General features: G+C 64.2%; 60 protein-coding genes (1 of these 60 only partly in view). 29 read left to right on the plus strand and 31 right to left on the minus strand.

Going from position 1 to position 54,738, the window contains the following annotated elements; genetic code table 11:
• Window positions 1-1,108 (minus strand): ADP-forming succinate--CoA ligase subunit beta (sucC, locus tag MVC20_RS11470; RefSeq protein ID WP_297541467.1); only part of this gene is annotated, 1,108 nt, incomplete at its 3' end.
• 225 nt (window positions 1,109-1,333) lie between these two features.
• Window positions 1,334-2,296, minus strand: a complete 963-nt coding sequence (mdh, locus tag MVC20_RS11475) for a malate dehydrogenase (RefSeq protein ID WP_297541469.1) — start codon at window positions 2,294-2,296, stop codon at window positions 1,334-1,336.
• A 158-nt stretch (window positions 2,297-2,454) separates the two neighbouring features.
• Between mdh and MVC20_RS11480 the strand changes: the two genes are divergently transcribed.
• On the plus strand, window positions 2,455-3,210 hold the full coding sequence (locus MVC20_RS11480) for a sulfite exporter TauE/SafE family protein (protein ID WP_297541471.1): 756 nt from the start codon (window positions 2,455-2,457) through the stop codon (window positions 3,208-3,210).
• On the opposite strand, the gene MVC20_RS11485 is transcribed toward MVC20_RS11480, so the two are convergent.
• Window positions 3,207-3,512: a hypothetical protein gene (locus MVC20_RS11485; protein WP_297541473.1), complete on the minus strand. Its 306-nt coding sequence runs from the start codon at window positions 3,510-3,512 to the stop codon at window positions 3,207-3,209. The genes MVC20_RS11480 and MVC20_RS11485 overlap by 4 nt on opposite strands.
• A gap of 210 nt (window positions 3,513-3,722) precedes the next feature.
• On the opposite strand from MVC20_RS11485, the gene MVC20_RS11490 reads away from it, so the two are divergent.
• The 4 genes from MVC20_RS11490 to MVC20_RS11505 are packed head-to-tail and all read left to right on the plus strand — an operon-like array spanning window position 3,723 to window position 6,375.
• Window positions 3,723-4,583: a CoA ester lyase gene (locus MVC20_RS11490; RefSeq protein WP_297541475.1), complete on the plus strand. Its 861-nt coding sequence runs from the start codon at window positions 3,723-3,725 to the stop codon at window positions 4,581-4,583.
• 5 nt (window positions 4,584-4,588) lie between these two features.
• On the plus strand, window positions 4,589-5,134 hold the full coding sequence (locus MVC20_RS11495; RefSeq protein WP_297541477.1) for an NnrU family protein: 546 nt from the start codon (window positions 4,589-4,591) through the stop codon (window positions 5,132-5,134).
• A 3-nt stretch (window positions 5,135-5,137) separates the two neighbouring features.
• Complete coding sequence (locus tag MVC20_RS11500) at window positions 5,138-5,341, plus strand: DUF1737 domain-containing protein (RefSeq protein WP_037270079.1); 204 nt, start codon at window positions 5,138-5,140, stop codon at window positions 5,339-5,341.
• A gap of 2 nt (window positions 5,342-5,343) precedes the next feature.
• Window positions 5,344-6,375 carry a MaoC family dehydratase gene (locus tag MVC20_RS11505; protein ID WP_297541480.1) on the plus strand — a complete coding sequence of 344 codons (1,032 nt, stop codon included), beginning with the start codon at window positions 5,344-5,346 and terminating at the stop codon, window positions 6,373-6,375.
• Between the two features lie 6 nt (window positions 6,376-6,381).
• On the opposite strand, the gene MVC20_RS11510 is transcribed toward MVC20_RS11505, so the two are convergent.
• Both MVC20_RS11510 and hrpB read right to left on the minus strand, forming a co-directional pair.
• Window positions 6,382-6,843, minus strand: a complete 462-nt coding sequence (locus MVC20_RS11510; RefSeq protein WP_297541482.1) for an NUDIX hydrolase — start codon at window positions 6,841-6,843, stop codon at window positions 6,382-6,384.
• A 70-nt stretch (window positions 6,844-6,913) separates the two neighbouring features.
• On the minus strand, window positions 6,914-9,370 hold the full coding sequence (hrpB, locus tag MVC20_RS11515) for an ATP-dependent helicase HrpB (RefSeq protein ID WP_297541484.1): 2,457 nt from the start codon (window positions 9,368-9,370) through the stop codon (window positions 6,914-6,916).
• A gap of 117 nt (window positions 9,371-9,487) precedes the next feature.
• Between hrpB and meaB the strand changes: the two genes are divergently transcribed.
• On the plus strand, window positions 9,488-10,462 hold the full coding sequence (meaB, locus tag MVC20_RS11520; protein ID WP_297541486.1) for a methylmalonyl Co-A mutase-associated GTPase MeaB: 975 nt from the start codon (window positions 9,488-9,490) through the stop codon (window positions 10,460-10,462).
• Window positions 10,463-10,466: 4 nt separating this feature from the next.
• Here meaB and MVC20_RS11525 read toward each other — a convergent pair whose 3' ends face one another.
• Entirely contained in the window at window positions 10,467-10,706 is a 240-nt protein-coding gene (locus tag MVC20_RS11525; RefSeq protein ID WP_296635074.1) for a hypothetical protein, read from the minus strand.
• 123 nt (window positions 10,707-10,829) lie between these two features.
• On the opposite strand from MVC20_RS11525, the gene MVC20_RS11530 reads away from it, so the two are divergent.
• The 3 genes from MVC20_RS11530 (at window position 10,830) to MVC20_RS11540 (ending at window position 12,225) form a co-directional block, all read left to right on the plus strand.
• Window positions 10,830-11,540: a M48 family metallopeptidase gene (locus MVC20_RS11530; protein WP_297541488.1), complete on the plus strand. Its 711-nt coding sequence runs from the start codon at window positions 10,830-10,832 to the stop codon at window positions 11,538-11,540.
• A 1-nt stretch (window position 11,541) separates the two neighbouring features.
• Entirely contained in the window at window positions 11,542-11,898 is a 357-nt protein-coding gene (locus MVC20_RS11535) for a YigZ family protein (protein ID WP_297541491.1), read from the plus strand.
• A 63-nt stretch (window positions 11,899-11,961) separates the two neighbouring features.
• The gene (locus MVC20_RS11540; protein WP_297541493.1) at window positions 11,962-12,225 is read left to right on the plus strand and encodes a DUF6455 family protein; all 264 of its coding nucleotides are present in this window, start codon (window positions 11,962-11,964) and stop codon (window positions 12,223-12,225) included.
• 55 nt (window positions 12,226-12,280) lie between these two features.
• Here MVC20_RS11540 and MVC20_RS11545 read toward each other — a convergent pair whose 3' ends face one another.
• A complete protein-coding gene (locus MVC20_RS11545) occupies window positions 12,281-12,931 on the minus strand; it encodes a hemolysin III family protein (protein WP_037270090.1) in 651 nt (216 codons plus the stop codon).
• Between the two features lie 187 nt (window positions 12,932-13,118).
• Here MVC20_RS11545 and MVC20_RS11550 point away from each other — a divergent pair, with 187 nt between their 5' ends.
• Window positions 13,119-13,499 (plus strand): hypothetical protein, encoded by a 381-nt coding sequence (locus MVC20_RS11550; protein ID WP_297541496.1) that lies wholly within the window; start codon window positions 13,119-13,121, stop codon window positions 13,497-13,499.
• A gap of 42 nt (window positions 13,500-13,541) precedes the next feature.
• Here MVC20_RS11550 and MVC20_RS11555 read toward each other — a convergent pair whose 3' ends face one another.
• From MVC20_RS11555 to dctP, 8 genes are all read right to left on the minus strand, one after another.
• Entirely contained in the window at window positions 13,542-14,498 is a 957-nt protein-coding gene (locus tag MVC20_RS11555) for a D-glycerate dehydrogenase (protein WP_297541498.1), read from the minus strand.
• Entirely contained in the window at window positions 14,495-14,833 is a 339-nt protein-coding gene (locus tag MVC20_RS11560) for a tRNA-binding protein (protein ID WP_297541501.1), read from the minus strand. The genes MVC20_RS11555 and MVC20_RS11560 overlap by 4 nt, the downstream gene beginning before the upstream one ends.
• The gene (gene proC, locus MVC20_RS11565; protein WP_297541739.1) at window positions 14,826-15,641 is read right to left on the minus strand and encodes a pyrroline-5-carboxylate reductase; all 816 of its coding nucleotides are present in this window, start codon (window positions 15,639-15,641) and stop codon (window positions 14,826-14,828) included. The genes MVC20_RS11560 and proC overlap by 8 nt, the downstream gene beginning before the upstream one ends.
• Window positions 15,642-15,680: 39 nt before the next feature.
• Entirely contained in the window at window positions 15,681-16,181 is a 501-nt protein-coding gene (locus tag MVC20_RS11570) for a YbjN domain-containing protein (RefSeq protein ID WP_297541503.1), read from the minus strand.
• 203 nt (window positions 16,182-16,384) lie between these two features.
• On the minus strand, window positions 16,385-17,170 hold the full coding sequence (locus MVC20_RS11575; RefSeq protein ID WP_297541505.1) for an alpha/beta fold hydrolase: 786 nt from the start codon (window positions 17,168-17,170) through the stop codon (window positions 16,385-16,387).
• The gene (locus MVC20_RS11580) at window positions 17,146-18,447 is read right to left on the minus strand and encodes a TRAP transporter large permease (RefSeq protein WP_037270102.1); all 1,302 of its coding nucleotides are present in this window, start codon (window positions 18,445-18,447) and stop codon (window positions 17,146-17,148) included. The genes MVC20_RS11575 and MVC20_RS11580 overlap by 25 nt, the downstream gene beginning before the upstream one ends.
• Before the next feature lie 3 nt (window positions 18,448-18,450).
• Complete coding sequence (locus tag MVC20_RS11585; RefSeq protein ID WP_297541508.1) at window positions 18,451-18,954, minus strand: TRAP transporter small permease subunit; 504 nt, start codon at window positions 18,952-18,954, stop codon at window positions 18,451-18,453.
• A 64-nt stretch (window positions 18,955-19,018) separates the two neighbouring features.
• Entirely contained in the window at window positions 19,019-20,008 is a 990-nt protein-coding gene (gene dctP, locus MVC20_RS11590) for a TRAP transporter substrate-binding protein DctP (protein ID WP_297541510.1), read from the minus strand.
• 176 nt (window positions 20,009-20,184) lie between these two features.
• Between dctP and MVC20_RS11595 the strand changes: the two genes are divergently transcribed.
• A complete protein-coding gene (locus tag MVC20_RS11595) occupies window positions 20,185-21,069 on the plus strand; it encodes a LysR family transcriptional regulator (protein WP_297541512.1) in 885 nt (294 codons plus the stop codon).
• A 7-nt stretch (window positions 21,070-21,076) separates the two neighbouring features.
• Here the strand turns inward: MVC20_RS11595 and MVC20_RS11600 are convergent, their stop codons facing one another.
• The 4 genes from MVC20_RS11600 to rimO all read right to left on the minus strand — a co-directional run bounded on the left by MVC20_RS11600 (window position 21,077) and on the right by rimO (window position 25,259).
• Window positions 21,077-22,336 (minus strand): glycerate kinase, encoded by a 1,260-nt coding sequence (locus MVC20_RS11600; protein WP_297541514.1) that lies wholly within the window; start codon window positions 22,334-22,336, stop codon window positions 21,077-21,079.
• 64 nt (window positions 22,337-22,400) lie between these two features.
• The gene (locus MVC20_RS11605) at window positions 22,401-22,778 is read right to left on the minus strand and encodes a DUF393 domain-containing protein (protein WP_297541516.1); all 378 of its coding nucleotides are present in this window, start codon (window positions 22,776-22,778) and stop codon (window positions 22,401-22,403) included.
• Between the two features lie 266 nt (window positions 22,779-23,044).
• Window positions 23,045-23,485 (minus strand): DUF6789 family protein, encoded by a 441-nt coding sequence (locus tag MVC20_RS11610; RefSeq protein WP_297541517.1) that lies wholly within the window; start codon window positions 23,483-23,485, stop codon window positions 23,045-23,047.
• A 397-nt stretch (window positions 23,486-23,882) separates the two neighbouring features.
• Complete coding sequence (gene rimO, locus MVC20_RS11615; RefSeq protein WP_297541518.1) at window positions 23,883-25,259, minus strand: 30S ribosomal protein S12 methylthiotransferase RimO; 1,377 nt, start codon at window positions 25,257-25,259, stop codon at window positions 23,883-23,885.
• A gap of 111 nt (window positions 25,260-25,370) precedes the next feature.
• Between rimO and MVC20_RS11620 the strand changes: the two genes are divergently transcribed.
• Window positions 25,371-27,308, plus strand: coding sequence for an AsmA family protein (locus MVC20_RS11620; RefSeq protein WP_297541519.1), 1,938 nt, complete (start codon window positions 25,371-25,373; stop codon window positions 27,306-27,308).
• 50 nt (window positions 27,309-27,358) lie between these two features.
• A complete protein-coding gene (locus MVC20_RS11625; RefSeq protein ID WP_297541521.1) occupies window positions 27,359-28,555 on the plus strand; it encodes a class I SAM-dependent methyltransferase in 1,197 nt (398 codons plus the stop codon).
• 57 nt (window positions 28,556-28,612) lie between these two features.
• Here MVC20_RS11625 and rplT read toward each other — a convergent pair whose 3' ends face one another.
• The 4 genes from rplT to pyk form a co-directional block, all read right to left on the minus strand.
• The gene (gene rplT, locus MVC20_RS11630) at window positions 28,613-28,978 is read right to left on the minus strand and encodes a 50S ribosomal protein L20 (protein ID WP_296631939.1); all 366 of its coding nucleotides are present in this window, start codon (window positions 28,976-28,978) and stop codon (window positions 28,613-28,615) included.
• A gap of 14 nt (window positions 28,979-28,992) precedes the next feature.
• Window positions 28,993-29,193 carry a 50S ribosomal protein L35 gene (rpmI, locus tag MVC20_RS11635; protein WP_037270116.1) on the minus strand — a complete coding sequence of 67 codons (201 nt, stop codon included), beginning with the start codon at window positions 29,191-29,193 and terminating at the stop codon, window positions 28,993-28,995.
• Window positions 29,194-29,328: 135 nt separating this feature from the next.
• Window positions 29,329-29,553, minus strand: a complete 225-nt coding sequence (locus tag MVC20_RS11640) for a hypothetical protein (RefSeq protein WP_297541523.1) — start codon at window positions 29,551-29,553, stop codon at window positions 29,329-29,331.
• 41 nt (window positions 29,554-29,594) lie between these two features.
• A complete protein-coding gene (gene pyk, locus MVC20_RS11645; RefSeq protein ID WP_297541525.1) occupies window positions 29,595-31,040 on the minus strand; it encodes a pyruvate kinase in 1,446 nt (481 codons plus the stop codon).
• 127 nt (window positions 31,041-31,167) lie between these two features.
• On the opposite strand from pyk, the gene MVC20_RS11650 reads away from it, so the two are divergent.
• The 4 genes from MVC20_RS11650 (at window position 31,168) to MVC20_RS11665 (ending at window position 34,489) form a co-directional block, all read left to right on the plus strand.
• Entirely contained in the window at window positions 31,168-31,908 is a 741-nt protein-coding gene (locus MVC20_RS11650) for an N-formylglutamate amidohydrolase (protein WP_297541741.1), read from the plus strand.
• 23 nt (window positions 31,909-31,931) lie between these two features.
• Complete coding sequence (locus MVC20_RS11655) at window positions 31,932-32,246, plus strand: DUF1244 domain-containing protein (RefSeq protein WP_297541527.1); 315 nt, start codon at window positions 31,932-31,934, stop codon at window positions 32,244-32,246.
• Between the two features lie 74 nt (window positions 32,247-32,320).
• The gene (locus MVC20_RS11660; RefSeq protein ID WP_297541529.1) at window positions 32,321-33,016 is read left to right on the plus strand and encodes a glutathione S-transferase family protein; all 696 of its coding nucleotides are present in this window, start codon (window positions 32,321-32,323) and stop codon (window positions 33,014-33,016) included.
• Window positions 33,017-33,115: 99 nt separating this feature from the next.
• Window positions 33,116-34,489 (plus strand): L-serine ammonia-lyase, encoded by a 1,374-nt coding sequence (locus MVC20_RS11665; RefSeq protein WP_297541531.1) that lies wholly within the window; start codon window positions 33,116-33,118, stop codon window positions 34,487-34,489.
• A gap of 212 nt (window positions 34,490-34,701) precedes the next feature.
• Here MVC20_RS11665 and arsC read toward each other — a convergent pair whose 3' ends face one another.
• The 3 genes from arsC to MVC20_RS11680 are packed head-to-tail and all read right to left on the minus strand — an operon-like array spanning window position 34,702 to window position 36,433.
• Complete coding sequence (gene arsC / locus MVC20_RS11670; protein WP_206018423.1) at window positions 34,702-35,049, minus strand: arsenate reductase (glutaredoxin); 348 nt, start codon at window positions 35,047-35,049, stop codon at window positions 34,702-34,704.
• On the minus strand, window positions 35,040-36,098 hold the full coding sequence (locus MVC20_RS11675) for a quinone-dependent dihydroorotate dehydrogenase (protein WP_297541533.1): 1,059 nt from the start codon (window positions 36,096-36,098) through the stop codon (window positions 35,040-35,042). The genes arsC and MVC20_RS11675 overlap by 10 nt, the downstream gene beginning before the upstream one ends.
• Window positions 36,095-36,433, minus strand: a complete 339-nt coding sequence (locus tag MVC20_RS11680) for a DUF952 domain-containing protein (RefSeq protein ID WP_297541535.1) — start codon at window positions 36,431-36,433, stop codon at window positions 36,095-36,097. The genes MVC20_RS11675 and MVC20_RS11680 overlap by 4 nt, the downstream gene beginning before the upstream one ends.
• A 98-nt stretch (window positions 36,434-36,531) precedes the next feature.
• Between MVC20_RS11680 and MVC20_RS11685 the strand changes: the two genes are divergently transcribed.
• Together MVC20_RS11685 and rpsA are read left to right on the plus strand one after the other, a co-directional pair.
• The gene (locus MVC20_RS11685; RefSeq protein WP_297541537.1) at window positions 36,532-37,140 is read left to right on the plus strand and encodes a d(CMP) kinase; all 609 of its coding nucleotides are present in this window, start codon (window positions 36,532-36,534) and stop codon (window positions 37,138-37,140) included.
• 132 nt (window positions 37,141-37,272) lie between these two features.
• Entirely contained in the window at window positions 37,273-39,045 is a 1,773-nt protein-coding gene (gene rpsA / locus MVC20_RS11690; RefSeq protein ID WP_297541539.1) for a 30S ribosomal protein S1, read from the plus strand.
• Between the two features lie 315 nt (window positions 39,046-39,360).
• On the opposite strand, the gene glmM is transcribed toward rpsA, so the two are convergent.
• Entirely contained in the window at window positions 39,361-40,701 is a 1,341-nt protein-coding gene (gene glmM, locus MVC20_RS11695) for a phosphoglucosamine mutase (RefSeq protein ID WP_297541541.1), read from the minus strand.
• Between the two features lie 133 nt (window positions 40,702-40,834).
• On the opposite strand from glmM, the gene MVC20_RS11700 reads away from it, so the two are divergent.
• Both MVC20_RS11700 and MVC20_RS11705 read left to right on the plus strand, forming a co-directional pair.
• On the plus strand, window positions 40,835-42,175 hold the full coding sequence (locus MVC20_RS11700; protein ID WP_297541543.1) for a UDP-glucose/GDP-mannose dehydrogenase family protein: 1,341 nt from the start codon (window positions 40,835-40,837) through the stop codon (window positions 42,173-42,175).
• A gap of 5 nt (window positions 42,176-42,180) precedes the next feature.
• Complete coding sequence (locus MVC20_RS11705) at window positions 42,181-42,939, plus strand: SDR family oxidoreductase (protein ID WP_297541545.1); 759 nt, start codon at window positions 42,181-42,183, stop codon at window positions 42,937-42,939.
• 101 nt (window positions 42,940-43,040) lie between these two features.
• Here MVC20_RS11705 and MVC20_RS11710 read toward each other — a convergent pair whose 3' ends face one another.
• The 4 genes from MVC20_RS11710 to MVC20_RS11725 form a co-directional block, all read right to left on the minus strand.
• Window positions 43,041-43,391, minus strand: coding sequence for a RidA family protein (locus MVC20_RS11710; protein WP_297541547.1), 351 nt, complete (start codon window positions 43,389-43,391; stop codon window positions 43,041-43,043).
• A 68-nt stretch (window positions 43,392-43,459) separates the two neighbouring features.
• A complete protein-coding gene (locus tag MVC20_RS11715) occupies window positions 43,460-43,939 on the minus strand; it encodes a hypothetical protein (RefSeq protein WP_297541549.1) in 480 nt (159 codons plus the stop codon).
• A gap of 181 nt (window positions 43,940-44,120) precedes the next feature.
• Complete coding sequence (locus MVC20_RS11720) at window positions 44,121-44,468, minus strand: antibiotic biosynthesis monooxygenase (protein ID WP_297541551.1); 348 nt, start codon at window positions 44,466-44,468, stop codon at window positions 44,121-44,123.
• Between the two features lie 277 nt (window positions 44,469-44,745).
• Entirely contained in the window at window positions 44,746-45,051 is a 306-nt protein-coding gene (locus MVC20_RS11725) for an NIPSNAP family protein (protein ID WP_297541553.1), read from the minus strand.
• Window positions 45,052-45,132: 81 nt separating this feature from the next.
• Between MVC20_RS11725 and MVC20_RS11730 the strand changes: the two genes are divergently transcribed.
• The 8 genes from MVC20_RS11730 to MVC20_RS11765 all read left to right on the plus strand — a co-directional run.
• Entirely contained in the window at window positions 45,133-45,816 is a 684-nt protein-coding gene (locus MVC20_RS11730; RefSeq protein ID WP_297541555.1) for a helix-turn-helix transcriptional regulator, read from the plus strand.
• Window positions 45,817-45,923: 107 nt separating this feature from the next.
• Entirely contained in the window at window positions 45,924-47,399 is a 1,476-nt protein-coding gene (locus tag MVC20_RS11735) for a PLP-dependent aminotransferase family protein (RefSeq protein WP_297541557.1), read from the plus strand.
• A gap of 240 nt (window positions 47,400-47,639) precedes the next feature.
• A complete protein-coding gene (gene xsc / locus MVC20_RS11740; protein ID WP_297541559.1) occupies window positions 47,640-49,415 on the plus strand; it encodes a sulfoacetaldehyde acetyltransferase in 1,776 nt (591 codons plus the stop codon).
• Window positions 49,416-49,418: 3 nt separating this feature from the next.
• Window positions 49,419-50,579, plus strand: a complete 1,161-nt coding sequence (locus MVC20_RS11745) for an acetate/propionate family kinase (RefSeq protein WP_297541561.1) — start codon at window positions 49,419-49,421, stop codon at window positions 50,577-50,579.
• 137 nt (window positions 50,580-50,716) lie between these two features.
• A complete protein-coding gene (locus MVC20_RS11750) occupies window positions 50,717-53,536 on the plus strand; it encodes a molybdopterin oxidoreductase family protein (RefSeq protein ID WP_297541563.1) in 2,820 nt (939 codons plus the stop codon).
• Entirely contained in the window at window positions 53,533-53,682 is a 150-nt protein-coding gene (locus MVC20_RS11755; protein WP_297541565.1) for a hypothetical protein, read from the plus strand. Before MVC20_RS11750 ends, MVC20_RS11755 begins: the two co-directional genes overlap by 4 nt.
• Window positions 53,679-54,461: a 4Fe-4S dicluster domain-containing protein gene (locus tag MVC20_RS11760; protein ID WP_297541567.1), complete on the plus strand. Its 783-nt coding sequence runs from the start codon at window positions 53,679-53,681 to the stop codon at window positions 54,459-54,461. The genes MVC20_RS11755 and MVC20_RS11760 overlap by 4 nt, the downstream gene beginning before the upstream one ends.
• Window positions 54,461-54,738 carry the 5' portion of a DmsC/YnfH family molybdoenzyme membrane anchor subunit gene (locus MVC20_RS11765; protein WP_297541569.1) on the plus strand. 595 nt of this gene lie beyond the right edge of the window, so the window shows 278 of its 873 coding nt (coding positions 1-278); it begins with the start codon at window positions 54,461-54,463; its stop codon lies beyond the right edge, outside the window. Before MVC20_RS11760 ends, MVC20_RS11765 begins: the two co-directional genes overlap by 1 nt.

Here is a 54,738-nt window from a genome sequence, read left to right on the forward strand (position 1 = left end):
TCTCCTTGCCCTTCTCGACATTGGTGCCTTCGAGACGGACCACGAGCGGCACCTTGAGGCCGACCTCCTTGACCGCCGCCACCACGCCCTCGGCGATCACATCGCAGCGCATGATGCCGCCGAAGATGTTGACGAGGATGCCCTTCACTTGCGGATCGGAGGTGATGATCTTGAAGGCCTCGGTGACCTTTTCCTTTGTCGCCCCACCGCCCACGTCGAGGAAGTTGGCAGGCTCCGCCCCGTAGAGCTTGATGATGTCCATCGTCGCCATCGCCAGGCCCGCGCCATTGACCATGCAGCCGATCTCGCCATCCAGCGCGATATAGTTGAGGTCGTATTTCGAGGCCTCGAGTTCCTTGGGGTCTTCTTCGGTCGTGTCCCGCAATTCGGCGATGTCCGCGTGCCGGTAAATGGCGTTGGAATCAAACCCCATCTTGGCGTCGAGGCATTTCAGATCGCCCTTGTCCGACACGATCAACGGGTTGATCTCGAGCATCTCCATGTCCTTGTCGAGGAAGAGCTTGTAGAGAATACCCATCAGGTTGACGCATTGCTTGACCTGACCGCCGGTGAGGCCAAGGTTGAACGCGATGCGGCGACCATGGAACGGCTGATAGCCGGTCGCAGGATCGACGCTGAACGACAGGATCTTTTCAGGCGTCTTTTCGGCGACCTCTTCGATGTCCATCCCGCCCTCGGTCGAGCAGACAAAGGACACGCGGCTGGTCTGACGATCCACCAGAAGCGCCAGGTACATCTCGGTCTGGATGCCCGACCCATCCTCGATATAGATGCGGTTGACCTGCTTGCCCGCCGGTCCGGTCTGTTTGGTCACAAGAGTGCGGCCCAGCATGCGCTTGGCCTCTTCGGCGGCCTCTTCCACGGAACGGGCCAGACGCACGCCACCGGCTTCACCGGCGCCTGCCTCCTTGAACTTGCCCTTGCCACGGCCACCGGCGTGGATCTGCGCCTTGACCACCCAGACGGGGCCGTCGAGCGCGCCCGCGGCGGTCTTGGCCTCTTCGCCGCGCAGAACGACGCGGCCATCCGACACCGGGGCGCCGTAAGAGCGAAGCAGGGCTTTCGCCTGATACTCATGGATATTCATCAAACTGTCCCGTTTTGCTGCGATTGGGACAGGGTGTGGCATATATCATGCGTGTTTATAAATCGTTTTTTGCGGAATGGCAGGTTTTGGCGTGAAAATCGTCATTTTGTGATCACACGGATAAATCGTGTGATCACAAAACGGAAATTGGTCCGCGGCCCTGGCCAAAAAGAATCAGGGCCGAACGCGTGTCGGCCCTGATCCAGAAGTGTTGAGAGTGGGAAATCAGGCCAGCGAGGGGTCGATTTCCTTGCAGGCCTTGACCAGGCCCTTGACCGCATCGACCGACTTGTCGAACATCTCCTGCTCGTCCTTGGTGAGCTTGATGTTGACGATCCGTTCGATCCCGCCCGCGCCGATCACGGTCGGCACGCCGACATACATGTCCTTGAGGCCGAATTCGCCATCGCAATTGGCGGCGCAGGGCAGCACGCGCTTCTGGTCCTTGAGATAGGCCTCGGCCATTTCGATCGCCGAGGTGGCGGGCGCGTAAAAGGCGGACCCGGTCTTGAGCAGGCCGACGATCTCTGCGCCGCCGTCGCGGGTGCGCTGAACGATCGCGTCGAGTTTCTCCTGCGTGGTCCAGCCCATTTCGATCAGGTCCGGCAGCGGGATGCCTGCGACGGTCGAATACCGCACGGAGGGCACCATCGTGTCGCCATGCCCGCCCAGAACAAACGCGGTGACATCCTTCATCGACACGTTGAATTCAACGCTGAGGAAGTGGCGGAAGCGGGCGCTGTCCAGCACACCGGCCATGCCGCAGACCTTGTTCGCCGGCAGGCCCGAGAACTTCTGGAGCGCCCAGACCATCGCATCGAGCGGGTTGGTGATGCAGATCACGAAGGCGTCGGGCGCGTTGGCGGCGATGCCCTCGCCCACGGATTTCATGACCTTGAGGTTGATCCCCAAGAGGTCATCGCGGCTCATGCCCGGCTTGCGCGGAACACCGGCGGTGACGATGCAGACATCGGCGCCTGCGATATCGGCATAGGACTGCGTGCCCTTGAGCGTCGCGTCAAACCCTTCGGAGGGGCCGGATTCCGCGATGTCGAGCGCTTTGCCCTCGGGGGTGCCTTCGGCGATGTCGAACAGGACGATATCGCCCAGTTCCTTGAGCGCGGCGAGATGGGCGAGCGTGCCGCCGATCTGTCCGGCGCCGATCAGCGCAATCTTGGGTCTGGCCATTGGATCATTCTCCGTCGGTTGAAAAGTTGCGCTTGGGCCTAGTCCGAATTCAACGATCTTGCAAGAGTGCTGCACTGCGGCGGATTCTCGGCGTGACAGCGGGATACGGTCGTATACCGTGAAAGTGCAGGCAGATGCAGAGGTTAGGGGCCGGAACGATGAGCATCGATGTGATCGCAATCGGGGTGTTCGCGGCGCTCTTGGCCGGGGTGTCCAAGGGTGGCTTTGGCTCTGGCGCGTCTTTTGCCGGGGCAGCGATTCTGGCGCTCTTTGTCTCTCCGGCGATGGCCCTCGGCATCATGCTGCCCATTCTCATGCTGATCGACGTGGCCACCCTGCGCCCCTATTGGCGGCAATGGGGGCGGGTCGAGGTGGCGATGCTGATCCTTGGTGGGGTGCCGGGGATCGGTCTTGGGATGCTCTTTTACCGCAGCGCCGATGCCGATCTCTTGCGCCTATTGATCGGGGGAATCGCGCTGATCTTTGTGCTCTGGCAAACGGTGCTCAAGGCGCGGGTGATGCGTCGGGGCCAGGCCCCCTTGCCGGGTTGGAGCGGGGTCCTGGCGGGTCTGGTGGCCGGCTTCACCAGCTTTGTCAGCCATGCCGGCGGGCCACCTGCGGCGGTCTACCTGTTGTCGCGTGGGCTGGACAAGACGCGCTATCAGGCGACCACGGTGCTGATGTTCTTTGTCTTCAACATCGTCAAGGCGGTGCCTTATGGGATGCTTGGCCTCTTCACGGCAGAGACGCTGACGATCGACCTCATCCTTGCGCCCTTCGCGCTCTTCGGCGCTTGGGTCGGCGTGCGGGCGCACCGGATCATGCCGGAACGCGCGTTCTTTGCCGTGACCTATGTCTTGCTGACGATCACCGGGATCAAGCTTATCTGGGACGGGCTGTTCCAGGCGTTCTAGGCCCCCTTGCCGGGCTTCGGCCCGGTTTCGGCGGTGGGCTCATAGGCCTGACCGCTGGCGACAAGGCAGGTGACACCATCGCTGCCCGTCACCGTGATGGTCCAACTGCCCGACGTGCCGCTGGCAAAGACCTCGACCACCATGTTGTTGGCCCCGAGCCCCACGGATTGCCGCGTTTCGCCGTAGGCATCGGCCAAGCGCTGCACCACCATGTCGCGCGGCGCGCAGGCCCCGGTTTGCGCCTGCGCCGGGGCATGGGCCAGCACCACCGCGCTCAGACCGGCCATCACTCTCTTGATCATCAGTCACCCTTTCTCTTGGGTTGGCCCCCCGGCCGTCGCGCGCCCATCATGGCGAAAGGCTGATGAACAAAGGGTTAATGCGCCCGGACGCAGGAGCGAAACCACCGCATCGCTGCATCGCGGCGAGAAATCGCTTGAACATTTCCACCGAAAAATGCCATTCCTGCGCAAGATTATTACCACAGACAGAATCCATCAAAGGGCAGACCCATGGACAGCAGCATGCATCCCTACCGTTCGGTGCTATACATCCCCGGCTCAAAGGAGCGCGGGCTGGAAAAGGCGCGCGAGCTGCCCACCGACGCGATCATCTTCGATCTCGAAGACGCGGTGGCGCCCGATGCCAAGGCCGCCGCGCGCGCGACGCTGGTCGAGGCGCTGCGCCAGGGTGGCTATGGCTATCGCTACAAAATCGTGCGGATCAACGCGCTTACGACCGAATGGGGTCTGGAGGATGCGCGCGCGCTGCGCGACGCGGGCGCCGACGCCATTCTTCTGCCCAAGGTCAACACGCCCTCGGATGTTGACAACCTTTCGGATGTGATCGGCTCTGATCTGCCCATCTGGACCATGATGGAAACGCCCGTCAGCGTATTCAACGCCCGCGAAATCGCGGCGCATCGCCAGGTGACGGGCCTTGTAGCGGGCACCAACGACCTGATCAAGGATCTCGGTTGCCGCGTGCGCGCCGACCGCATGCCGCTCTGGGCGTCGCTGCAGATGATCGTGATGGCCGCCCGCGCGGCGCGCATCGTCGCGGTGGACGGGGTCTACAACCGCTTTCGCGATGGGGACGGGCTCAAGTTCGAATGTGAGCAGGGCCGCGACCTCGGGTTTGACGGCAAAACGCTGATCCATCCGGCGCAGCTGGAAATCGCCAATACCGCCTTTGCCCCCACCAATTCCGAAATTGAACTGGCGGGACGCCAGATCGCGGCCTATGAAGAAAGCCGCGCCTCGGGTCAGGGGATTGCAGTGGTGGACGGGCAGATCGTCGAGAACCTGCACGTCGTGTCCGCACAGCGCATTCTGGCCAAAGCCCAGGCGATACGGGAAATGGCAGCGGAGTAGCACCCATGTTTTACCTCATCCTCGGGCTGATCCTCTGGATCGCGGCGCATCTCTTCAAACGGGTGGCTCCGGATCTGCGCGCAAGTCTGGGGAGGGCGGGCAAGGGGATTGCCGCCTTGGGGATTCTGGCCGGTCTGGTGCTGATGGTAATCGGCTATCGGCAGGCGGACGTCATCAATGTCTGGTATCCGCCCAGCTGGATGGTGCATGTCAACAATCTGATGATGCTGGGGGCGGTATTTCTCTATGGCATGAGCGCCACCAAGGGGCGGCTGCGCGGGGCCATGCGCCATCCGCAATTGACAGCGGTCAAGGTATGGGCGGTGGCGCATCTCCTGGTCAATGGCGATCTGGCCTCGCTCATCCTCTTCGGCGGGCTGCTCGTCTGGGCGGTGCTGGAAGTGGTGATGATCACCCGTTCCGAGGCCTGGGTGCGCCCGGCACCGGGAGAGGCGAAAAAGGATATCCTTCTGGTGGTCATTACCATCGTGATGTTCCTCGCCATAACCTTTGTTCACAACTGGCTGGGCGTCTGGCCGTTTCCGGGGTAAACCATGAAACTCTACCGTTTTCTCAGCGCCGACGACACGTCGGAATTTTGTCACAAGGTCACGGCCGCGCTCAACAAGGGCTGGTCGCTCTATGGCGATCCCACCTATGCCTATGACGCGGCCAATGGCGTGATGCGCTGCGGTCAGGCCGTGACCAAGGACAAGGACGGCACCTACACCCCCGATATGAAGCTGGGAGAACAATAAGCATGGCCAAGACCAATCCGGGCCGTTTTTTCGAGGATTACGAACTTGGGCAGGTGATCCCCCACGCGGTGCCGCGCACCGTGTCAGGGGGCGAGCGCGCGCTCTATCACGCCCTCTATCCGGCACGCCATGCGATCTATTCCTCGGACGAATTTGCCCATGTCTGCGGCCTGCCCGCCAGCCCGATCGACGATCTGGCGGCCTTTCATATCGTGTTTGGCAAATCCGTGCCCGACATCTCGCTCAATGCCGTGGCCAATCTGGGCTATGCCGAGGCACGGTGGCTGCGTCCCGTCTATGCGGGCGACACGCTGCGGGCACAGTCCGAGGTGATCGGGCTCAAGCAGAATTCCTCGGGCAAGACGGGCGTGGTCTATGTGCGCACCACCGGCTTCAACCAGCACGACCTGCCGGTGATGGAATTCGTCCGTTGGGTCATGGTGCGCAAGCGCGACGAGGCGGCCCCGCCCCCCGCCGATCACGTGCCGCAGACCGCGCCCTGCGTGACGGCGAGCGATCTGATCATCCCGGCGGGGCTGGATTTCACGCATTACGATTTCACCCTTGCCGGAGAACCGCATCGCTGGGGCGATTACGAAATTGGCGAGCAGATCGACCATGTCGACGGCGTGACCATCGAAGAGGCCGAGCACATGATGGCCACGCGCCTCTGGCAGAATACCTCCAAGACGCATTTCGACGCGACCCCGCGCGCGGATGGCAAGCGGCTGATCTATGGCGGGCATGTCATCTCGATGGCGCGGGCGCTGTCGTTCAACGGCCTTGCCAATGCCCAGATGATGGTGGCGATCAACGCGGGCAGCCATGCCAACCCGTGTTTTGCAGGCGATACCGTGCGCGCCTGGTCCGAGGTGCTGGACCGCGCCGATACATCGGCGCCGGGTGTGGGCGCGCTGCGCCTTCGCCTGGTTGCAACCAAGGGCGGCGCGCCCTTCAGCTTGCGTGGCGAAGACGGCAAGCACCTGCCGCATGTCTTGCTGGATCTGGATTACTGGGTCTTGATGCCGAAATGAGAGGGATCAGAACCGGCGCAGGATTTCCTGCAAGTCCGGCTCATTGACCAGTTTCGCCGCCTTGCGCGGCGAAACCCAGAGCCGCCGACGCTCGCGCGCCTCGGGATAACGGTTCTGGACATCATCGTCGCGCAACCGGACCTTGAAGAGATCCGCCTCGACCGGCAGGGTGCGCCCATCCCGCAGACCCTTGTCATAGGCAAAGCGCCCGATGAAACGTGCCTTGTCGGCATCGGCGCGCACGCCGGCCTCTTCCCATGCCTCTTGCAGCGCGGATTCCGCGTCGGTCAGCCCCTCGATGGGCCAGCCCTTGGGCACGATCCAACGGCCCGTGTCTCGGCTGGTGATGAGCAAAACCTCTTTACGCCCCTTGTGCTTGCGCCAGCACAGCGCCGCCACCTGCCGACGAGGCAGGACAGACTCTGCATGCACCGCGCCGGGCGCGGTCTGGGGAAAAACCTGGTTCACTCTGGTTTTGCTCTGCTCGGGCAACGTTGTGTAACGATAACATATAGGACACTTCGTCACAGAATTCAAATCACGGGATGTTGCGAGGTTTGGCACGCAGCGTGGGGTCGGCCTCGGTCGGGTCTTCGGGCCAGGGATGCCGTGGATAGCGCCCGCGCATGTCCTTGCGCACATCCGCATAGGAACTGGCCCAGAACCCCGGCAAATCGAGCGTGGTCTGCACCGGGCGGTTTCCCGGTGACAAGAGCGTCACGCGCAGGGGCGTGCGCCCGACCGTCGGATGGGTGGTCTGGCCGAACATTTCCTGCAACCGCAAGGTAATCTCGGGATATTCGCCGCTATAGTCGATGGGGATTTTCCGACCCAATGGCGTGGTGAACTGCGCGGGTGCCGCCCGGTCCAGCATCTGCATCTGGTCCCAATCCAGCCGCGCGCGCAGCGCATCGAGCATGTCGAACTTCTTCCACTCCGGCGCGCTGCGCACGCCGCGCAAATAGGGCAAGAGCCAGTCGTCCAATGTCTCGATCAGCGCCGCCTCGGACATATCCGGCAGCTCCGCCCCCCCGTCGCGCAGCAACTGCACCCGCGCGACAAAGCGCCGGGCCGGATCGCCCCAATTGAGACCCAGATCGCGCACCCCGTCCAGCATGGCGCGCGCGATACGCTCCTCGGGCGCGTCCCGCCAATGCCGGTCATCCAGCACCAGCGCGCCAAAGCGCTCTTGCTTGCGCGCCACCACCCGCCGTTCGCGCCGATCCCAGAGGCAGACATCCTGCCACACGATCCGCTCGGCAAAGAGCCCGCGAATTTCCGCCTCGGAAATGGCGATGGCTTGCCGGATACGCGCCTCGCGCGGGTCGCCATCCAGATCGGTGGCCACGATCAGCCGGGTCTGGCCCATCGGATCGCCCTCTGGCATCACCGCGCCCTTTCCCCCCGAGAGCACATAGCGCGGAGCATCCCCTTTGCGGCGCAGCCCGATCCGGTCCGGATAGGCAAGGGCGGCACATTCGGCATCGCTGCGCGTGGCTTGCCCCTGGCCCCTGGCCTGCGTCGCCAGACGCCGCGCCTCGGTCTTGATCCGCTCCAACGGGCCACGATTGACCGTATGGACATGGCGTGCCTCAAAGGCGCGCAGATCGCGCGCCGCACTCAGCCGCAGCGCCAGATCGACAGGTGCGCCGCGCCCCAGCGGATCGCGCTCGGCCAAGAGCGCCGCCAGCGTCGCCGCCTCCGGCCCCGCAGAGGCCAGCATATGCGCCAGACGCGGGTGCAGCGGCAGCGCCGCCAGTGCCTTGCCATGCGGCGTGATCCGCCCCGTGGCATCCAGCGCGCCCAACATTTCCAAGAGCGCGCGTGCCTCGGCATAGGCGCCGGGATTGGGCGGGGTCAGCAGCGGCAAATCCTGAGGGGCCGCGCCCCAGAGCGCCAGCTCCAGCGCCAGCCCCGCCAGATCCGCCGCCTCGATTTCCGCCGGGGGATAGGCCTGCAACGCGCCCTCTTCGCCGCGTGTCCAGAGCCGATAGCATCGCCCCTCGGCCACACGCCCCGCGCGCCCCGCCCGCTGCGTGGCCTCGGCGCGCGTCACAGCCTCTGTCACCAGCCGCGACATGCCGGAACCGGGGTCGAACCGCGCGCGCCGCGCCAACCCGCCATCGACCACCACGCGAATATCCTCGATGGTCAGAGAGGTCTCGGCGATGGATGTTGCCAGCACGATCTTGCGCCCCTCCGTGACGGGCGCGATCGCGGCACGCTGCGCGGCGAACTCCATCGCGCCAAAGAGCGGGCGCAACTGGCAGTCACCGGGCAGACGCGGGCGCAAGAGCGCCTCGGCACGGCGAATTTCCCCCTCACCGGGCAGGAACACCAGAACGCCGCCCGTTGTCTCGGCCACGGCCTCGCACACCAGATCGGCCAATGCCTCTTCAAACCGCCGCGTCTTGGGCCGGGGGCGGTCGCGCCAGCGGATGTCGACCGGATAGCTGCGCCCCTCCGAGGTGATCATCGGCACATCGCCCATCAACCGCGCCACGGGCGCGGCATCAAGCGTGGCCGACATGACCAGCAGGATCAGATCCTCGCGCAGCGCCCCCGCCACCTCTAGGCAGAGCGCCAATCCCAGATCGGCATTGAGCGAGCGTTCGTGAAATTCGTCGAAGATCACCGCACCGACGCCGCGCAACTCGGGATCGGTTTGGATCATGCGGGTCAATATCCCCTCCGTCACCACCTCGATCCGGGTCTTGGGACCAACGCGCGCCTCGCCGCGCACCCTGTAACCCACGGTTTCCCCCGGCTTTTCCCCAAGGTTCTGCGCCATCCGTTCAGCGGCGGCACGGGCCGCAAGGCGGCGCGGTTCCAGCATCAGGATACGGCCCTCCGTCAGACCGGCGCGCAACATCTCGAGTGGCACGACCGTGGTCTTGCCCGCACCGGGCGGAGCCTGAAGCACGGCACGCCCGCGCGCGCGCAGCGCGTCGATGAGGGCTGGAATGGCCTCTTGGATGGGAAGATCGGGCGTCATGCCCCGCGTTATCGGGCATCGGCGCGCCCTTGGCCAGAGGCTTGCCGGGCCTCTCGCCTCTGGACAAGGCCCACAGGGCCAAGGCATGAAGGCGGGCGACAGCAAAAAGGGCAGCGCATGGATATTGCGGATACCGCACAGAGGATCATCGCAGGCGACCGCCGGGCCTTGGCCCGCGCGATCACCCTGATCGAAAGCGCGCGCGCGGACCACCGCGCCGATGCCGCGGCGCTGATGGAGGCATTGAAAACCGCAGGCAAACAGGCGGTGCGCATTGGCCTGTCGGGCACGCCCGGTGTGGGCAAATCCACCTTCATCGAGAGTTTCGGCATGATGTTGACCGCGCAGGGCCTGCGCGTGGCGGTTCTGGCGGTCGATCCTTCCTCGGCACGCTCGGGCGGCTCGATCCTCGGCGACAAGACGCGGATGGAACGGCTGAGCCGTGATCCAGCGGCCTTTATCCGCCCCTCCCCCAGCCAGAGCCATCTGGGCGGCGTGGCGCGCCGCACCCGCGAGGCGGTGACACTCTGCGCGGCGGCCGGATTCGACGTGGTGCTGATCGAAACCGTGGGCGTCGGGCAATCCGAAACGGTGGTTGCGGAAATGTCTGATATATTTGTTCTTTTGCTCGCTCCTGCGGGCGGCGACGAATTGCAGGGCGTCAAGCGCGGCATCATGGAAATGGCCGATCTCATCCTCGTCAACAAGGCCGATGGCGATCTCAAACCGGCGGCGATGCGCACCTGTTCGGATTACGCGGGCGCGCTGCGTCTCCTGCGCAAACGGCCCCAGGACCCAGAGGGCTATCCCAAGGCAATGACCGTATCCGCCTTGCAGGACGAGGGGTTGCAAAGGGCGTGGGACGAAATGACCGCGCTGGTGAACTGGCGGCGCGAGACCGGGCATTTCGACGGGCGGCGGGCGGAACAGGCGCGCTACTGGTTCGGGCAAGAGGTGCGTCAGGGCCTTCTGGCGCGGCTGGAAACCCCCACGGCACGCGCCGCCATGCAGGATTATGCTGCCCGCGTGGCGGCTGGCGACATGACGCCCACCGTGGCCGCCGCCGAGGTCCTGCGCCAGATTGGCGACTAAATTTCTATTTGGCGTCCGGCGCTTGGATATAGACCCCCTCGGGCAGGTCGAGTGCCGCGCGCAGGTCGCGCAATTGCCCCATCGACAAGGTGATCTTGTGCAACCGATCGGTGCGGGGATCGTATTGTTCGATCGTCACGCATTCCTCGAAGGCATTGATGATCACGTCCTCGCCCAAGGGCGCCGCCCCCTCGTCGACAAGGGTGATCACGGTGGCGTCGAATTCGTGCTCTATGGAAAACATGGCTTCAGCCTACCGCGTTGGCGGCTCTTTGCAAGCAGAGACTGGCACGGCGCAAAAGACCTGTCAGAGGCGTGAAACCCTGCTAAAACAAATGAATAAATGGGTCAGAACCGGGGATGTGGAATGCGGTGGTTATCTCTCGTGGGGCTGGTGGCACTTGTGGGCTGTGTCGATGTGGTAGAGCAGGGGCCGGTAAGCCAACCCGCGCCGCAAGCAACCTCACGCCCCAAGGCCACAACGCCAACGCGCGCGCAGGTCAATCAATTTATTTCGGTGGTTCAACGGGTTGAACCCGTAGCCGAGCGCGAGTGCCGGGCGCGTTCGCCGCGCGCCAACTGCGATTTCCGGATTGTCGTGGACGACCGGCCCGGTCAGCCGCCCAATGCCTATCAGACCCTTGACCGCAACGGTCAGCCCATCCTCGCCTTCACGCTGCCCCTGATCGCGCAGGTGCGCAATCAGGATGAGCTGGCCTTTGTCATGGGGCATGAGGCGGCCCACCACATCTCGGGCCATATCCCGCGCCAACAACAGAATGCAGCGGCGGGGGCGATTCTTCTGGGCGGTCTGGCGGCGATCACCGGCGCAAGCCAGTCAGTGGTGGATCAGGCGGTCGACATCGGGGCCGGGGTTGGCGCGCGCAGCTATTCCAAGAATTTCGAGCTTGAGGCGGATGCCCTTGGCACCGTGATCACCCATAACGCGGGCTATAACCCGGTGCGGGGCGCGGAATTCTTTAGCCAGCTTCCCGATCCCGGAAATCGCTTCCTTGGAACGCATCCGCCCAATGCCCAGCGGGTCGAAACCGTGCGGCGGGTGGCTGCCGGGCTGTGACATGCGACAGCTAAAAGGCGTGGTGAGCGAACGGGGATCGAGCTATGCGGTCTCCGGCGGCGTTGCCCCTGACCGCGAGGCGGTGGATGAGTTCCTCAAGGCATTGAAAAAAGACAAGAAGTTCGCCCGCGCCACGCATAACACCTGGGCGGTCCTGCTCCGCGACGGCACCCCGCTCAAGGGCGACGACGGCGAGGCTGGGGCAGGCCAGGTGATTCTGCGCATGCTGGAACGCGCCGATGTGCGCGATCATGTCGTGGTCGTAACCCGTTGGTATGGCGGCAAAAAACTGGGTGGGGACCGGTTTCGCCACGTGCAGGACTGTGTGCGCGCCTATCTCGACGAAATGGCGATTTGATCGAAGTCAAAGTGCGCGGCTGCGACCTGAGGCACAGTGCCGGCGTAGCAAGGGGACAACAGTATGCAAAGCACTTCGACCTTGAAACGTCACGCACAGTTGGTGGACCGGATGGCCAACACCTTGGGCGTTGATCTTGAACAGAAAATCATGGAAGGGCAAATGACCTTCGAGGCTTTGGGCGATGTGGTTCTGGCCTGCACGGGCTGCGCCAATCCCGACGCCTGCGAGCAATGGCTGGCACGGACCACGTCCGCGGAAACAACGCCGGACTATTGCCGCAACAGCGATGTCTTCAGCCTCTTGATGGCGGGCAAGCACGCCTGAGCGGCCTTACAGATCGTAAGGTTTGCCCGGTGATTTTGTAACCTCTCGCGCCCCGTCAGAGGCGGGTCGCGAGGGCCGAAGCGATTCCGATGAAAAAGCACCCGCTGGCAAAGGCCACGAAGAGGTGCCAGATGGCATTGGCAAAGCGCAAACTCTCCCACGCATAGAACACCACGCCCAGCGTATAGAGCAGGCCACCTGTCAGCAGCAGCACGAGGCTATGCCCCGGCAGAATCGGCGTGAGCGGGATAAAGAGCGCCACCCCGACCCAGCCCAGCGCCACATAGGGCAACCAGCCGGTCGGCATCTGGCCGGGTTTGGCCCGGATCTTGGTCACGGCGCCAAAGATGGCCAGAACCCAGACGACCGCCAGCACGACATAGCCAAAGGCGGTGCCCAAAAGCACGCTGAGCGGCGTGAAGGTGCCCGCGATCTTTACATAGATGGCCGCATGATCCAGACGGCGCAGGAGGGGCCGCGCGGCGGTATGGGCATAGAGGTGATAGGCCGCCGAGGCCCCCAGCATCAACAAGAGCGCGCCGGAATAGACGATGGTCGAGGCCAGCGTCACCCCATCCATGTGCAACGCCCACATGGCAAAGAGCACCCCCACACCGGTGAGCGCCGCCAAGAGACCGGCAATATGCACCGCCCCGTCAGCAAGACGTTCGGCGCGGGAATAGGCGGGATAGGACATATCGATCATCCGCTCTCTGTGCCGCAAATGTATTAATTTTTCTATGCGCTGTCTCACAATATGGATCAACTATTTCAGGATTTCGCGGCATTTTGAGGGTGACGTTGCGGCAAGTCCGGTGCGGTGCCCAAAAGAATCGAGTCGCGCCTCGGCGCGGGATTTGCGATAGTGTGTTCCGCAACAAAGGAGTGTGATCATGCATCGCCGTCTTGTTCTGGGTTTCCTCAGCGCCGGGCTTCTGGCCCTTGGCTGGCCCGTCACAGCGCAACCCGCGCAGATGACCGCCGCCGAGATCAGCGCGCTCTTGTCTGGCAATACCATCGTCGGAAGCTGGTCCGGCACCGAGTATCAGCAGTTCTTTCAGCCCGACGGCAACACGGTCTACATGCTGGGCGATGGCCGCCGCGACGATGGCCAATGGCGCGTGAACGCCGAGACCAACGAGTATGAAAGCTGGTGGCGCAGCACCGGCTGGACTCCTTACGCGATGGTGCGCACCGAGACGGGCGGATATGCCTGGATCAATGGCGACCGGCTCGAACCCTTCGAAGTTTTGAGCGGGCGGCAGATCGAGTAGGCGCCCGCGCTCAAAGAGGGGCGCGGGCTACCCTTTCATAAATCAGTTCACCAGATTGGGCGGGGTTTCCCCGGCAAAGAAGGCGCGCAGGTTCTCGACCGCCATCAGCCCCATGGCCTCGCGCACCTCGAGTGCTGCGGTGCCCAGATGCGGCAAGAGCGCCACGTTTTCCATCGCCTTGAGCGCATCGGGCACGATCGGCTCGCGCTCATAGACGTCAAGGCCCGCCCCGGCGATGCGCCCCTCTTGCAGCGCGGCGATCAGCGCCGCCTCGTCCACCACGTCGCCGCGCGCGATGTTGATGAAATGCGCGGTCGGTCGCATGGCGGCAAAGACGGCGGCATTGATGAGATGCCGGGTTTCCGCGCCGCCGGGCACCGCCACGACGAGAATATCGGCATTGGCCGCAACCTCTTCGATCGAGCCAAGCTGGCGCGCGTCGAAATCGAGCGTCTTGGCCGAACGGTTGTGATAGACGACCGACATGCCGAAACCAAAGTGGCAGCGCCGCGCAATCGCCTGTCCGATACGGCCCATGCCGATGATGCCAACTGTCTTGCCCGTGACATGCAGGCCCAGCATCTGCGTCGGGTTCCAGCCCGGCCATTTGCCAGAGCGCACCAGCCGCTCGCCCTCGCCCGCGCGGCGCGCGGTCATCAGCATCAGCGTCATGGCGATATCGGCCGTGGCGTCCGTCACCGCACCGGGCGTGTTGCTGACGGCAATGCCCACGGCGCGAGCGGCCGCCACGTCGATATGGTTATAGCCCACGCCGAAATTGGCGAGGATGCGACAGCGCGAATTCTCGGCCTCGGTAAAGACATCGGCCTGAAACATATCGCCCAGTGTCGGGAGGATACCGTCATAAAGCGCCAGCGCGCCGCGCATCTGCCCCGGCTTGAGGGGGGTGTTGTCGTCGCGGGTCTCAACCTCGAAATGGCGGCGGGCCTCGTCCAACACGCGTTCAGGCATGGGGCGGGTGATAAGAATCCGTTTCAATGCAGTCTCTCTCCGATGGGAACGTCTTGGTCCGGGCGTATCAGAACGATATCGCCATTGCTATCGCTCAGCCCCAGCACGAGGATTTCCGACCGGAACTTGCCGATCTGGCGGGGCGGGAAATTGACCACCGCCAGCACCTGACGTCCGATCAGGCTCTCGGGCGTGTAATGCGCGGTGATCTGGGCGCTGGATTTCTTCTCGCCGATCTCGGGGCCGAAATCGACCCAGAGCTTGATCGCGGGCTTGCGTGCCTCGGGGTAGGGTTCGGCGCGGGTCACGCGGCCCACACGAATATCCACCGCGAGGAAGTCGTCGAATGTGATCTCAGCCATTGCGCAGCGCCTTGGAGCGGTCCGTGGCGGCGGCAACGGTTTTCAGCATCAGGGGCGGCAGGCCGGTGTCGGGGTGCATCAGCACCTCCAGCCCCGCCTGCGTCGTGCCATTGGGGCTGGTGACGTTCTGGCGCAATTGCGCGGGCGTTTCCTCGGCCGCCTCGGCCAGGGCACCGGCCCCCGCGACGGTCGCCTGCGCCAATTGCATGGCAAGCGCCGGCGAGAGCCCCTGCGCCGCGCCCGCCTGCGCCATGCATTCGATCATGTGAAACACATAGGCCGGGCCAGAGCCCGAGAGGCCGGTCACGGCATCCATCTGATCCTCATGGTCGAGCCGCACCACCTGCCCCACGGCGCGCAAGAGGGTTTCCGCCAGATCAAGATGCGCCGCAGTCGCATGGGCATTGCCGATGATGGCGGAAATCCCGCGCGCCACGGCGGCGGGGGTGTTGGGCATGGCGCGGACGATCGGGGTCTGGTCGCCCAGCGTCGCCTCGAAGGCCGCGATGGGCGTGCCGGCGGCGACCGAGATGAAGAGCGTCGCGCCATTGCCCATGGCGGCCAGCGTGGGCAGGGCCGCGCCCATCATCTGCGGCTTGACCGCGACCAGCACGATAGCGGGCGCATCGGGCAGATCGGTGTTGAGATGCACGCCGGTGCCGCGCAGCCACTCGGACGGGTTCGGGTCCAGCACCCAGACCGACGCGGGCGGCAACCCGCCCTTGAGCCAGCCTTGCAACATGGCGCTACCCATCTTGCCACAGCCAAGTAAAACAAGGCCTTTTTCGGCCAGATCCTGCATCGTCATATGTCCCCCGCTCTTGTCATCCATTCGCGGGGGATAGTGTTACGCGCGGCCGTAAGCCTCTGCAATGGCCACCTGCATCGCATCGCGCGGCGATTGCTCGCCCCAGATCGCGAGTTGCAGCGCGGGGTAGTAACGCTCGGCGCTCGACACGGCGGCATGCAGCATGGTGTCGATCTGCTCGGGGCTGGCCACTTGCCCCCCCGCCAGCACAAGACCGTAGCGATAGACCATGAGTTTCTGCTCGGCCCACCAGGTAAAGGCGCCCGCCCAACATTCATCGTTGATTTCGTTGAGAATTTCAAAAAGCACGGGCAGCTTTTCGGCAGGCGGCTCCATGTCGAAGGTGCAGACAAGGCGCAGCGTTTCGTCATAGCCGGACCAGGCGAGCGTCAGCGAATAGGTGCGCCACTGGCCCTCGACGGCCATGGCGATCTGATCGTCGCCGATGCGGTCGAACTCCCACTCGTGGTGTTCGGCGATGTGTTCAACAATATCAATGGGGTGGATGTCGTCCTGCAAGAACTGCTCGGAAAGTGCCATGGCGCCGCCTCATTTGCTATAGCGCGGGGGTGGCGTTGCACCCCAAGCGCTAGGTGCCTGCTCTACGGACGGGGGCCATTCCCCTCGTCCATACCAGATATGGTGCGGGGTTTGACGCGCCCTGTAAAGCTATTTGTTGAGGGAGATAGCAATATATTGTGGATGGAATGGGAGAGTGCCGCAAGAGGGGGCGGGCACAGCCCTCACCCCCCCACGAAATCCTCGACCAGCGCGTGAAAGAGCGCGGGCTTTTCCAGATGCACGGCATGGGCGGTGCCAGGCACCACGGCCAGAGCCGCGTCGGGCAGGCCTTGCCAGAGGGTTTCGACCTGTGGCCAGCGGTAAGAGCGGTCGCCGTCGCCCCAGAGCACCAGCGTCGGCATGGTCAGGCGGCCAAGCGCGCCGCGCCCGTCCCAATGGCTCATGGCGTCAAGCCCCGCCAAGGCTGCGGCCTCGGTCGCCTGTGCGCCCAGCGCGGCCACGATCTCGAACCCTTCCGCCGCCGCGCCTTGGCGAAACCATGTGGCCCCGATGCGCCGGATGGTCTGCGCCACGCCATCGCTGCGCAGGCGCGCGCGCGAGGTCTCGAGCGGCTCGAACCGGTTGGGCATGGCACCAAGCGGCCCGGTGCCATAGAGGATCAGCCGGGCGATACGGTCTGGGTGGGTCGCGGCCAGTTCCTGCACGATCATGCCGCCCATGGAATGCCCCATGAGGGTAAAGCGACCAATGCCCAGCTCGTCGAGCAGGGCCACCACCGCCGCCGCGAATTCCGCGATCCGCTCAGGTGGCGGCAGGCCCGCCGACCCGGCATAGCCCGGCAAATCGGGAGCGATCACGTCGAATCGGTCGGAAAAGCGCGCAAGCTCGGCCTGCCATTGCGCCGACCCGCCCAGATAGCCATGCACGAGAACCAGCGGCGCGCCCGCCCCTGCCCGGCGATAGCTGAGACCGCTCCGCGCGATCAGCGCATCTGTTCGGGCAACCACAATGCAAGCTCCGGCATGAGGATAAGAAGAACGATCAAGAGAACAAGCGCCCCGATGAAGGGCAGGCAGCCCATGATCACATCACCGATGCTGACCTGCCCGCGCCCAATGCCCTGAATGACATAGAGGTTAAGCCCTACAGGGGGTGTCAGCACCGCAATCTCCATGGTGATCGTATAGACCACCCCGAACCAGATCAGGTCGAAGCCGGCGGCCGACATCAGCGGAAAGATCGTGGGCAGGGTGATGAAGGTCATCGACACGGGTTCAAGGAACATCCCCAGCACGATGTAGAAGATCAGCACGATGGTCAGCACCACATAGGGCGAGAGATCGAAGCTGAGAAACAGCTCGGTGAACTGTTGCGGCACGCGGTAATAGGTGAGCACGAAACCAAACAGCACCCCCGCCGACAGGAGCAGGCCAAGATAGCCCATGGTGCGCATCGTGGCAAAGAGCGAGTCCTTGAACCCCTGCCATGTCAGGCCGCCCACGCCAAAGGCCAGGATCACGGTCAGAAGGGCCGCCACCGCTGCCGCCTCGGTCGGAGTGGCGATACCGGCGTAAATCGCCACCGTGATCACCAGACCGATCAGGCCGATGGGCGCAATGGTGGCGGCAATCTGGACCAGCCCCATCTTCACCGCATCTTCGCTGCCCGGAATATCCTCGGGCTTGAGGATGCCCCAGACCAGCACGACGATGGCAAAGCAGGTGACAAGGATCAGCCCCGGAATGACCCCCGCGATAAAGAGATCCCCGATGCTCTGGTCGGTGACAATGCCGTAGAACAGCAGGATGAGTGAGGGCGGGATCAGAACGCTGAGCGTGCCCCCCGCCGCCAGCACACCCGATGACAGCCGCTTGCCATAGCCCAGCCGCAGCATCTCGGGCAGGGCCACGCCGCCGATGGTCAGCGCCCCCACCATGGACGAGCCGCAGACCGCGCCGAAACCTGCGCAAGCCCCGATAGAGCCATAGGCCGCCGAGCCGCGCACGCGCACGCCCTGATGCAGGAACTGATAGAGATTGGGACCGATATTGGATTTGCCGATGAGTTCGCCCAGGAACACAAAGAGCGGCACCGCCAGCAGGATATAGTCGATCCACACCCCCCAGAGCTTCAACTCCGCCGAGGCGATCGAGGTCTCGAATGTCTGGATTTGCCACAGAAAGGGCAGCGAGGCCGCCGCCAGCGCAAAGGGGATCGGCACGCCCACCGCAATCAGGAACATCAAGAGGCCAAGCAGGCCAAGACCGACTTCATACCATTCCATCGCTCAAACCTCCGCTGCCGGGGTGCGCAAGAGCCGCACCAGCCGCAGCACCGCGTAAAGGGAAAAAAGCAACAGCGCCAAGGCCCCGGGTGCCCAGAACGCATAGCGCGGCCAGAGCAGGATTTCCGAGGACGCGCCGGAATTGAACGACCGGATCGTGGCACTGACCCCGGCCAGCGAGAAAAAGAACCCGACCCCCAGCATCACGCAGAGATTGAACACCGCCACCGCCTTGCGCAGACCGGCGGGCAGGGTATCGGTCAGCATCGTGACCTTGGGATAGGCATCCTCGCGCATGGCATAGGCGAGGCCCGCAAAAGCCACAGGAAAGAGCAAGAGCGCGGTCGCCTCTGTCACCATCCGGTCGGGCGCGTTGAGCGCGTAGCGCGTGAAAACGCCGTAGCTGATCCACACCATCTGCACCAGCACCACCACGGCCCCCGCCCCCGCGAGCCAGACAACCGCGCGTTCCACATGGCCAATCCATCGGTCAAGACCGCTTTGCATGGCGTGTCTCCCTGTTGATGCAACGGGCGGCCCCCTGCGCGCATGGCGCAAGGGGCCTGTCAGATCACGGCGCGTGCTGCGCAAAGAGATCGCGGATCTTGCCAGCCAGTTCCGGCCCGCAGGCCGCATCGACGGTCTCGTTCCACTTGCCCTGCACGCTGGCAATCAGCTCCATCCGCTTGTCCTTGGGGATCGACACGGCCGCGCCGCCGCCCTTCATCACCGCATTGCCGACGCGCTGATCCACCCAATCCTCATAGCGCGGCTTCAGCCATTCTTCGGTTTCGCGGGCGGCGGCCATCACGGCGGCCTGTTCATCCGCGGTCATGCCGTCGAACTTTTCCTTGTTCATCATGTATTGGATGTTGCCGTAAAAGAGGCTCGCGTTGACCATATAGGGCATCACATCCCAGAGCTTCCAACTCGAATAGGTGGCAACCCCCATGTTGATCCCGTCGACCACGCCGCGTTCGGCGGATTGGAACACCTCCTTGGGTGCCACAAAGACCGGCGCGCCGCCCCATGTCTCGATCATCAGGCTGACCAGCGGCCCGATGGAACGCACCTGCTTGCCCGCCAGATTGCCCAGATCGTCAATCGCCTCTTCGAACCACCATTCCTGATCGTAGGAATAGTTCGAGTTGAACACCGGCACGAGGTTGATCGCCGCCGCCTCATCGCGCACCAGATCGGCATAGGCGGCGTCCAGGTCGATCTGCCCGTCCAGATCCACCGCCACCGGGTAGAGCGAGGTGACGCGGTAGCAGGGCAGGCGCTCGTCGGCGGGCATCCAGCTCATGTCCGACACGCCGCCCTGAACCGCATCCACACCTTCGGACCAGCCATGCAGCGTGGAGGACGGGAAGATCTCGACCTTGACGCTGCCGCCGGTTTTCTCCGCCACCAACTCTGCGAAATGCACGAACCCGTCATAGCGGATATCGGCCTCGTTCACATAGGTGGACAGGCGGATCGTGGTTTCGGCCATGGCGGGCAGCGCAACAGTCATCCCGAGCGCTGTGGTGGCAATCAGTCCTTTCAACGACGTTTTCATCTCTCTCTCCTTGTTGGGGGCGTGGCGTGACCGTTCATGCGGCCGCGTCCATTGATATTGGAGAAAATGCTAGGACAGACCCGGACGAGTCGGCCAATTCAAACATATCATGAAACTATTCCGATCTTGCATGACCCTGCGGGCTGGCGCAATCTGAGCGCAAAGAGGGGGCGGCGATGGACATCAACTGGCTGCGCGATTTCGTCTGCCTTGGACGGACGCTGAATTTCACCCGCGCGGCGGAAGAGCGCAACATCACGCAATCCGCCTTCAGCCGCCGCATCAAATCGCTCGAGGCGTGGATCGGCGTGCCGCTGATCGACCGCGCCAGCTATCCGGTGCAACTCTCCGAGGCGGGGCGGCAATTCCTGCCGGTGGCGCAACAGACGGTGGCGGATCTCACCGACACCCGTCAGGCGATCCGCGAACGCGCGCGCGGCCATGCCAGCTTTCAACGCTTTGCCGCCCTGCACGCCATTTCGGTGAATTTCCTGCAACCGCGCATGGCGGCGTTGGAGCGCGACTATCCCGACCTGCGCACGCGCGTCATCTCGGACAGCCTGACCGCCTGTTGCCAGTTGCTCAGCGAAGGCGGCTGCGAATTCCTGCTCTATTACCGGCATCAGGACGTGGCCCCGATCCTCGACGAGACCCGGTTCAAGCGCAAGGACATCTGCGAAGAGCGCCTGATCCCCGTGGCCCAGCACGAGGCCGCGTCACGCCATGGCTGGACATTGCCGGGGCGGGCGGGGCGCGAGGTGCCCTATCTCAGCTATGACCCCAACACCTTTCTCGGCACCGTGGTGGATCAGACCATCGGCAACCGCCGCCCCGCACTCGACCTGCGCTATATGGATGCGCTGGCAGAGGCGCTCAAGCGGCGCACGCTCGCGGGGGCGGGGCTTGCGTGGCTGCCGGAATTTTCCATCCGTCAGGAGCTGGCCGACGGCACGCTGGTCCGGCTTGGCGGGCGCGACTGGACGGCGACGATGACGATCTCGCTGTTTTGCTCACCCGAACGGCTGGATGATCTGGGGCGCACGATCTGGGATCAGTTCTGAGCGTCGCTTACGCTGGCGCAATCAATATCGCCCGGAAATCGTTGACATTGGTCAGCGTCGGCCCGGTCACCACCTGCCCGCCAATCGACCCAAAGAACCCATGCGCGTCATTGATCGCCAGGGCCTGCTCGGGATCAACCCCGGCTGAGGCGGCCTGCGCCAATGTCTCAGGCCCGATCACCGCCCCCGCCACCTCTGCCGCGCCATCGACGCCGTCGGTGTCACAGGCGAGCGCGTGAATCCCCGCCGCCCCCTCCAAGGCCAGCGCCAGCGCCAGCGCATATTCCGCATTGGGCCCGCCCACGCCATTGCCGCGCCGCGTCACCGTCAATTCACCGCCCGAAAGCAGCAGCACGGGGGCATCCCCCGGTGCCAGCCCCGCCTGCACCTCGCGCGCCAGCGCGGCGTGATCGCGCGCCACATCCCGCGCCTCGCCCTCCAGCGCATCGCCCAGAATACGCACGCTGATCCCTTCGGCGCGCGCCACCTCTGCCGCCGCCTCCAGCGATTGCACCGGGGCGGCATAGATCACGTTCTCGACCCGGCTCAACCGCGCATCCCCCGGCGGCACCACACCGCTCTGCCCCGCCAACACGTCGCGCGCCGACGCCGGCAGATCAATCCCGTAGCGCGCCACGATGTCCAGCGCCTCGGCGCTTGTGCTGGCCTCGCCCACCGTCGGCCCCGATCCGATCATGCCCGGATCATCCCCCGGCACATCGGAAATCAGCAGCGCATGCAGCCGCGCCGGATGGGCCGCCGCCGCCAATTGCCCGCCCTTGACCCGGCTCAGATGTTTGCGCAGCACGTTCATCTGGCCAATCGGCGCGCCCGACGCCAAGAGCGCGGCATTGACCGCCTGCTTGTCCGCCAGCGTCATCTCGCCCGCAGGCTGGACAAGCAGCGACGACGCCCCGCCCGACATCAGCGCCAGCACCATGTCGCCCTCGCCCAATCCCTCGACCAGTTGCAGCATCCGCGCGGTGGCCGCCAGACCGGCGGCGTCCGGCACCGGATGCGCCGCCTCGACAATCTCGATTCCCGCGCAGGGGCGTGCATAGCCATAGCGCGTGATCACCAGCCCCTCGCAGGGGCCCCATTCCGCCTCGACCGCCTCGGCCATGCGCGCGCTGGCCTTGCCCGCGCCGATCACCACGACACGGCCCTCTGGCCGCGCGGGCAGATAGGGGGCAAGGCTCTGCATCGGGTCGGCCACGGCCACCGCCCGGTCAAAGAGGCGGCGCAACAGGGTCTGGGGATCGGTCATGTTTCTGGGGTCTCCGCGTCAGTCGCGCGCACCCTATCGCGGGGCGCGACCCTGCGAAAGCCCCTCAGGATGCGGCGCGCTTGGCTTCTCGCGCCAGATGCCTTGCGTAAAGACGCGGGGCCAGCACCCGCTCGTACATCAGCGACGCCGCCTGCCGCAGCCCCGGCAAGGCCACAAGCCGCGCCGCCCAACGATAGCGCGGCAACGCGGCCCAGAGTGCCGCAAAGGCATCGACACCAGAGAGCACGCGGCCATTCTGGCGCACATGCAACCGCCGCGCCGCCTGATCGGCGCTGATCCCCCAGTGTTCGAGACCACCGGCGTTGAGATCCTGAAAGATGACCGGCAGGCCGTTCGCGTCCACATAGCCCGCATAATGCGCGATCTCCGCCCGGCAGACCGGACAGCGGGCATTGTAGAGCACTTGGATTTCGTGGGTCATCTCGGGCCTCCTGTGTGGGGGAGGTAGGATGAGAGGGACAGAGGGGAAGAGGCGCAGAATGTCGCGGGAGGGGGGGGGATAGGGGCGCGCGCTCGGCGGGCCGCGGTCTGGCGAAGCAACGCCCGTGGCTGCCCCTTTATGCCAGCCAAATCCGTGCAAGCCCTCGACCGCGCATTACGCCTCCAAATCGCCAGGCCGGGGGGCGGCCCGGCGATCGCGCGGCGGCGCGTACCGCGCCTTGTTCCGCGCGGGAGGCGGGCTGCGCGTCAGGCCCGCGCCACGACTTCGCGCTTCACCAACGCCCCATAAACGCCACCAAGCACAGCCCCGAACACGACATGCATCACCAGCGTCATGACCGGCGCCATCATGCCAAGGCTCATGCCGAAGACTCCGACCCCCGCCATGGGCATCATAACCACCATCATGATGAGCCAGGCTCCGATGGCGAAAAGCACACCTCTCACCCAGAATTGTTTGCCCGGCAGACTGGTCTGCACCACAGCAAAGCCACCCCCCCAGAGAACAACGCCGATCATGAAATGAACAGCCCAGGCCAGCGCCGCAGATACGCCCATCATCGCGGCGATCATGGCAATCGGATCGAGACCCGGCATCAGCCCCATGGCCCCTTTCATCAACATCATCAGCGACAGCACAAGCGTTGCCGCAAGACCAGCAACTATTCCTTTTCCCACGTTGGACATGACAATTCCTTTCAAAGCCGTTCTCTAGGCGAACGTGCGATGAACACCCCAACCGCCCTCTAGTTCCGTCCGTTCGCGGCCAAGAGCAACACGATTACGTGATCATTGGTCTGGTCAGACCGCGATCAAGGCGTCAGGGGAAAGGTTTTTATCAACTAAATCAGTTGATTAATATGACCCGTCTGGCTCGGAAACGGATGCCTATAGTTGGGTTTGGCATCCGTTGGGGCCAATGTAACACAAGCCCTACTTGCGGCCCGCCCGATGGGTGAAACCGACCTTCCTATCCCCGTCATTCCCGCGAAAGCAGGACTCTCCAACGTTACAAGAGACCCTCGGGTCAAGCCCGAGGATGACGAGACGGGGGCGCAATTGGAGCATCTCAAGGGGGTCGAAACTACTCCCCCAACCTCCCCCACAAATCATACTCCCCCGCCTCATCGACCACGACCGACACGATATCGCCCACGGCGATGCCTTCGGTCCCCTCGTCGATAAAGAGGTTCCCGTCGATCTCGGGCGCGTCGGCCTTGGTGCGGCAGGTGGCGATGGCACCCTCGTCGATCTCATCCACGATCACCTCCAGGCGCTGACCGACCTTGGCCGCCAGCTTGGCCTCGGAGATTGCCTGCGCCTTTTCCATGAAGCGATCCCAGCGCTCTTGCTTGACCTCTGGGGCCACATGATCCGGCAGCGCGTTCGACCGGGCACCGGCGACATTCTCGTATTGAAAACAGCCCACCCGGTCCAATTGCGCCTCGTCCAGCCAATCGAGCAAAGTCTGAAACTCGGCCTCGGTCTCGCCCGGATAGCCCACGATAAAGGTCGAGCGCAGGGCGATCTCAGGGCAGTCGCGCCGCCAGGCCGCGATCTCGTCCAATGTCTTGGCCGCCGCCGCAGGCCGCGCCATGCGCCGCAGCACCTCGGGATGCGCATGCTGGAACGGAATGTCGAGATAGGGCAGCACCAGCCCCTCCGCCATCAGCGGAATGAGGTCGCGCACATGGGGATAGGGATAGACATAATGCAGCCGCACCCAGGCCCCCAGAGACCCCAGATCGCGCGCCAGATCGGTGATATGGGCGCGGTGCCCGCGCTCTTCGGCATGGCGGATATCGACGCCATAGGCCGAGGTATCCTGAGAGATCACAAGGAGTTCCCTGACGCCACTCTCCACCAGCTTTTCCGCCTCGCGGATCACAGCATGGGCCGGACGGCTCTGCAACTTGCCGCGCATATCGGGGATGATGCAGAATTTGCACTTGTGATTGCAGCCTTCGGAAATCTTGAGATAGCTGTAATGGCGCGGCGTCAGGCGCACCCCCGAAGCAGGCAAGAGATCAATGAAGGGATCGGGGCTGGGCGGCACCGCCAGATGCACGGCATCCAGAACCTGCTCGTATTGATGCGGCCCGGTCACGGCCAGAACGCGCGGATGCACCCCGGTGATATACTCGGGCTCTGCCCCCAGACAGCCCGTGACGATCACCCGGCCATTCTCGGCCAAAGCCTCGCCAATCGCCTCGAGGCTCTCGGCCTTGGCGCTGTCGAGAAACCCGCAAGTGTTGACGATCACCGCATCCGCGCCGGTGTAGTCGGGCGAAATGCCATAGCCCTCGGCCCGGAGCCGCGTCAAAATCCGCTCGCTGTCCACCAGCGCCTTGGGACAGCCAAGGCTGACCATGCCGATGGTCGGCTGGCCCGCACGGGGCGTATCAGTCAGACGCGCACGCGGCGCGAGATCGGGGCGGAGGTTGGGCGGGTTCTGGGACATGGGCGCGATATACTCTGCCACCGTCCGCCCGCCTAGCCCAAAAGCGGTTGCCCCGCCCCATGCCACACGCCTAGACTGTGGCCAGATCAGGCAGGCAAAGGGGGCGATGCCATGCGGTGGATATTCCGGGCCTTGGGGCTGGTCGTGGTCATGGCGGCCATCGTGCTTGGCGCGCTCTTCTTTCTGCCGGGCGAGCGGATCGCGCGCATCGCCGCCGATCAGATCACCAAGGCAACCGGGCGTCAGGTCATCATGTCCGGCGACACCAAGATCAGCCTCTATCCCATCCTCGGCGTGTCCACCGGCGCGGTCGAGATTGCCAATGCCGATTGGTCCGACGCAGGCCCGATGCTGCGCGCCGACAGTCTCAAGATCGGGGTGGAACCGCAGGCGCTCTTTGGTGGCGACATCCGCATCACGGGGCTGGAGGCGGTCAATCCCGCGATCCGGCTGGAACGCGCCCGCGACGGCCGGGTCAATTGGGAATTGGGGGTCGAGGGCGTGGCCCCCTCCGGGCAATCGGATGGTACCCTTGCCACCTCGAACCGCCTCGCGCTGACCCTTGACCGCGCGCTTATCACCGGGGCAAGCCTCAGCTATACCGATCACGCCACCGGCACGGTTCAGACATTCTCCAACATGGATTTCGATCTGCGCTGGCCCGATTACGACGGCACCGCCACCTTTGAGGCGGTGCTGCGCCAGGGCAGCGCGCCCGTGACCCTCTCGGGCCATCTCGATCAGGTGGGCCAGTTCATCGACGGGGCGGTTACCGGCCTCTCGGCGCGGCTCGCCGGTCCGGGGGGCAGCGTGGGTTTTGCCGGGCGCGGCGGGGCGCAACCGCAACTCCAGGGGCGGCTCGACATCGACCTTGGCGATACCGATGCCTTTCTGGCGGCACTTGGCCTTGACCGGCTGGAATTGCCCCGTGGTTTTGGGGCCAGCGTCAAAGGCGGCACCGACCTCACGCTCACCGAGGCACTTGACCTCTCGCTGCGCAATCTGACGCTCAATCTGGGCGGCAATGCCCTTGCCGGGGCCGCCGATATTGCGCTTGGTGGTGACGTGCCGCGCATCAACGCCCAGCTCAACGCCGGCGCGCTCGATCTTTCGCATTTCGCCGGGGCCGACAGCACCGGCTCAGGCAGCGCCGACAGCGGCTGGTCCAAGAGCGCGATCGACGCCAGCGCCCTTGCCCTTGCCAATGGCGAAGTCGCGCTCATCGCCGACAGCATCAATCTGGGCGATCTGAAACTGGGCAAGACCCGCAGCCTGATGACGCTCGACCGCGCCCGCGCCGTGTTCGAGCTGCGCGAATTGCGCGCCTATGCGGGCCTTGTCACCGGGCAGTTCATCGCCAACAACCGTTCCGGCCTCTCGGTCGGGGGCACTCTCAAGGTGAGCGACATCAACCTCGAACGGTTCCTGACCGATGCCGCCGGCACCACCCGCTTTGCCGCGCTCGGCAGCGGCGAGGTAGAGTTTCTGGGCGTGGGCAATTCGGTGGATGCGATCATGCGCTCGCTCTCGGGCAAAGGGGCGCTGCGCACCGGGCGCGGGGTGATTTCCGGCATCGACCTCGACCGGCTGATGCGCGCGGGCGATGTGACGGGCGGCACCACGATCTTTGACGCGATGACCGCCAGCTTTACGATGAATGGCGGCAATCTCATCAACCAGGACCTCGCCATGACCCTGCCGCTCGCCCGCGCCTCGGGCCAGGGGCGTATCGGGCTTGGCGCGCGCGACATCGACTATCTCTTTACCCCCGTGCTGCTCGAGGGCGAGAACACCCGCGGCCTCGCCATCCCGGTGCGCATCGAGGGACCATGGGCCAACCCAAGGATCAAACCCGATCTGGAAAAGGCCGTGCGCATGAACCTCAAGGCCGAGCGCGACAAGCTGGAGCAAGAGGCCAAGGACAGGCTGGAACGCGAACTGCAACAGCGCCTCAACGTCGCCCCGCAAGAGGGCCAGAAGCTTGAGGATGCCCTGCGCGAAAAGATCGAGGACAAGGCCGCGCGCAAATTGCGCAAGCTCTTCGAATGAGGCACGCGCGCAATTGAGTATTTTTGCCAAGAAGAACGAGGGGCGCGCCCATGAGTGAGGTCAAGGCGCAATACGAGGCCTTTCCCTATCCCGCGCGCGATCCGGCGGACGAGGCCAAGCGCCTGATCACCGGCTCGCCCTCGCATGTGCTGGAAATTGACCATTTCCTCTTTCAGGGGCGGCGCGACTGGACCAAACCGCTGCGCGCGCTCATCGCGGGCGGCGGCACCGGCGACGGGTTGATCCAACTGGCGCAACAGATGAAGGATACGGGCCGCGCCGCCGAGATCACCTATATCGACCTCTCGACCGCATCCCGCGCCATCGCCGAAGAGCGCGCCCGCCTGCGCGGTCTGCGCAATATCCGCTTTGTCACCGGCAGCCTGCTAGACGCGGCCAGCCATGGGCAATTCGACTATATCGACTGCTGCGGCGTGCTGCATCACCTGCCCGACCCGGCGGCGGGATTTGCCGCGCTTTTGGCAGCGCTCGCACCCGGTGGCGGCATGGGCTTCATGGTCTATGCCCCCTATGGGCGCGCGGGCGTCTATCCGCTGCAAGAGGCGTTCGGCGCGCTCTACGCGGGCCTGCCCCCCGAGACGCGTCTCAAGGCCGCCAAAGAAGTGGTGGCCAACCTGCCCGAGGGGCATCCCTTCAAATCCAACCCCAATCTCGGCGATCACAAGGACAGCGATGCAGGCTTTTACGATCTGCTCCTGCATTCCCAAGACCGCGCCTTTGACGTGACGGCCCTTGTCGGGATGCTGGAGGATACCGGCTGGGCGCTCTCGGGCTTTGCCCTGCCCGTGCTCTATGACCTGAGCCGCATCACCGCCGTGCCGGACCACCTGAGCGCCTCCGCGCGCATGGCCCTGGCCGAGAAACTGCGCGGCACGATCAAGACGCATGTGGGCTATGCCACCCGCGCCACCGAGGCCCGCCCGCCCGCCACCGGGCGCGACCGCGCGCTGATCCCCCATCTCAAGGGCCTGCGCGCGCCCGACCTTGCCCGCGCGATTGCCCAGGGCCAGACGCCCAAACTGCGTTTCAACGGAATCGAGGCGCGGCTCGCCCTGCCCAAAGAGGCGGCGCCCCTCTTGGCGGCCATCGACGGGCGGCGCAGCCTGAGCCAGATCGCGCAGGCCAGCGGCACCGATCCCATCGCCTTTGGCAGCCTCTGGGCGCGGATCGAGCGCGACCTGGGCGATCACGGCCTCCTGCTCTTTTCCAGCATCCTGCGGCCATGAAAAAAACCGCCGCCCGGACCCAACCGGACGGCGGTTTCAATCACGATGCGACCCGGCTCAGGCGGCCAGCGCACCCTTGGCCTGGTCCACGATGGCAGCAAAGGCTGCGGGCTCGTGCACGGCCAGATCGGCCAGAACCTTGCGGTCCACTTCGACCCCGGCCAGCGCCAGACCGTTGATGAAGCGCGAGTAGGTCAGCGATTCGTCATGGGCGCGCACAGCCGCGTTGATCCGCTGGATCCACAGAGCGCGGAAATTGCGCTTGCGGTTCTTGCGGTCGCGGGTCGCGTATTGGTTGGCCTTGTCGACGGCCTGCGCGGCCACCTTGAAGGTGTTCTTGCGGCGGCCATAATAACCTTTGGCGGCCTTGATGACTTTCTTGTGACGGGCGTGGGTGACAACCCCACCTTTGACGCGTGACATATCCTAAATCCTCCTTAGCGCGCGTAGGGCATCATCGGCTTGATGATCCCTTCATCAGGCTTCGACAGCGTGGTCGTGCCACGGGCGTTGCGGATGAATTTGTTGGTACGCTTGATCATGCCATGGCGCTTGCCGGCCTGTGCGGCCACCACGCGGCCAGAGGCCGTCACTTTGAACCGCTTCTTGCAGCTCGACTTGGTCTTCATCTTGGGCATTTCCGGCTCCTCTATTCGGTCGGTAGAACCGCACGACTCGGCATGCCACATCTGGCCGGTCCTGCGGGGTGAGCGCGCCGTATACGCGGCGCGCGGCCATTGTTCAAGAGGGTTTGACCAGGGATTATGCGCGGCTCAACCCACGTAGCGCGCGATGACCCGCACCAGCACGTCGGGCAAATCACCGAAACTGTAGCCACCCGGCTTGTTGCTGATCGCCCAGACGACCAACCCGCCCGAGGCCATCAAGACAAAGGTCGCCACGCGCGGCGGGTGCCCCTCGGACAGGGCCGATATGATCGAAGGTATGGAGAAGACCCCCAGCACCATGCCGATGGCCATCGCCAGATCAGGGTCCATCACATACCTCCGGAAAATACCTTGAACGAAACAGTGACAGTTTAACCCGGATCGGTGGCGTAAATCAAACTTTCCTGACAGGGGGCCACACGCAGGATATTGGTCGTGCCGGGCACGTTGAAGGGCACGCCCGCCGTCACCACGATCTGATCGTTCTCGGTGGCATAGCCATGCGCGCGCGCCGCCCGCGCGGCATTGATCACCGCCATCTTGAAGCGCGTCAGCTCGCCCGTCATGACGCAGGTCACGCCCCATGTCAGCGCCAGCCGCCGCGCCGTGTCCAAGAGGCTGGTCAGCGCAAGGATCGGCACACGCGGCCGCTCGCGCGCGGTCAAGAGCGCGGTCGTGCCCGATTCCGTGTAGCAGCAGATCACCTTGATATCAGCGGTTTCTGCAATCTCGCGCGCGGCGGCGACGATGCCATCGGCCACGCTCTGCCGGTTGACGCGGCGGCTGGCCTCGATCACCTCGCGATAGGTCGGATCGCTCTCGACCTCGATCGCCACATTGTCCATCGTGCGCACCGCCTCAACGGGGTATTGCCCCGCCGCGGATTCCGCCGAGAGCATGATCGCATCCGATCCCTCATAGATCGCGGTGGCCACGTCCGACACTTCGGCGCGGGTGGGCATCGGGCTTTCGATCATGGATTCGAGCATCTGCGTCGCCACGATCACCGGCTTGGCCGCCGCGCGACACCGCCGGATCAGGCGCTTCTGAATGGGCGGCACATTCTGCACCGGCAATTCCACCCCCAGATCGCCGCGCGCCACCATGATCCCGTCGCTGACCGCGAGAATCTCGTCGAACCGCTTCACGCCGGCGGGCTTTTCGATCTTGGACATGATCGCGGCCCGGCCGCGCACCAGTTCCCGCGCCTCGGTCACATCCTCGGGGCGCTGCACGAAACTCAGCGCCAGCCAATCCACCCCAAGCTCGCAAATGAATTCCAGATCCGACAGATCCTTTTCCGACAGCGCCGCCAGCGGCAGCACCACATCGGGCACGTTCACCCCCTTGCGATTCGAAATGGTGCCGCCCGCGATCACCTCGCAATCGGCGAACTCCGGCCCACAGGCGGTCACACGCAGGCGGATCTTGCCATCGTTCACCAGCAGGTTGGCCCCCGGCTCCAACGCCGCGAAAATCTCGGGATGCGGCAGGCAGACGCGGCTGGCGTCCCCCTCGGCCTCGTCGAGGTCAAGCCGGAACGCCGCCCCGGCGACCAGCTCCTCCTCGCCCTTGGCGAACACGCCTACGCGCAGTTTCGGCCCCTGCAAATCGCCCAGGATCGCAATCGGGCTGTCCAGATCGGCCTCGACCTGCCGGATGATGCGATGCCGCTCTGCAATATCGGCCTGCGTGCCATGGCTCATGTTGAGACGAAACACATCCGCCCCCGCCTCGTGCAGCGCCCGGATCGTATCATAATCAGACGAGGCCGGGCCCAAAGTGGCCACGATCTTGACATTGCGGTTGCGTCTCATCTCATGCGTCCTTCATCCTTGACATCACAGGTTATGTTAACGCTAACATCACCCTTTCGCGCCTTATCGCGCAATTCACATTGTCCCGCAACTGTTCTAAAGGACGATGACAGGAAAAACCAAGCCAATGATGTATCACCCATTTCAGATCGACGGGCAGGATCGCCCCGAACGCTGGCTCGTGACCTGCGATCACGCCAGCAACCGCGTGCCGGATTTCGTCAACGGCGGCTGCCTTGGCGTGGCGCCAGAGGATATGGCGCGCCACATCGCCTATGACGTGGGCGCCGCCGGTGTCACCCGCGCGCTGGCCGAAGCCTTGAACGGCCCGGCCATCCTCAGCAACTTCTCGCGCCTCGTGATCGACCCGAACCGGGGCGAGGATGACCCGACCCTGGTGATGCGCCTCTATGACGGCACGATCATTCCCGGCAATCGCCACGCCACCCCAGACGACATCGAGCGCCGCCTCAACCGGCTCTACCGCCCCTATCACACCGCCTTGGCGGACTTGGCCGCGCGCCGCGCCGATACGGTCATTGTCTCGATCCACAGCTTCACCCCGCAATTGCGTGGCCGCCCGCCCCGCCCCTGGCATATCGGGCTGCTCTACGCCGCCGATGAACGGCTGGCCAAGCCGCTTCTGGCCCGCCTCACCCAAGAGCCCGACCTCTGCGTCGGCTATAACGAGCCTTACAGCGGCCACCTGCCCGGCGATGCCATCGCGCGCCATGCCATCGCCTACGAGCGGCCCAATGTGCTGATCGAATTGCGCAACGACCTGATCGAAACCCCCGCGCAACAGACCGCCTGGGCGCTTCGCCTCGCCCCCATCCTGCAAGAGGTCGCGGCCCAGACCGGCCTCTGATCCCGCCAACACGGAGAATGACCATGGACGACCAGACCCGCATCGAACTTGAGGCCGCCGCCTTTCGCGCCCTGCGCGCGCATCTGATGGACAAGCGCGCCGATGTGCAGAACATCGACATGATGAACCTCGCCGGCTTCTGCCGCAACTGCCTCAGCCGCTGGTATCAAGAAGCCGCCAACGCCCGTGGCATCGAGATGTCCAAGGACGACGCGCGCGAGATTTTCTATGGCATGCCCTATGACGACTGGAAATCGCAGAACCAGACCGAGGCCAGCGCCGAGCAACAGGCGGCGTTCACCAAATCCTTCGCCGAGAATGTCGGCCCCAAGGACTGACCGCAGCTTTCATCGTTCTTCAAATACTCAAATTCCCCCGGCCTGCCCGCCGGGGCCAGACTCGAGGCTGTCCGATGACCGCGCCCTACCGCCTGCACTACGCCCCTGACAACGCCTCGGTGATCGTCCGCCTCACGCTCGAGGAACTGGGCCTGCCCTATGAAACGGCGCTGCTGGAGCGCTCGAAACAGGCGCATGCCGCGCCCGCCTATCTCGCGCTCAACCCCGGCGGGCTGATCCCCACGCTGGAAACGCCCGAGGGGGCCATTTTCGAAACCGGCGCGATCCTCCTTTGGCTGGCCGACCGGCACGGGCGGCTGGCCCCTGCCCCGGATGCGCCCACGCGCGGCGATTTCCTCAAATGGCTGTTCTATCTCGCGAATACCGCCCATACTGCCCTGCGCATGAGCTTTTACGCCGAGAAATACGTGGGGCCCGACCGCGACGCGCAGCACCTCTTGCGCAGCACGATGCAGGCGCGTTTTGGCGACTGTCTGGACATACTCGAAACCCGCGCCGCGCCGTGGTTCTCGGCCGAGACGCCCTCGGTGCTGGATTACTACCTTGCCTGCCTCATGCGGTGGCGCGCGCTCTATCCCGAGGGCCTGCGCGGCAGCTATGACGTAAGCGCCTGGCCGCGCCTGCACGCGTTGCTGACGCATCTCGAATCCCGCCCCGCCACTGGCCGCGTGGCCGCCGCCGAAGGCCTCGGCGCGCACCCCTTCACCGCCCCCGACTATTGCGATCCCCCCGAGGGCACCGCCACCTGATACGACCACATGGCAAGGAGCCACCCTTGAAGCGTCGCTTTCGGACAAGTAGATCAAGGGGCGAGCGGCGATAAGACCCGCGATCAGGGAGCGCGCCTTATGTTTCTATCCGTCTTCGATATGTTCAAGGTGGGCATCGGCCCCTCTTCTTCGCATACCATGGGGCCGATGGTCGCCGCCGCGCGCTTCCTCGACAAGATGCGCGCCGCCCCGTTTCACTATGCCGGATTGCGCGGCTCGCTGCATGGCAGCCTTGCCTTTACCGGCGTGGGCCATGCCACTGACCGCGCCACCATCCTTGGCCTCGCCGGGTTCCTCCCCGACACCTATGACCACGCCCGCGCCGAGGCGGTGCTGGAAGAGATTCGCGACAGCCACACCGTCACACCCCCCGGCCTGCCCACGCTCAAGTTCCACCCCAAGGAAGACCTGATCTTCGATTTCGGCCCCAACCTGCCCGGCCATGCCAATGGCATGATCCTGATGGCCACTGATGCCCAGGGCGATGTGATCCTGCAGGAAACCTACTATTCCATCGGCGGCGGCTTTGTGCTGACCGACGGGGAATTGGCCGCAGGCAAGGCCACGGACGAGGGCGCACCGATCCCCTACCCGTTCAAATCCGCCGCCGAGATGCTGGAAATGGCCGAACGCTCGGGCAAGAGCATCGCCCAGATGAAACGCGCCAATGAAATCGCGCGCGGCGGCCCCGAAAATCTGCGCTCCGGCGTGGCGCGGATCTGGCAGGTCATGAACGACTGCATCGAACGCGGCCTTTCGACCGAAGGCATCCTGCCCGGCGGTCTGCAGGTCAAGCGCCGCGCCAAGGGCATCCGCGACGCGCTGATGGCCGAGCGTGGCACGAACCTCACCGCCCCGCACAAGATCAACGACTGGATGAGCGCCTATGCCATGGCGGTGAACGAGGAGAACGCCGCCGGCGGTCAGGTCGTGACCGCCCCCACCAATGGCGCGGCGGGCGTGGTGCCGGCGGTGATCAAATACTGGCTCGAGCATGTGCCGGGCGCCCATGAGAACCAGATCGAGGAATTCCTGCTCACCGCCGCCGCCATCGGCGGTCTGGTGAAATACAACGCCTCCATCTCGGGGGCCGAGGCAGGCTGTCAGGCCGAGGTGGGCAGCGCCGCCGCCATGGGCGCGGCGGGCCTCGCCGCCGTCTTGGGCGGCACCCCCGCCCAGATCGAAAACGCCGCCGAAATCGCGCTGGAACACCACCTTGGCATGACCTGCGACCCGGTGCGCGGTCTGGTGCAGGTGCCCTGCATCGAACGCAATGGCCTGGGCGCGATCAAGGCGGTCTCTGCCGCCTCTCTGGCGCTGCGCGGCGATGGCACGCATCTCGTGCCGCTCGACGCCTGTATCGAGACCATGCGCCAGACCGGCCATGACATGATGGAGAAATACAAGGAAACCTCCCTCGGCGGTCTCGCGGTCAATATTCCGAACTGTTGAGGGAGCAAGTCGCCCCAATCTCCAAAGCGCGGAATCAAGGTGCCGCAGGCACCGCCGCGCAGCGCCCGTCCGCCCCCTCGGGCGGGCGCTTTTGCAACGTTTCATCTCAGCAAGAACGCGGAAGACTTGGCAGGCATAAATTGCCTATCATATCTGTTGATGCGCCCACCCGGCGGACAGGCACCGCGCGGCTCTCCGCTTGGGTCCAAAGGTCACAATATCCCCAGCACCGCCTCGGGCGGCCGCCCGATCACTGCCCGCCCCGCGCCAATCGCAATCGGCCGCTCGATCAGGATCGGATGCGCCGCCATCGCCGCCAGCAGATCCTCTGCCGCGCTCTCGCGCCCCAACCCCAGCGCCTTGAACTGCGGCTCGCCGGGGCGCATCATCTCGATCGGCGCACAGCCCAACAGCGCCAGAACACGCCGCACCTCGGCCAGATCCGGCGCATCCTCCAGATAGCGCCGCACCGTCACCGCGACGCCGCGCTCCTCCAACAGCGCCAGACCCGCGCGCGACTTGGAACAACGTGGATTATGCCAATAGGTGATCACAGCCATGCCTCCCGCCCGGTGCCCACCGCCTCGGCCACATTGGCGAAACCGTCCCGCTCCAAGAGCCGCTCCAGCCCGCGCGCGATCTCGCCGACCAAGGACATCCCCTGATACACCAGCGCCGAATAGAGCTGCACGGCGCTCGCCCCGGCGCGGATCTTGGCATAGGCCTGCTCTGCGCTGGCAATGCCGCCCACGCCGATCAGCGGCATTTCCCCGCCCGTCAGATGCGACAGCCGCGCCAGAACCCGCGTCGATTTCTCGAACAAGGGCTGCCCAGACAGCCCGCCCGCCTCGCCCTTGGCGGCACTCACCAGCCCCTCACGGCCCAGCGTGGTATTGGTGGCGATGATCCCGTTGAGCCCCGAGGCCCGCGCCACATCGGCGATCTCGCTCAACTCGCCATCACTCAGATCCGGCGCAATCTTGAGAAAGACGGGGATCGGCTGTGGCAACCAATCGCGCGCCTCCATGACCCCTTTCAAGAGACCCATCAGCGCCTCCGCCCCCTGCAACTCGCGCAGCTTCTCGGTATTGGGGCTGCTGACATTGACCGTGGCGAAATCCAGATGCGCGCCGCAATGCGCCAGAACGCGGGCGAAATCCTCGGCTCGGTCGGCGCTGTCCTTGTTGGCCCCGAGGTTGAGGCCGATCACGGCATCCTTTGGCCGCGCCGCCAACCGCGCCGCCGCCGCCTCCATGCCAAGGTTGTTGAACCCAAAGCGGTTGATCACCGCCCGATCCTCGCTCAGCCGGAACAGACGTGGGCGCGGATTGCCGGGCTGCGGGCGCGGCGTGACCGCCCCCACCTCGACAAACCCAAACCCGGCGCGGGCAAGCGGCGCCAGCGCTTCGGCATTCTTGTCGAACCCCGCCGCCAACCCCACCGGGTTGGGCAGGCGCAGCCCCGCCAGATTGGTCCTGAGCCGCGCGCTTGTATGCGGCCCCGGCGTGGGCACCAGACCCAGTTGCAAGGCCCGCAGCGCCAGACCATGTGCTCGCTCCGGATCGACCCGATGCAACAGGCTGAGCCCCAAACGCTCCATCCCGCTCATTCCAGACCTGCCGGAAACTGATGCACACCGTCCACCAGCGGCAGGGGCTGCGCCCAGACCACATCCGACAGGCGCATTTCGCGGAAGAGATGCGGAAAGAGCGCGCCACCGCGCGACACCTCCCATTTCAGCGCATCGCCCAGGCGCTCCGCCTCGACCGCCACCAACATCAGACCCTCGGCACCGGCGAAATGCTTGGCCGCTGTCTCGGCGGCCTGCTCGGCCGTCGAGAAATGCACATAGCCATCGGCCACATCCACCGGCGCGCCGACGCTCTCGCCCGCGGCCCGCAATTGGGCCCATTCCGGCCCGCGCAAGATCTTGTATATCATCATGCAAGCGTGATGCCTTGGCCCCGCGCGCAGGTCAAGCGATGCTTGAGCCTCGCGCCCTGATCGGCTAGGCAGAGGGTCCGGTCACGAAAGGGCAGCCCATGGCATTCACCATTGCAATCGACGGCCCCGCAGCAGCGGGCAAAGGCACCATCGGCCGGGCCCTGGCTGCGCATTTCGGCTTTGCCCATCTCGACACCGGCCTGCTCTACCGCGCCACCGGGCGGCGCATGCTGGGCGGGCTTGACCCGATCGAGGCCGCGCATTCCCTGCGCCCCGAAGACCTTGAGGCCGACGACCTGCGCACCCCCGATGTGAGCCAGGCCGCGAGCCGTGTTGCGGCGATTCCCGAGGTGCGCCAGGCGCTTCTCGATTTCCAACGCGCCTTTGCCCGGCGCGCGGGCGGGGCCGTGCTGGACGGGCGCGACATCGGCACCGTCATCTGCCCCGAGGCCGAGGTCAAACTCTTCGTCACCGCCTCCGACGCCGAACGCGCCCGCCGCCGCCATATTGAGCTGACCGGCAAGGGCCATGAGGTAACGCTCGACGAGGTGGCCCAGGACCTGCGCGACCGCGACGCCCGCGACAGCGCCCGCGCCACCGCCCCCCTCAAACCCGCCGAGGATGCGGTGCAACTGGACACCTCGTCGATGACCATCGAAGAGGCCACCGAACGGGCCATTGCCATCGTCACAGCGGCCCAGGGCTGAGGTCCGGCACCACGCGTGCCGCAGACAGGCTTGATTATCCCGCCAAGCCCCTGTATACGCGCGCCTGTCACCAAAGGCGAATAAGGCCACAGGACAAAAGAGATCGAGCAGGGTCGGAACCACCGGCCCTCTTTGTTTTGTGACCCGCCCGACCAACGAAACCCTGAAAGACCGGCGGAGACAACCGCACGGCCAGAAAACCGTCAAAAGGAAACCAGAGACCACATGGCTCAACATACATCTATGGAGGAATTCGAAGCCCTCTTGAACGAAAGCTTCGAAATGGACACACCCGAGGAAGGGTCTGTTGTCAAAGGCAAGGTCATCGCAATCGAAGCAGGCCAGGCCATCATCGACGTCGGCTACAAGATGGAAGGCCGCGTTGATCTGAAAGAATTCGCAAATCCCGGTGAGACCCCCTCCATCGCCGTCGGCGATGAGGTCGAGGTGTTCCTGCGTTCCGCCGAGAACGCCAAGGGCGAAGCCGTGATCAGCCGCGAGATGGCCCGCCGCGAAGAGGCATGGGACCGTCTTGAAAAGGCCTATGCCGACGAAGAGCGCGTCGATGGCGCCATCTTTGGCCGCGTCAAAGGTGGCTTTACCGTCGATCTCGGCGGTGCCGTGGCCTTCCTGCCCGGCTCTCAGGTCGATGTCCGCCCCGTGCGCGACGCGGGCCCGCTGATGGGTCTCAAGCAGCCGTTCCAGATCCTCAAGATGGACCGCCGCCGTGGCAATATCGTCGTGTCGCGCCGCGCCATCCTCGAAGAAAGCCGCGCCGAACAGCGCGCCGAGGTGATCGGCAACCTGACCGAAGGCCAGACCGTTGACGGTGTGGTCAAGAACATCACCGAATACGGCGCCTTCGTCGATCTGGGCGGTGTGGACGGCCTCCTGCATGTCACCGACATGGCATGGCGTCGCGTCAACCACCCCTCCGAGATCCTGACGATCGGCGAAACCGTCAAGGTGCAGGTCATCAAGATCAACAAGGACACCCACCGCATTTCGCTGGGCATGAAGCAGCTTCAAGAAGATCCGTGGGATCTCGTGGCCGCCAAATACCCGCTCGAATCGGTGCACACCGGTCGCGTGACCAACATCACCGATTACGGCGCATTTGTTGAGCTGGAGCCGGGCGTCGAAGGCCTCGTCCACGTCTCGGAAATGTCCTGGACCAAGAAAAACGTCCACCCCGGCAAGATCGTTTCGACCTCTCAGGAAGTCGAAGTCATGGTGCTGGAAATCGACGGTGCCAAGCGCCGCGTGTCGCTCGGTCTCAAGCAGACCATGCGCAACCCGTGGGAAGTCTTTGCAGAGACCCATCCCGAGGGCACCGAGGTCGAGGGCGAAGTCAAGAACATCACCGAATTCGGTCTCTTCATCGGTCTCGAAGGCGAGATCGACGGCATGGTCCACCTCTCGGACCTCAGCTGGGACGAGCGCGGCGAAGACGCCATCCAGAACTACAAGAAGGGCGACATGGTTCATGCCGTCGTTTCCGAAGTCGACATCGAGAAAGAGCGTATCTCGCTCTCGATCAAGGCTCTGGGCGGCGACAAGTTCTCCGAAGCCGTTGGCGGCGTGAAGCGTGGCTCGGTGATCACCGTGACCGTGACCGCCATCGAAGACGGCGGCATCGAAGTGGAATACGAGGGCATGAAGTCCTTTATCCGCCGCTCCGATCTGTCGCGTGACCGCGCCGATCAGCGCCCCGAGCGCTTCTCGGTCGGCGACAAGCTCGACGTGCGCGTGACCAATGTCGACGCCAAGACCCGCCGTCTGGGCCTGTCGATCAAGGCCCGCGAGATCGCCGAAGAGAAAGAAGCCGTCGAACAGTATGGCTCGTCCGACTCGGGCGCATCGCTCGGCGACATCCTCGGCGCAGCCCTCAAGGGCGACCGCTAAACAGACCGCAACCGGCATCTTGCCGGTTGCAATTCGCCAGACACGAAACGGCCCCACCGATCCGGCGGGGCCGTTTTGCATTTGGGGGGAGAGAGATTTTGAATTCTATCCACCGCTTGGAATGCCTCCCGCGCGGAACAAGGCGCGGTACGCGCCGCCGCGCGGATCGCTGGGCCGTCCCGCGGCCTAGCGATTTTGAGAGGGCACGCAATTCTGATGGTTCATACGGACTTGGCCGGCATAAAGTGGCAGCTACGAGTGTTGCTTCGCTAGTCCCCGGCCAGCAATCCGCGCGCTTCATCGCTTCCCCCCCCCTCAACTCTCTTGCCGCACCGCGCCCACAACCGTGTCCATCACCTGATCCAGCACCGCCGGGTTGAGCGCCTCGGCCATGACCCGGATCATCGGCTCCGTCCCCGAGGGGCGCACCAGCAACCGCCCGTCACCGCCCAAGAGCTTCTCCGCCGCCGCCATCGCGGATTGCACCGCATCCGATCCCATCGGATCCTTGCCCTTGGCAAAGCGCACATTGATCAGCTTCTGCGGCACCGGCTCGAACACCTGCGCCAGACGGCTGGCACGCTCGCCGGTCTCGACCATCGCCGCCAGAAACTGCAACGCCCCGATCAGCCCATCGCCGGTGGTGGCATAATCGGTCATCACGATATGGCCCGATTGCTCGCCGCCCAGATTGTGACCGCCCGCACGCATCGCCTCGACCACATAACGATCCCCGACCGCCGTCCGCTTGAGCGCGATCCCCTGTCCCTCCAGATGCCGCTCCAGCCCCAGGTTGGACATGACGGTTGCCACCAGCGTATTGCCCGCCAGACGTCCCTCGCGCGCCCAGCGCGTTGCAATCAGCCCCATGAACTGATCCCCGTCGGCGATCCGCCCCTTTTCGTCGATCAACACCACCCGGTCGGCATCGCCATCGAGGCAAATGCCCAGATCGGCGCGTGTCTCCAACACCCGGCGCGCGGCGGCCTGCGGCTTGGTCGATCCGCAATCGAGGTTGATGTTGAAGCCGTCCGGCTCCACTCCCATCGCGATCACCTCGGCCCCAAGTTCCCACAGAACCTCCGGTGCCGTGCGATAGGCCGCGCCATTGGCGCAATCGAGCACGATCCGCAGCCCCTCCAACCGCCGCCGATGCGGAAAGGTGGTCTTGGCGTATTCCACATAGCGCCCGCGCGCATCCTCGATCCGCTTCGCGCGACCGATATTCTCGGGCGCCGCCAGCCGCGTGCCCTCGTCCAGCAGCCGCGCAATCCCCGCCTCCGCCTCATCGCTCAGCTTGTAGCCATCCGGCCCGAATAGCTTGATCCCGTTGTCCGAGGCCGGGTTGTGACTGGCCGAAATCATCACCCCCACATCGGCCCGCAAACTATGCGTGAGATAGCCGATCGCCGGCGTCGGCACCGGACCCAGCAGAAACACGTTCATGCCGGTCGAAGTGAATCCGGCCGTCAGCGCATATTCGATCATGTAGCCCGACAGCCGCGTGTCCTTGCCGATCACCACGCGGTGCTCCTGCTTGTCGCGGCGGAAATACCGCCCCGCCGCCGCCCCCAGCCGCAGCGCCACATCCGCCGTCATCGGCCAACTGTTGGCCTGCCCCCGGACCCCGTCCGTCCCAAACAGCTTTGCACCCATCGTGTCTCTCCTTATCCAGTCAACGCCACAGCCGGGCCTGTTTTCCCCTACAGGACCCCGCAACGCGTTGACACACCCGATTCGACCACCAATACAGTCAAACCCAGAGGTTTTGCGTCAAAGGGCATGTAACATGAAAATTGCGATGATCGGAACGGGCTACGTGGGCCTTGTCTCCGGGGTATGTTTTTCCGATTTCGGCCATGACGTGACCTGCGTCGACAAGAACCCCGACAAGATCGCGATGCTCCTGCGCGGCGAGGTGCCGATCTTCGAACCGGGTCTCGATACCCTCATGGCCAAGAATGTCGAGGCCGGTCGCCTCCGCTTCACCACCGATCTGGCCCAGGCCATCGACGGGGCCGAGGCGGTGTTCATCGCCGTGGGCACCCCGACCCGGCGCGGCGACGGTCACGCCGACCTCACCTATGTCATGGCCGCCGCCGAAGAGATCGCCCGCGCCGCCAAGGATTATGTCGTGATCGTCACCAAATCCACCGTCCCCGTCGGCACCAACCGCGCCGTCAGGAAGGTGATCAAAAAGGCCAATCCGACCCTCGATTTCGATGTCGCCTCCAACCCCGAATTCCTGCGCGAAGGCGCGGCCATCGACGATTTCATGAAACCCGACCGCGTTGTCGTCGGCGTCCAGACCGACCGCGCCGCCGATGTGATGGCCGAAATCTACCGCCCGCTCTACCTGCGCGACTTTCCCATCGTCACCACCGATCTCGAATCCGCCGAGATGATCAAATACGCCGCCAACGCCTTTCTCGCGACCAAAATCACCTTCATCAACGAAATCGCGGCCCTCTGCGAACGCACCGGCGCGGATGTGAAACAGGTCAGCCATGGCATCGGCCTTGATGGCCGCATCGGCAACAAGTTCCTGCATGCGGGCCCCGGCTATGGCGGATCCTGCTTTCCCAAGGACACCCGCGCCCTGGCCCGCATCGGTCAGGATCACGGTCTGCCCATGCAGATCACCGAAAAGGTCATCACCGTGAACGAGGAAATGAAACGCCGCATGATCGACAAGCTGCTCGATCTTTGTGACGGCTCCTTCAACGGCAAGACCATCGCGGTTCTGGGCGTCACCTTCAAACCCAATACCGACGACATGCGCGATGCACCCGCGCTCACCATCATCCCGGCCCTCGTCGGCGGCGGGGCGCGCGTGCGCGTGACCGACCCCCAGGGCCAGCGCGAGGGCGAGGGGCTCTTGCCCGGTGTCACCTGGCACGATGACCCCTACAAATGCGCCAACAAGGCCGATCTTCTGGTTCTGCTCACCGAATGGAACGAGTTTCGCGCCCTCGACCTCAAACGGCTGGCGCGCAAGATGGCCACCCCCCGCATGGCCGACCTGCGCAACATCTACTCGGTCAAGGATGCCAAACGCGCGGGCTTTACCGCCTATGACAGCATCGGCCGCCCCGCCTATCGCCACGACGCCGCCCCGCAACAGGACTGATACCCATGACCGACGCTCCGAAAACCGCCGTTGTCACTGGCGCCGCCCGTGGCATCGGCCTTGCCACCACCCGGCAATTTCTGGCCCAGGGCTGGCGCGTGGTGATGATCGACCGCGACGCCGCCGCTCTGCAAGAGGCGGCAAACCCGCTCTCGGGCGTTGATCCGGTGCTCTGCGATGTCTCGCAGCCCGATCAGGTGGCGAAAATGGCCGCCCATGTGACCGCCACCGCGCCCTCTGTCGATGCGCTCGTCAACAATGCCGGCGTGGCCGATTTCGGCCCCCTCGCCGACACCGACTTCGCCCGCTGGCGCACCGTGATGGAGACGAACCTCGACGGCGTGTTCCTGATGTCTCAGGCGCTGCGCGACGCGCTCTGCGCGGCGCGGGGGGCCATCGTCAATATCGCTTCCATTTCGGGCCTGCGCGCCTCGACCCTGCGCGTGGCCTATGGCACCTCCAAGGCCGCCGTCAAACATCTCACGCTGCAACAGGCGGCAGAGCTTGGCGAATTCGGCGTGCGCGCCAATTGCGTCTGTCCCGGCCCTGTGGCGACCAAACTCGCCATGGCCGTGCACACCCCCGACATCGTCGCCGCCTACCACGATGCGATCCCCCTCAACCGCTACGGCAGCGAGGATGAAATCGCCGCGGTCATCACCTTCCTCTGCTCACCCGCCGCCAGCTACGTGACCGGCCAGATCATCGCCGTCGATGGCGGGTTCGAGGCCACCGGCATCGGCCTGCCCGCCCTGCGCGGCTAAGGCGCGCAAGAAAAACCCGCCCCGGATCGCTCCGAGGCGGGTTCATGCTGTCCGTCACGCCCCGGGACGCGCATCGCAGGACGCAAAGATCGGGCAAATCCTTACTTCTGCGCCGCCGTCACGATGAACTCGACCAGATACTCCGGCGTCGCGAGCTTTGCCTCACCCGCCGCGCGCGCCGGTGTGTGGCCCTGCGGCACCCAGGCATCCCAGACCGCGTTCATCTCGGCAAAATCCTTCATATCCGCCAGCCAGACGATGGTCTGCAGGATGCGCGTCTTGTCGCTCCCGGTCTCGGCCAACAGCGCATCGACCTGCGCCAGACAGGTCTTGGTCTGCTCGGTCACGTTGTCACCGGGCTTGCCGACCTGGCCTGCCAGATAGACGATGCCGTTATGCACGACCGCTTGGCTCATGCGGGGGCCGGTATGAAGACGGGTAATCTCACTCATGGGATGTCCTTTCAGATGTGGTCCCGCCCCTTTTAGGCAGCCCGATCCACCCGCGCCAGTGCCAATCGCTACATCCACCACCGCGCCCGGTCATGACGCGCCAGCCAGCCGCCCACGCTGAAATGATCCCGACGAATGAGCAGCACCAGCGCGATGAAGGCCGCCAGCACCGCCAGGTCAATCACCTGATTGCGGTTCACCGGAAAGCCCCGATCGTTCACGGCGAAGGGATCAAAGAACCCCTCCCAACGCCGCGTCACGGTAAAGAAATGCATGACCAGCAAGGCACCGTAGGAAAAATACCGCACCACCCCCAGCACCACCAGAATACAGAGGAAAATCTGCGCGCCACCCGCCAGATAGACCTGGCCGAGGCTCACCTCGACCCCGTCGAAATTGCGCGCCAGGCTCTGATATTGCCCCGGCGTGATGATCTTGTGCGCCGCCCACAGGAAAATGAACCACGCCAGCCCCAGCCGCAGCACCAGAACCGCCAGCGCATCCAGCTTGTCCTGCGGTGACAGAATGATTTTCTCGTGTAATGCCATTTGCGCCAATCCTCGTTTTCCAACGCCCTCTGGCTAACGGCATGAAACCCCACATTCAAATCACAGCTTGGCGAAGAGTGTGTCAGGCGCGTGTCGCCACCGCCAGTCCCGCGCCCCGTACGCCCGCCGCCCTTTGTCGCCGATGGTCCTCCTTTGCCCTTTGACTGCGGCGCGACCGGCCTCACGCCCCATGCGCCGCGCGGCTGTCCTCGGGCGCCTCGTCGCGCTCAGTCATGCCATAGTCGCGGATCACGCTGACCACGCGTAGCCGGTAATCGTCAAACATCACCTCGCGCCCCGCTTTCTGCGCGCCGCGATGTGCCGCCAATTGCCGCCACCGGATCACCGCCGCCTCATCTTCCCAGAACGACAGGGACAAGAGCTTGCCGGGGTTGGTCAGGCTCTGGAACCGCTCGACGCTGATAAAGCCGGGGATCGCCTCGGCCAGGGGCCGCATCTTGGCCGCCATCTCCAGATATGGCTCCTTTTGTCCCTCACCGGGGATCACCTCGAATATGACCGCAATCATCTCATTCCCTCCCGCATGGTTGCGCCGCTTCCCTTGGCCGCCTGCCCCGGCTCGATGCCTCCACGGCCCTTCTTGGCCGCCTGCCCCGGATCGACGCCTCGGCCGCCTGCCCTGACTGTCAGCCCTAGCATATTCCTGCGCCACTCCGCCACGTCGGCCACGGCGGTTACGGCATGTTGCCCCGGCAATCCGCATGGGCGGCAATTCTCGGCCACCGCGTCTTGCCTCGGGCTGCCGCCTGGGCGGCCCCTCTGCGCCGCGACAGATCCCACCGGGTTCATCCGCTCACCAGCTTCAGGAAAACGCGGTCCTCGCGCAACAAGAACCGCTCGCGCTGCGCGAAGGCATAATTCTCGCGCCCCAGCGGATCATCGGCCAGCCGCGCGCGATAGGCCTCATAGGCCGCGAGGGAGGGGATATTGTAAATGCCATAGGCCAGCGTGCTGCTGCCTTCATGCGGGGCATAATAGCCGATCAGATCCGCCCCACAGCGCGGGATCGCCTTGCCCCAGTTGCGGGCATATTGTGCAAACTCCTCTCTCTTGGTCGGGTCGATATGATAGCGAATCACACAGGTCAGCATGGCACGGCAGTCCTTTCAAAATGGTTGCAGCCTCCGATCTATCCGATTGCGCAGCATTCATGCTTCGTCTACCATCGAACTATGAAAACAGGTCCCGACATCGCCCGCATCGCCGCCCTGATCGGCGACCCGGCCCGCGCCAACATCCTCACCGCCCTGATGAGCGGCAAGGCCCTGACCGCCACCGAACTCGCGGCAGAGGCGGGCGTGACCGCGCAAACCGCCTCCGCCCATCTCGCCCGGCTGGAAGCCGGCGGTCTTGTCACCCAGGCGCGGCAAGGGCGGCACAAATACACCCGCCTTGCCTCGGAGGACGTGGCGCATCTTCTGGAAACCCTTATGGGCTTTGCGGCGGGGGCAGGCCATCTGCGCACCCGCCCCGGCCCCCGCGACCCCGAGTTGCGCCGCGCCCGCGTCTGCTACAACCACCTCGCGGGCGATATGGGCACCCGGATGTATGACAGCCTCTTGTCGCGCGGCTATCTCCACCGCGATGACGCGGTCCTCACGCTCACCGACAGCGGCCACCGCTTTATCGTCGCCCTTGGGCTCGACGTGACACGCCTGCCCTCTCCCCGCACGCCCCTCTGCCGCGACTGTCTCGACTGGTCCGAACGCCGCGCGCATCTGGCCGGGCGTCTCGGGCGCGGCCTGCTCGCGCATCTCGAGTCTCAGGGCTGGGCCAAGCGCGTTCCCGGTACACGGATCGTCCGCTTTTCCCCGGCGGGCACGGCCGCGTTTGACAGCCTCTTTCCCGCACCCTGAGCGAGCTTACAAAATCCCCTGACAGACCTTACAGAGCTTACAATTCCACGCCACGCCTCAAACCAGACCAGATTGCAAGGGCGATAAGTCCAGTCTAATCTGCCCCCATGGCGATTCCAGTCGAGACCTTCTTTCTTGCCCCCGAGGCCGAGGGCACGCTGCAGGCGCAGATCCAGCAGATGATCGCGCAGGGCATCCTGTCGGGCCGCTTTCGCAAGGGCGAGAAGCTGCCCTCCTCGCGCAAACTCGCCGCGCATCTGGGCGTCAGCCGCATCACCGTGACCCTCGCCCTGACCGAGTTGCAGGCCAATGACTATCTCGCCTCGCGCGACCGCTCTGGCTACTATGTCTCTGAAAATGCACCAGAACCTCCGGCGTTTACCGCGCCCGCGCCGCGCGGCGACACCATTGACTGGTCCCGCGCGCTTGGCCGCCGCTTCACCGGTGGCGACACGCCCGAAAAGCCGCAGGATTGGGCGCGCTACCCCTATCCTTTCATCTACGGCCAGACCGATCCGGCGCTCTTTGATCATGCCAACTGGCGTCACTGCGCGCTTCAGGCGCTTGGGGCCAAGGATTTTCAGGCGCTCACCGCCGATTACTACGATCAGGACGATCCCAAACTGATCGAGTTCATCGCCCGCCACACTCTGCCGCGTCGCGGCATCATCGCCCAACCCGATGAAATCCTTGTCACAATGGGCGCTCAGAACGCTTTGTGGCTCACCGCTCAGGTGCTCTTGACCCAACGCCGCACCGCCGCCATTGAAAACCCCTGCTACCACGCCTTGCGCGACATTCTCATGCAGTCGCGCTGCCATCTGATGCCGGTGGACGTGGACCGCGACGGCCTGCCGCCGGAAAACCTGCCCGATGAGGCCGACGTGATCTTTACCACGCCCAGCCATCAGGCCCCCACCAATGCCACCATGCCCCTGGCACGGCGCAAGGCGCTGCTCGCCCGCGCCGCCGAGATGGAGGCGCTGATTGTCGAGGATGACTACGAGTTCGAAGTCTCCTTTCTCCGCGCGCCCCTCCCGGCGCTGAAATCTCTCGATACCGAGGGGCGAGTGATTTACGTAGGCTCTTTCTCCAAGTCGATCTTTCCTGGGCTGCGCCTTGGCTATCTTGTTGGTTCCAAGTCATTTATCCGCGAATGCCGCGCGCTGCGCGCCTCGGTCCTGCGCCATCCGCCGGGCCATGTTCAGCGCACGGCGGCGTATTTCCTATCCTTGGGACATTACGACAGCCTGGTGCGCCGGATGGGTCAGGTCTTTGCCCGGCGCCGCAACGTGATGGAGAGCGCACTTGCCGAACACGGCCTCGACATCGCCGGGCGCGGTGTTTTTGGCGGCTCCTCGATCTGGATGCAGGCCCCGGACCATATCGACATGGGCCAGATCGACACCACCCTCAGGCGGTCGGGCGTGTTGATAGAACCGGGCCATCCGTTCTTTCACGGCACCGACCGACCCCGCAATTTTTACCGCCTCGCCTATTCCTCAATTCCCTCGGATCGCATCCCGCAAGGAATTGCCCATATCGCCCGGGAATTGGCCTTGATCCCCGGGCAAACCCGCTGAACGGTAATTCAGTGCATTATTATTCAAAATTAATAACTTGCCGCCTCCCCCCGGCACGCGCCCCAAAAGCGCACAGAGCGATACGTCACGCTTATTGATACCCAAATTCTCATTTTCAAAACACACTGGCCTTATCCTACAGCGCCTTCTGGCCCTAGAAGTAACCCCCACAGACCGCTAGTTTCGCATAGGATATTCCCATTAACCGCCACCGCGCGCCCGACCCAGAGGACCCAGCCGATGAAGATGACCACCGAAGAGGCCTTTGTCAAAACCCTGCAACTGCATGGAATTCAACACGCTTTCGGGATTATCGGCTCTGCCATGATGCCCATCTCCGATATTTTCCCCAAGGCCGGGATCACTTTCTGGGACTGCGCGCATGAGGGGTCTGCCGGCATGATGGCCGATGGCTACACCCGCGCCACCGGCAAGATGTCGATGATGATCGCCCAGAACGGCCCCGGCATCACCAATTTCGTGACCGCCGTCAAAACCGCCTATTGGAACCATACCCCCCTCCTGCTCGTGACCCCGCAGGCCGCCAACAAGACCATCGGTCAGGGTGGCTTTCAGGAGGTCGAACAGATGAAACTGTTCGAGGATATGGTCGCCTATCAGGAAGAGGTGCGCGATCCCTCGCGCATCGCAGAAACTCTCAACCGTGTGATTCTCAAGGCAAAACGTGCCTCTGCCCCCGCCCAGATCAACGTGCCCCGCGATTTCTGGACCCAAGTCATCGACATCGAATTGCCCGCAATCGTCGAGTTTGAGCGCCCCTCGGGTGGCGAGTCCGCGATTGCCGAGGCGGCCAAACTGCTGACCGAGGCCAAGTTTCCCGTCATCCTCAACGGGGCCGGTGTGGTGCTGGCCGATGGGATCGACGCCTCACGCCAACTGGCCGAGCGTCTCGATGCCCCGGTCTGCGTCGGCTATCAGCACAATGACGCCTTCCCCGGCTCGCACCCGCTCTTCGCGGGGCCCCTGGGCTACAACGGCTCCAAGGCGGGGATGGAACTCATCTCGCGCGCGGATGTCGTGCTCTGCCTTGGCACGCGCCTCAACCCCTTCTCGACCCTGCCGGGCTATGGCATCGACTATTGGCCCAAAGAGGCCAAGATCATTCAGGTCGACATCAACCCCGACCGCATCGGCCTGACCAAGAGAGTGACCGTGGGCATCGTCGGCGACGCCAAAAAGGTCGCCACCTCGATCCTCGCCCACCTGGGCGAGAGCGCAGGCGACACCGACCGCGCAGACCGCAAGGCCCTGATCGCAAAAACAAAATCGACATGGGCACAGCAACTCAGCTCGATGGACCACGAAGACGACGATCCCGGCACCACCTGGAACCAGCGTGCCCGCGCCGATAAACCCGACTGGATGAGCCCCCGCATGGCATGGCGCGCGATCCAGTCCGCCCTGCCGCGCGAGGCGATCATTTCCTCGGACATCGGCAACAATTGCGCCATCGGCAATGCCTACCCGTCGTTCGAAGAGGGCCGCAAATACCTCGCCCCCGGCCTCTTTGGCCCCTGCGGCTATGGCCTGCCCTCGATCGTCGGCGCCAAGATCGGTTGCCCGAATGTGCCGGTGGTGGGCTTTGCCGGCGACGGTGCCTTTGGCATCGCGGTCAATGAACTGACCGCCATTGGCCGCTCGGAATGGCCCGCCGTGACACAGATCGTGTTCCGCAATTACCAGTGGGGTGCCGAAAAGCGCAACTCAACCCTTTGGTTTGACGACAATTTCGTCGGCACGGAGCTGGATCAGCAGGTCAGCTATGCCGGGATTGCGCAGGCTTGCGGCCTCAAGGGCGTGATTGCCCGCACGATGGAGGAACTGACCGAGGCGCTCAACACCGCGATCAAGGACCAGATGGAACATGGCAAAACCACCCTCATCGAGGCCATGATCAATCAGGAACTGGGCGAGCCCTTCCGCCGCGACGCGATGAAAAAGCCCGTAGCCGTCGCCGGAATTGATCCCGCCGACATGCGCGAGCAGCAGGTCTGACCCATGTCGAGCCCCGGCAACAGCGATCTCGTTCTGGTCCTGAATGCCGGGTCATCCTCGATCAAGCTGGCCGTATTTGATGGCCAGCTCACCCAAATCCTGACCGGGATCGCCGATGGTATCGGCGGCCCCGGCACGCTGAAACTGGGCGATGTAAAGGCCGCCCGGAGCCTGCCCGATCACGCGACAGCCCTGCAAGAAATCCTGCAAGAACTTGAAAATCAAGGATTTCCCATCACCCGCTTTGCCGCCGCCGCGCATCGCGTGGTGCATGGTGGCACGGCGCTGACCCAGCCCATGCGCATCACGCCTGCGGTGCTGACCGCGATCAAGGCCTGCACGCCGCTTGCCCCGCTGCACAACCCGCACAACATCGCCGCGATCGAAACACTGGCCAGGCTCGCCCCCGATCTGCCGCAGGTGGCCGCGTTCGATACAGCCTTTCACGCCAGCAACCCCGAGGTCGCCACCCGCTACGCGCTGCCTGCCGCAATCGAGGCGCGCGGCATCCGGCGCTATGGCTTTCACGGCATCTCCTATGCCACTTTGGTCGACAGCCTCCCTTCCCTGACCGCTACCGCACTACCCCCGCGCCTTTTGGCCTTTCACCTTGGCAACGGCGCGTCGGTCTGCGCCATCCGTGACGGAAAGTCAGTCGCAACATCAATGGGTTACTCGCCCCTTGAAGGGCTGACCATGGGCACCCGCACGGGCATGATCGACGGCAACGCCGTGCTGCGCTTGGCCGAAGAGGACGGCATCGCCGCGACGCATACCCTTCTGAACAAGGAAAGCGGGTTGCGCGGCCTCTCGGGCGGCCTGTCGGACATGCGCGCACTGCTCGCCGACCCCTCCCCGGCAAGCGCCTTCGCGGTCGAGCATTTCTGCTATTGGGCCATCCGCCACGCAGGATCGCTCATCGCCGCGATGCAGGGGCTTGATGCCGTGGCCTTTACCGGCGGCATCGGCGAAAACGCGGCCCCCGTGCGCGCCCGGATCATGGAAGGCCTCGCTTGGCTCGGGGCAGAGATCGACCTCCGCGCCAACGAAACAGGCGCAACCCGCCTGCACACCCCGACCTCGAAAATCGCTTGCTGGATTGTTCCGGCCCAAGAGGAACGCATGATCGCCGCCGACGCACGACGCCTCTTGTCCAGCGATTGAAGCCAAGAACAGGAACAACAGACCGGTAATTTCGGAATTTCCGAGACATGTTTTCAGGAAATGAAAAGAATCAAGAAGATGGTCGCGATCAGGTTTCTTCTGCCATAACGTGACGCCGACGGAGGAAAAGACCAGCCATGACACATCAGCCCCGCATCGACACCTCGCCGCATGTCTCGGATGAGGTGCGCAAAACCACCTGTTACATGTGCGCCTGCCGCTGCGGCATCAACGTGCACCTCAAGGGGGGCAAGGTTGCCTATATCGAAGGCAATCGCGACCACCCGGTGAACAAGGGGGTGCTCTGCGCCAAGGGCTCGGCCGGCATCATGCAGGTCAACGCCCCCTCGCGCCTGCGCGCGCCACTCAAGCGGGTCGGCCCCCGTGGCTCGGGCGAGTTTCAGGAAATCTCTTGGGACGAGGCGCTGCAAATCGCCACTGACTGGCTCGAACCGATCCGCCATAACGATCCGTCCAAGCTCGCGTTCTTCACAGGGCGCGATCAATCGCAGTCTTTCACAAGCTTCTGGGCGCAGAATTTCGGCACCCCCAACTATGCCGCACATGGCGGATTCTGCTCGGTCAACATGGCGGCGGCCGGTATCTACACGATGGGCGGCGCATTCTGGGAATTTGGCCAGCCGGACTGGGAGCATACCAAGCTTTTCATCCTCTTCGGCGTTGCCGAAGACCATGACAGCAACCCGATCAAGATGGGCATTGGCCGGATCAAGGCACGGGGCGCGCGCGTCATTGGCGTGAACCCGATCCGCTCTGGCTACAACGCCGTGGCAGATGACTGGGTGGGCATAACCCCCGGAACGGATGGGCTTTTCATCCTGTCGCTCATCCACGAACTGATGCGGTCGGGCAAGATCGACCTCGACTACCTCGCGCGCTACACCAATGCGCCGGTGCTGGTGAACAGCGATCCCGCCTCGCCCGAGCACGGGCTTTTCCTGCGCGATGATGATGGCAAGCCTCTGGTGATCGACCGCAAGACCGGCCAGCTCACCGCCTTTGACACACCCGGCGTGCGCCCTGATCTCTCGGCCACATACGAGGCAGACGGCATCACGCATCGCCCGGTGATGCACCTGATGGCCGAACGCTATCTCGATCCGCAATACGCTCCAGAGGCAGTCTCTGGGCGCTGCGGCGTGACCCCCGACAAGATCCGCCGAATCGCCGCCGAAATCGCGCGCGTGGCTTTTGACGAGGCAATCACGCTCGATCACGAATGGACCGACTTCCGCGGCGAGACGCATCAGACCATGACCGGCCGCCCCGTCAGCTTTCACGCCATGCGCGGAATTTCGGCGCATTCCAACGGGTTCCAGACGGCCCGCGCCCTGCATGTGATGCAAATCCTGCTCGGCACGGTCGAGGTGCCCGGCGGTTTCCGCTTCAAACCGCCCTATCCCAAACCCGTAAGCGCCCACCCCAAACCGCATTGCGGCGTGCAGCCCGATTGCCCGCTCGACGGCCCGCATCTGGGCTTTGTGCGCGGCCCAGAGGATCTGGCGCTCAAACCCGACGGCACGCCCGCCCGCATCGACAAGGCATTTACCTGGGAAAACCCGATGTCGGCGCATGGGCTGATGCATATGGTCATCTCCAACGCCCATGCCGGTGATCCCTACAAGATCGACACGCTCTTCATGTACATGGCCAACATGTCGTGGAATTCCTCGATGAACACGCGCGGCGTGATCGAGATGCTGACCGACAAGGACGAGAGCGGTGCCTATGTCATTCCCCGCATCATCTATTCGGATGCCTATAGCTCTGAGATGGTCGCCTATGCCGATCTGATTCTGCCCGACACAACCTATCTGGAACGCCACGATTGCATCTCGCTGCTGGATCGCCCGATCTGCGAGGCGGATGCCGCCGCCGATGCGATCCGCTGGCCGGTGATCGAACCTGACCGGGATGTGCGCGGCTTTCAAACCGTGCTGGTGCAATTGGCCAACAAGCTGAAATTGCCCGGTTTCACCGCCGAGGATGGCACGGCGAAATACGCCGATTACGCCGATTACATCGTCAATCACGAGCGAAAACCGGGCATCGGCCCACTCTCGGGCTTTCGCGGCGATGGCACAGAGACTGGACGCGGTGCGCCCAACCCAGACCAGCTTGACCAATACATCGAGAACGGCGGCTTTTTCGTCAACCACATCCCCGACGGCGCGCAGTATTACAAACCGTGGAACATGGCCTATCAGAATTGGGCCGTCGGTATGGGCCTCTTTGACACGCCACAGCCCTATGTGTTTGATCTCTATGTCGAAACCATGCGCAGGTTCCAACTGGCCGCCGAGGGGCATGGCACGCGCCAGCCCCCCGACCACCTGCGTGACCGGATCAAGGCCACGATGGACCCGCTGCCAATCTGGTATCCTCCCTTCGAGGAGGCGCATGTCGATCCCGACGAATTCCCCGTCCATGCGCTGACACAGCGCCCAATGGCGATGTATCACTCCTGGGGTACGCAAAACGCATGGCTGCGCCAGATTCACGGTCAAAATCCGCTCTACCTGCCCACCAAAATCTGGGAAAAGCACGGTTTCAGAGATGGGGATTGGGCGCGCGTCACCTCTGCCCATGGCGAGATCACCGTGCCCGTGGCGCATATGGCCGCGCTCAACGAAAACACCGTCTGGACATGGAACGCCATCGGCAAGCGCAAGGGGGCCTGGGCGCTCTCCGAGGATGCCCCCGAGGCAACGCGCGGCTTTCTGCTCAACCATCTGATCCACGAGCTTTTGCCGCCCAAGGGTGACGGCCTCAGATGGTCCAATTCCGATCCCATCACCGGACAGGCGGCGTGGTTCGACCTGCGCGTCAAGATCGACAAAGCCACGGCACCGCAAGAAGCGCAGCCCGCCTTCGCCCCGATCAAATCGCCGGTTGGGCAGGGCCCCGAGCATCTTGAATGGAAGGTCGGAAAATGAGCGGCAAAGCCCTGACATTGCTGGTCATTCTGGCCTTTGTCGCGTTCAGCGTCGGCTCGTTCATCTGGTTCATCGCCACATGGGACAAGAGCCGCGAAGAACCGGTGAGCATCCGACCCCTTATCCTAGAGGAGCGCCGCACATGACAACGCTTCCCGCATCCACCACCCGAAAACTGGGCCTGGTGATCGACCTCGACACCTGCGTCGGCTGTCACGCCTGCGTGGTATCCTGCAAGGGCTGGAACACCGAGAATTACGGCGCTCCCCTGAGTGATCAGCAACCCTATGGCGCGGCCCCTTCGGGCACATTCCTCAACCGCGTTCACAGCTATGAGGTGCAGCCGCTGGCTAGCTCGGCCATGCCGCACCCCGCCGCGCAACTGGTGCATTTCCCCAAATCCTGTCTGCATTGCGAGGACGCGCCTTGCGTCACCGTCTGTCCCACGGGGGCCAGCTACAAGCGCGTCGAGGATGGGATCGTTCTGGTCAATGAGAGCAATTGCATCGGCTGCGGTCTCTGTGCCTGGGCCTGTCCCTATGGCGCGCGCGAAATGGACGCCGCAGAAGGGGTGATGAAGAAATGCACCCTCTGCGTGGACCGCATCTATAACGAGAACCTGCCCGAGGTCGACCGCGTGCCGGCCTGCGTGCGCACCTGCCCCGCCGGTGCCCGCCATTTCGGGGATTTCGCAGATCCCGAAAGCAATGTCTCGAAACTCACCGCCGAGCGCGGTGGCCTCGATCTCATGCCGGAACAGTCCACCAAACCTGTCAACAAATACCTGCCGCCGCGCCCCAAGGATCGGCTCGACCAACCCAAGCCGGTGGGCGAGATCGACATTCTGGCGCCGTTCCTCGCCCCCGTGATCGAGGAACCCAAGGGCTTCCTTGGCTGGCTCGACAAGACCTTGGAGAAGCTCTGATGCATCCAGCCCCTTCCGTCATCGTCTTTACCACGCTTTCGGGCCTGGGCTTTGGCCTGCTGTTCTGGCTGGGTCTGGGACTGCCTGCGGTCACTGGCTGGGTTGCCTTCGCCTTCTTCGCCATCGCCTATGCACTGGCCGTGGGCGGGCTCATGGCTTCAACCTTTCACCTCGGGCATCCCGAACGCGCATGGAAAGCGTTTAGCCAGTGGCGGTCAAGCTGGCTGAGCCGCGAAGGCGTCTGCGCGGTCGCGGCGCTTGTCGTCATGGGGATTTA

This window comes from Roseovarius sp. (genome assembly GCF_027019125.1).
In the GTDB taxonomy this organism is placed as follows: Bacteria; Pseudomonadota; Alphaproteobacteria; order Rhodobacterales; family Rhodobacteraceae; genus Roseovarius.

Excerpts from the sequence above, each read along its gene's own strand:
- arsC (WP_206018423.1), bottom strand. The coding sequence starts at position 35,049 with ATGGCTGTGATCACCTATTGGCATAATCCACGTTGTTCCAAGTCGCGC.
- MVC20_RS11665 (WP_297541531.1), top strand. The coding sequence starts at position 33,116 with ATGTTTCTATCCGTCTTCGATATGTTCAAGGTGGGCATCGGCCCCTCT.
- MVC20_RS11640 (WP_297541523.1), bottom strand. The coding sequence starts at position 29,553 with ATGGACCCTGATCTGGCGATGGCCATCGGCATGGTGCTGGGGGTCTTC.
- MVC20_RS11485 (WP_297541473.1), bottom strand. The coding sequence starts at position 3,512 with ATGATCAAGAGAGTGATGGCCGGTCTGAGCGCGGTGGTGCTGGCCCAT.
- MVC20_RS11585 (WP_297541508.1), bottom strand. The coding sequence starts at position 18,954 with ATGCAAAGCGGTCTTGACCGATGGATTGGCCATGTGGAACGCGCGGTT.
- MVC20_RS11760 (WP_297541567.1), top strand. The coding sequence starts at position 53,679 with ATGACAACGCTTCCCGCATCCACCACCCGAAAACTGGGCCTGGTGATC.
- MVC20_RS11540 (WP_297541493.1), top strand. The coding sequence starts at position 11,962 with ATGCAAAGCACTTCGACCTTGAAACGTCACGCACAGTTGGTGGACCGG.
- rplT (WP_296631939.1), bottom strand. The coding sequence starts at position 28,978 with ATGTCACGCGTCAAAGGTGGGGTTGTCACCCACGCCCGTCACAAGAAA.
- MVC20_RS11700 (WP_297541543.1), top strand. The coding sequence starts at position 40,835 with ATGAAAATTGCGATGATCGGAACGGGCTACGTGGGCCTTGTCTCCGGG.
- MVC20_RS11500 (WP_037270079.1), top strand. The coding sequence starts at position 5,138 with ATGAAACTCTACCGTTTTCTCAGCGCCGACGACACGTCGGAATTTTGT.
- MVC20_RS11720 (WP_297541551.1), bottom strand. The coding sequence starts at position 44,468 with ATGATTGCGGTCATATTCGAGGTGATCCCCGGTGAGGGACAAAAGGAG.
- glmM (WP_297541541.1), bottom strand. The coding sequence starts at position 40,701 with ATGGGTGCAAAGCTGTTTGGGACGGACGGGGTCCGGGGGCAGGCCAAC.
- MVC20_RS11660 (WP_297541529.1), top strand. The coding sequence starts at position 32,321 with ATGACCGCGCCCTACCGCCTGCACTACGCCCCTGACAACGCCTCGGTG.
- rpmI (WP_037270116.1), bottom strand. The coding sequence starts at position 29,193 with ATGCCCAAGATGAAGACCAAGTCGAGCTGCAAGAAGCGGTTCAAAGTG.
- MVC20_RS11525 (WP_296635074.1), bottom strand. The coding sequence starts at position 10,706 with ATGTTTTCCATAGAGCACGAATTCGACGCCACCGTGATCACCCTTGTC.
- MVC20_RS11685 (WP_297541537.1), top strand. The coding sequence starts at position 36,532 with ATGGCATTCACCATTGCAATCGACGGCCCCGCAGCAGCGGGCAAAGGC.
- MVC20_RS11560 (WP_297541501.1), bottom strand. The coding sequence starts at position 14,833 with ATGGCTGAGATCACATTCGACGACTTCCTCGCGGTGGATATTCGTGTG.
- MVC20_RS11745 (WP_297541561.1), top strand. The coding sequence starts at position 49,419 with ATGTCGAGCCCCGGCAACAGCGATCTCGTTCTGGTCCTGAATGCCGGG.
- pyk (WP_297541525.1), bottom strand. The coding sequence starts at position 31,040 with ATGAGACGCAACCGCAATGTCAAGATCGTGGCCACTTTGGGCCCGGCC.
- xsc (WP_297541559.1), top strand. The coding sequence starts at position 47,640 with ATGAAGATGACCACCGAAGAGGCCTTTGTCAAAACCCTGCAACTGCAT.
- MVC20_RS11730 (WP_297541555.1), top strand. The coding sequence starts at position 45,133 with ATGAAAACAGGTCCCGACATCGCCCGCATCGCCGCCCTGATCGGCGAC.
- MVC20_RS11680 (WP_297541535.1), bottom strand. The coding sequence starts at position 36,433 with ATGATGATATACAAGATCTTGCGCGGGCCGGAATGGGCCCAATTGCGG.
- MVC20_RS11705 (WP_297541545.1), top strand. The coding sequence starts at position 42,181 with ATGACCGACGCTCCGAAAACCGCCGTTGTCACTGGCGCCGCCCGTGGC.
- MVC20_RS11715 (WP_297541549.1), bottom strand. The coding sequence starts at position 43,939 with ATGGCATTACACGAGAAAATCATTCTGTCACCGCAGGACAAGCTGGAT.
- MVC20_RS11570 (WP_297541503.1), bottom strand. The coding sequence starts at position 16,181 with ATGGCACTTTCCGAGCAGTTCTTGCAGGACGACATCCACCCCATTGAT.
- MVC20_RS11655 (WP_297541527.1), top strand. The coding sequence starts at position 31,932 with ATGGACGACCAGACCCGCATCGAACTTGAGGCCGCCGCCTTTCGCGCC.
- MVC20_RS11490 (WP_297541475.1), top strand. The coding sequence starts at position 3,723 with ATGGACAGCAGCATGCATCCCTACCGTTCGGTGCTATACATCCCCGGC.
- MVC20_RS11725 (WP_297541553.1), bottom strand. The coding sequence starts at position 45,051 with ATGCTGACCTGTGTGATTCGCTATCATATCGACCCGACCAAGAGAGAG.
- MVC20_RS11495 (WP_297541477.1), top strand. The coding sequence starts at position 4,589 with ATGTTTTACCTCATCCTCGGGCTGATCCTCTGGATCGCGGCGCATCTC.
- hrpB (WP_297541484.1), bottom strand. The coding sequence starts at position 9,370 with ATGACGCCCGATCTTCCCATCCAAGAGGCCATTCCAGCCCTCATCGAC.
- MVC20_RS11610 (WP_297541517.1), bottom strand. The coding sequence starts at position 23,485 with ATGTCCAACGTGGGAAAAGGAATAGTTGCTGGTCTTGCGGCAACGCTT.
- meaB (WP_297541486.1), top strand. The coding sequence starts at position 9,488 with ATGGATATTGCGGATACCGCACAGAGGATCATCGCAGGCGACCGCCGG.
- MVC20_RS11650 (WP_297541741.1), top strand. The coding sequence starts at position 31,168 with ATGATGTATCACCCATTTCAGATCGACGGGCAGGATCGCCCCGAACGC.
- MVC20_RS11580 (WP_037270102.1), bottom strand. The coding sequence starts at position 18,447 with ATGGAATGGTATGAAGTCGGTCTTGGCCTGCTTGGCCTCTTGATGTTC.
- MVC20_RS11675 (WP_297541533.1), bottom strand. The coding sequence starts at position 36,098 with ATGAGCGGGATGGAGCGTTTGGGGCTCAGCCTGTTGCATCGGGTCGAT.
- MVC20_RS11600 (WP_297541514.1), bottom strand. The coding sequence starts at position 22,336 with ATGACCGATCCCCAGACCCTGTTGCGCCGCCTCTTTGACCGGGCGGTG.
- MVC20_RS11620 (WP_297541519.1), top strand. The coding sequence starts at position 25,371 with ATGCGGTGGATATTCCGGGCCTTGGGGCTGGTCGTGGTCATGGCGGCC.
- dctP (WP_297541510.1), bottom strand. The coding sequence starts at position 20,008 with ATGAAAACGTCGTTGAAAGGACTGATTGCCACCACAGCGCTCGGGATG.
- rimO (WP_297541518.1), bottom strand. The coding sequence starts at position 25,259 with ATGTCCCAGAACCCGCCCAACCTCCGCCCCGATCTCGCGCCGCGTGCG.
- MVC20_RS11625 (WP_297541521.1), top strand. The coding sequence starts at position 27,359 with ATGAGTGAGGTCAAGGCGCAATACGAGGCCTTTCCCTATCCCGCGCGC.
- MVC20_RS11710 (WP_297541547.1), bottom strand. The coding sequence starts at position 43,391 with ATGAGTGAGATTACCCGTCTTCATACCGGCCCCCGCATGAGCCAAGCG.
- MVC20_RS11550 (WP_297541496.1), top strand. The coding sequence starts at position 13,119 with ATGCATCGCCGTCTTGTTCTGGGTTTCCTCAGCGCCGGGCTTCTGGCC.
- MVC20_RS11750 (WP_297541563.1), top strand. The coding sequence starts at position 50,717 with ATGACACATCAGCCCCGCATCGACACCTCGCCGCATGTCTCGGATGAG.
- mdh (WP_297541469.1), bottom strand. The coding sequence starts at position 2,296 with ATGGCCAGACCCAAGATTGCGCTGATCGGCGCCGGACAGATCGGCGGC.
- MVC20_RS11545 (WP_037270090.1), bottom strand. The coding sequence starts at position 12,931 with ATGATCGATATGTCCTATCCCGCCTATTCCCGCGCCGAACGTCTTGCT.
- MVC20_RS11595 (WP_297541512.1), top strand. The coding sequence starts at position 20,185 with ATGGACATCAACTGGCTGCGCGATTTCGTCTGCCTTGGACGGACGCTG.
- MVC20_RS11480 (WP_297541471.1), top strand. The coding sequence starts at position 2,455 with ATGAGCATCGATGTGATCGCAATCGGGGTGTTCGCGGCGCTCTTGGCC.
- MVC20_RS11605 (WP_297541516.1), bottom strand. The coding sequence starts at position 22,778 with ATGACCCACGAAATCCAAGTGCTCTACAATGCCCGCTGTCCGGTCTGC.
- MVC20_RS11530 (WP_297541488.1), top strand. The coding sequence starts at position 10,830 with ATGCGGTGGTTATCTCTCGTGGGGCTGGTGGCACTTGTGGGCTGTGTC.
- MVC20_RS11755 (WP_297541565.1), top strand. The coding sequence starts at position 53,533 with ATGAGCGGCAAAGCCCTGACATTGCTGGTCATTCTGGCCTTTGTCGCG.
- MVC20_RS11535 (WP_297541491.1), top strand. The coding sequence starts at position 11,542 with ATGCGACAGCTAAAAGGCGTGGTGAGCGAACGGGGATCGAGCTATGCG.
- proC (WP_297541739.1), bottom strand. The coding sequence starts at position 15,641 with ATGACGATGCAGGATCTGGCCGAAAAAGGCCTTGTTTTACTTGGCTGT.
- MVC20_RS11735 (WP_297541557.1), top strand. The coding sequence starts at position 45,924 with ATGGCGATTCCAGTCGAGACCTTCTTTCTTGCCCCCGAGGCCGAGGGC.
- MVC20_RS11505 (WP_297541480.1), top strand. The coding sequence starts at position 5,344 with ATGGCCAAGACCAATCCGGGCCGTTTTTTCGAGGATTACGAACTTGGG.